38 protein-coding genes and 2 pseudogenes are annotated in these 50,053 nt (G+C 51.0%); all 40 read right to left on the minus strand.

The window, feature by feature from the left end:
- Positions 1-254: 254 nt before the first annotated feature.
- Positions 255-1,016, minus strand: coding sequence for a 3'(2'),5'-bisphosphate nucleotidase CysQ (gene cysQ / locus ACT3T6_RS15895; RefSeq protein ID WP_193054196.1), 762 nt, complete (start codon positions 1,014-1,016; stop codon positions 255-257).
- A gap of 240 nt (positions 1,017-1,256) precedes the next feature.
- Positions 1,257-2,111, minus strand: coding sequence for a UTP--glucose-1-phosphate uridylyltransferase (locus ACT3T6_RS15900; RefSeq protein WP_193054197.1), 855 nt, complete (start codon positions 2,109-2,111; stop codon positions 1,257-1,259).
- A 55-nt stretch (positions 2,112-2,166) separates the two neighbouring features.
- Positions 2,167-3,738, minus strand: coding sequence for a phosphoglucomutase (alpha-D-glucose-1,6-bisphosphate-dependent) (gene pgm, locus ACT3T6_RS15905; RefSeq protein WP_193054198.1), 1,572 nt, complete (start codon positions 3,736-3,738; stop codon positions 2,167-2,169).
- A gap of 607 nt (positions 3,739-4,345) precedes the next feature.
- Positions 4,346-5,512: a nucleotide sugar dehydrogenase gene (locus ACT3T6_RS15910; RefSeq protein WP_193054934.1), complete on the minus strand. Its 1,167-nt coding sequence runs from the start codon at positions 5,510-5,512 to the stop codon at positions 4,346-4,348.
- 93 nt (positions 5,513-5,605) lie between these two features.
- Positions 5,606-6,664 carry a glycosyltransferase gene (locus ACT3T6_RS15915; protein ID WP_193054933.1) on the minus strand — a complete coding sequence of 353 codons (1,059 nt, stop codon included), beginning with the start codon at positions 6,662-6,664 and terminating at the stop codon, positions 5,606-5,608.
- A gap of 321 nt (positions 6,665-6,985) precedes the next feature.
- On the minus strand, positions 6,986-9,175 hold the full coding sequence (locus ACT3T6_RS15920) for a glycosyltransferase family 2 protein (RefSeq protein WP_226913652.1): 2,190 nt from the start codon (positions 9,173-9,175) through the stop codon (positions 6,986-6,988).
- A 140-nt stretch (positions 9,176-9,315) separates the two neighbouring features.
- Positions 9,316-10,728 (minus strand): alginate O-acetyltransferase AlgX-related protein, encoded by a 1,413-nt coding sequence (locus ACT3T6_RS15925; RefSeq protein WP_193054931.1) that lies wholly within the window; start codon positions 10,726-10,728, stop codon positions 9,316-9,318.
- A 127-nt stretch (positions 10,729-10,855) separates the two neighbouring features.
- Complete coding sequence (locus ACT3T6_RS15930) at positions 10,856-13,222, minus strand: glycosyltransferase family 2 protein (RefSeq protein ID WP_193054930.1); 2,367 nt, start codon at positions 13,220-13,222, stop codon at positions 10,856-10,858.
- 2 nt (positions 13,223-13,224) lie between these two features.
- A complete protein-coding gene (locus ACT3T6_RS15935; RefSeq protein WP_444625958.1) occupies positions 13,225-15,696 on the minus strand; it encodes a hypothetical protein in 2,472 nt (823 codons plus the stop codon).
- Positions 15,697-15,739: 43 nt separating this feature from the next.
- A complete protein-coding gene (locus ACT3T6_RS15940; protein WP_226913650.1) occupies positions 15,740-17,374 on the minus strand; it encodes a glycosyltransferase family 2 protein in 1,635 nt (544 codons plus the stop codon).
- Between the two features lie 77 nt (positions 17,375-17,451).
- Complete coding sequence (gene glmM / locus ACT3T6_RS15945; RefSeq protein WP_193054928.1) at positions 17,452-18,795, minus strand: phosphoglucosamine mutase; 1,344 nt, start codon at positions 18,793-18,795, stop codon at positions 17,452-17,454.
- 243 nt (positions 18,796-19,038) lie between these two features.
- On the minus strand, positions 19,039-20,892 hold the full coding sequence (gene glmS, locus ACT3T6_RS15950; protein ID WP_193054927.1) for a glutamine--fructose-6-phosphate transaminase (isomerizing): 1,854 nt from the start codon (positions 20,890-20,892) through the stop codon (positions 19,039-19,041).
- A 364-nt stretch (positions 20,893-21,256) separates the two neighbouring features.
- On the minus strand, positions 21,257-21,982 hold the full coding sequence (locus ACT3T6_RS15955) for a class I SAM-dependent methyltransferase (RefSeq protein ID WP_193054926.1): 726 nt from the start codon (positions 21,980-21,982) through the stop codon (positions 21,257-21,259).
- A gap of 445 nt (positions 21,983-22,427) precedes the next feature.
- Positions 22,428-22,991 (minus strand): glycosyltransferase, encoded by a 564-nt coding sequence (locus ACT3T6_RS15960; RefSeq protein ID WP_193054925.1) that lies wholly within the window; start codon positions 22,989-22,991, stop codon positions 22,428-22,430.
- Positions 22,992-23,040: 49 nt separating this feature from the next.
- The gene (locus ACT3T6_RS15965) at positions 23,041-23,808 is read right to left on the minus strand and encodes a CatB-related O-acetyltransferase (protein ID WP_193054924.1); all 768 of its coding nucleotides are present in this window, start codon (positions 23,806-23,808) and stop codon (positions 23,041-23,043) included.
- Positions 23,801-24,811 (minus strand): DUF6395 domain-containing protein, encoded by a 1,011-nt coding sequence (locus ACT3T6_RS15970; RefSeq protein ID WP_193054923.1) that lies wholly within the window; start codon positions 24,809-24,811, stop codon positions 23,801-23,803. Before ACT3T6_RS15970 ends, ACT3T6_RS15965 begins: the two co-directional genes overlap by 8 nt.
- A complete protein-coding gene (locus tag ACT3T6_RS15975) occupies positions 24,804-26,186 on the minus strand; it encodes a glycosyltransferase family 2 protein (RefSeq protein ID WP_193054922.1) in 1,383 nt (460 codons plus the stop codon). Before ACT3T6_RS15975 ends, ACT3T6_RS15970 begins: the two co-directional genes overlap by 8 nt.
- Positions 26,187-26,199: 13 nt before the next feature.
- Positions 26,200-27,474 carry a nucleotide sugar dehydrogenase gene (locus tag ACT3T6_RS15980; RefSeq protein ID WP_193054921.1) on the minus strand — a complete coding sequence of 425 codons (1,275 nt, stop codon included), beginning with the start codon at positions 27,472-27,474 and terminating at the stop codon, positions 26,200-26,202.
- A gap of 53 nt (positions 27,475-27,527) precedes the next feature.
- Positions 27,528-27,833, minus strand: a pseudogene (locus tag ACT3T6_RS15985) (UDP binding domain-containing protein); the annotation flags it as partial.
- Positions 27,834-27,860: 27 nt separating this feature from the next.
- On the minus strand, positions 27,861-28,400 hold the full coding sequence (locus tag ACT3T6_RS15990; RefSeq protein WP_353744596.1) for a hypothetical protein: 540 nt from the start codon (positions 28,398-28,400) through the stop codon (positions 27,861-27,863).
- Positions 28,378-28,844, minus strand: a pseudogene (locus tag ACT3T6_RS15995) (hypothetical protein). Before ACT3T6_RS15995 ends, ACT3T6_RS15990 begins: the two are co-directional and overlap by 23 nt.
- 44 nt (positions 28,845-28,888) lie before the next feature.
- Positions 28,889-29,434: a dTDP-4-dehydrorhamnose 3,5-epimerase gene (gene rfbC, locus ACT3T6_RS16000; protein ID WP_193054920.1), complete on the minus strand. Its 546-nt coding sequence runs from the start codon at positions 29,432-29,434 to the stop codon at positions 28,889-28,891.
- Between the two features lie 54 nt (positions 29,435-29,488).
- Entirely contained in the window at positions 29,489-30,610 is a 1,122-nt protein-coding gene (locus ACT3T6_RS16005; protein WP_193054919.1) for a glycosyltransferase family 61 protein, read from the minus strand.
- Positions 30,611-30,671: 61 nt separating this feature from the next.
- Positions 30,672-31,580 carry a glucose-1-phosphate thymidylyltransferase RfbA gene (rfbA, locus tag ACT3T6_RS16010; RefSeq protein ID WP_193054918.1) on the minus strand — a complete coding sequence of 303 codons (909 nt, stop codon included), beginning with the start codon at positions 31,578-31,580 and terminating at the stop codon, positions 30,672-30,674.
- Positions 31,581-31,657: 77 nt separating this feature from the next.
- Positions 31,658-32,551, minus strand: a complete 894-nt coding sequence (gene rfbD / locus ACT3T6_RS16015) for a dTDP-4-dehydrorhamnose reductase (RefSeq protein ID WP_193054917.1) — start codon at positions 32,549-32,551, stop codon at positions 31,658-31,660.
- Between the two features lie 342 nt (positions 32,552-32,893).
- Entirely contained in the window at positions 32,894-33,961 is a 1,068-nt protein-coding gene (rfbB, locus tag ACT3T6_RS16020; protein ID WP_193053105.1) for a dTDP-glucose 4,6-dehydratase, read from the minus strand.
- Between the two features lie 39 nt (positions 33,962-34,000).
- Positions 34,001-34,915 (minus strand): ABC transporter ATP-binding protein, encoded by a 915-nt coding sequence (locus tag ACT3T6_RS16025; RefSeq protein ID WP_193053106.1) that lies wholly within the window; start codon positions 34,913-34,915, stop codon positions 34,001-34,003.
- A 184-nt stretch (positions 34,916-35,099) separates the two neighbouring features.
- On the minus strand, positions 35,100-36,488 hold the full coding sequence (locus ACT3T6_RS16030; RefSeq protein ID WP_193053107.1) for an MBL fold metallo-hydrolase RNA specificity domain-containing protein: 1,389 nt from the start codon (positions 36,486-36,488) through the stop codon (positions 35,100-35,102).
- A 345-nt stretch (positions 36,489-36,833) separates the two neighbouring features.
- A complete protein-coding gene (locus ACT3T6_RS16035; protein ID WP_193054915.1) occupies positions 36,834-37,562 on the minus strand; it encodes a phosphoribosyltransferase in 729 nt (242 codons plus the stop codon).
- A gap of 829 nt (positions 37,563-38,391) precedes the next feature.
- Positions 38,392-39,492: a chain-length determining protein gene (locus tag ACT3T6_RS16040; protein WP_193053727.1), complete on the minus strand. Its 1,101-nt coding sequence runs from the start codon at positions 39,490-39,492 to the stop codon at positions 38,392-38,394.
- A 3-nt stretch (positions 39,493-39,495) separates the two neighbouring features.
- On the minus strand, positions 39,496-40,305 hold the full coding sequence (locus ACT3T6_RS16045; protein WP_193053728.1) for an ABC transporter permease: 810 nt from the start codon (positions 40,303-40,305) through the stop codon (positions 39,496-39,498).
- 151 nt (positions 40,306-40,456) lie between these two features.
- The gene (locus ACT3T6_RS16050; protein WP_193053729.1) at positions 40,457-42,214 is read right to left on the minus strand and encodes a polysaccharide biosynthesis/export family protein; all 1,758 of its coding nucleotides are present in this window, start codon (positions 42,212-42,214) and stop codon (positions 40,457-40,459) included.
- On the minus strand, positions 42,214-42,624 hold the full coding sequence (locus ACT3T6_RS16055; RefSeq protein WP_193053730.1) for a DVU3141 family protein: 411 nt from the start codon (positions 42,622-42,624) through the stop codon (positions 42,214-42,216). The genes ACT3T6_RS16050 and ACT3T6_RS16055 overlap by 1 nt, the downstream gene beginning before the upstream one ends.
- 314 nt (positions 42,625-42,938) lie before the next feature.
- Entirely contained in the window at positions 42,939-43,496 is a 558-nt protein-coding gene (gene rfbC / locus ACT3T6_RS16060; protein ID WP_193053731.1) for a dTDP-4-dehydrorhamnose 3,5-epimerase, read from the minus strand.
- Positions 43,496-44,380 carry a glucose-1-phosphate thymidylyltransferase RfbA gene (rfbA, locus tag ACT3T6_RS16065; RefSeq protein WP_193053732.1) on the minus strand — a complete coding sequence of 295 codons (885 nt, stop codon included), beginning with the start codon at positions 44,378-44,380 and terminating at the stop codon, positions 43,496-43,498. Before rfbA (ACT3T6_RS16065) ends, rfbC (ACT3T6_RS16060) begins: the two co-directional genes overlap by 1 nt.
- Before the next feature lie 31 nt (positions 44,381-44,411).
- Positions 44,412-45,305 (minus strand): dTDP-4-dehydrorhamnose reductase, encoded by an 894-nt coding sequence (rfbD, locus tag ACT3T6_RS16070; protein ID WP_193053733.1) that lies wholly within the window; start codon positions 45,303-45,305, stop codon positions 44,412-44,414.
- Positions 45,306-46,021: 716 nt separating this feature from the next.
- Positions 46,022-47,089 (minus strand): dTDP-glucose 4,6-dehydratase, encoded by a 1,068-nt coding sequence (gene rfbB / locus ACT3T6_RS16075; protein ID WP_193053734.1) that lies wholly within the window; start codon positions 47,087-47,089, stop codon positions 46,022-46,024.
- A 180-nt stretch (positions 47,090-47,269) separates the two neighbouring features.
- Entirely contained in the window at positions 47,270-48,535 is a 1,266-nt protein-coding gene (locus ACT3T6_RS16080; RefSeq protein WP_193053735.1) for an O-antigen ligase family protein, read from the minus strand.
- Positions 48,536-48,727: 192 nt separating this feature from the next.
- Positions 48,728-49,735: a UDP-glucose 4-epimerase GalE gene (galE, locus tag ACT3T6_RS16085; protein ID WP_226913453.1), complete on the minus strand. Its 1,008-nt coding sequence runs from the start codon at positions 49,733-49,735 to the stop codon at positions 48,728-48,730.
- A 12-nt stretch (positions 49,736-49,747) separates the two neighbouring features.
- The coding region (locus tag ACT3T6_RS16090) for a sugar transferase (protein ID WP_444625959.1) at positions 49,748-50,053 on the minus strand (306 nt) is incomplete at its 5' end.

A 50,053-nucleotide genomic window follows, 5' to 3' on the forward strand; every position in this document is an offset into this window, starting at 1 on the left:
CGCAGGCGAGGAACGAGCCTGCGGCACCCGCGAAAGGCGGCGCCAGCCGCCCGGATGTGCCGCCCAAGCCCAGGACCACACCCAATACCGGCAGCGCGGTGCGCTGCTTTGCGGGTGCGCTTCGCTTACACCGCACTACGATTGAAGCTCTCCGCACCGATATGCGCAGAATCGTAGCGCGCGGTAACAAATGCCGCGCCCGATGGCTAAACCACGCCTCTATGCATCATTTACGCGGTGGTGGCATTTTTCCGTTAATGCCCCCAAACAACAAAATCCGGGTTGAGGGTTTCGTTGGGGTTGGCATAACAAAGCGGGGTGCCGTCCAGGGTTACTACTCGTCCACCCGCTTGTTCGACGACCGCTTGCGCGGCGGCGGTGTCCCATAGGCTGGTGGGGCCGAGGCGTGGATATACATCGGCACTGCCTTCGGCGATGATGCCAAATTTCAACGAGCTGCCCATGGGCCTTGTCTCGTGGGGGCCTAGCTGTTTTAACCAATCTTCCAAATAGGGGCTGGCATGGGAACGGCTCCCCATTACGCGCCACGGGGTACCTTCTTTTGGCCTACCGGAAACATGAATAGCGACTCGCTGCCCGTACTTATCAATCTTAAACGCCCCCACGCCGCTAGCTGCGATATACGCCACGTTGAATACCGGTGCCAGCACAACGCCCAATACAGGCTTGCCGTTCTCGATGAGGGCGATATTCACCGTGAACTCATCATTACGCTTTACAAACTCTTTCGTGCCATCCAACGGGTCCACCAGCCAGTAGCGCCCGCTGGCATCCGGCCCGGTGAACGTCTCGCCCCCTTCTTCGGAAAGAATGGGGATCCCCTCTGGAAGCGCTTTCAGCTTGTCTAAAATAATCTGGTTTGCCGCGTTATCGGCGGCGGTAACGGGGCTGTTATCCGCTTTAATCGCTACATCGAACGGTTGAGCGTAAACACGTAAAATAGCATCGCCCGCCTCACGAGCAATCGCACATACTTCTGTTAACAATTCATTCATACCGCCCCCTTGTCTGCTACATCGTTTTAACCCGCACCCTTGGCTTTGTACGAAAACTGCTTGCGCTCGACCATACGGCGTTAAAAATCAGCTCAAAATACTCATTTACCCATGTAAACTCCGTTTTTTCGCTGATTTTTGCCTGGTCTGGCCTTCGCTCAGCGACTTTTCGTACAAACCCTAAAACGTAAAAGCCGCCAAAAATGGCGGCTTACGATGCAAACATATATACGTGCTAACTTACAGGTTATAGCCCGCTTCACGGGCAAGCGTGTTATTCGCTTGCAGCCAGCCTTCAATATGGCCGCAATCGAAGGTGCGCCCTTTCATTCGGAACGCCTGGACCTGCTGACCTTCCTGCATTAAGCGATCAATGGCGTCAGTCAACTGAATTTCATTACCAGCGCCAGGCGGCTGGTCGCGTAAAAGCTCCATAACCCGATACGGCAGAATATACCGGCCAATGACCGACAACCGTGAAGGCGCGTCTTCGGGCTTGGGTTTCTCGACCACGCCGCGCATATCCGCGCTTTCACCGGCGCTGGGCTCATCACAGTCAACAATACCATAACGATAAACATCTTCCTGAGGCACGGCTTCCACCATAATTTGCGCGGCGCTGCTGGCGTCCCAAAGCGCCACCATACGCCCCAAATCACAGGTATTACTGCTTGGCTGGGGCTTTACCAACACATCCGGAAGGATAACCGCAAACGGCTCATCGTTACCCAGTAAATGCGCAGCACAAAAAACTGCATGCCCCAAGCCCTTAGCATTTGCCTGGCGCACGCTGGTAATTTTAAGCTCTGGCGGGGCAATGGCTGCAAGCGTTGCCAGCAATGCATCTTTCCCCTTACTGGCCAGTGCGTCCTCAAGCTCAACATGGGCATCAAAGTGGTCTTCAATCGCCGATTTACCTGAACGTGTCACCAGGATAATTTCATTAATACCAGCTGCCAATGCTTCCTCTATAACGTGCTGAATTAAGGGGCGATCCACAACAGGCACCATTTCCTTGGGGATGGCCTTACTAATGGGCAACAACCGCGTACCAAAACCGGCGACGGGAATAATCGCTTTGCGCACCTGGGTCATTACTGATTTCCTTGTTTCATTTCGTAACGGGCGCCACCTGCTGGCGGGTAACGCGCTATAAAATAGCCGAAAGCAACGCCCTGGCGCTTTCAATCAACTCATCCAAATGCTCAGGGCCTTTGAAGCTTTCAGCATATACCTTGTAGAGCGATTCTGTGCCGCTGGGGCGTGCAGCGAACCAGCCATTTTCGGTGGTCACCTTGATACCTCCAATGCTCGCCCCATTACCGGGCGCTGTCACCAGCACAGCGGTAATCGCCTCTCCTGCCAGTGTTTGTGCCGTCACGCTCTCACTGTTCAGCTTTTTGAAAGCCGCTTTTTCTTCAGGCGTGCAAGCAGTATCGACCCGTTTATAGCAAGGCTCGCCGAAGCGCTGTGTCAACTCGCGGTAGTAAACGCTTGGCGTCTTTCCGGTAACGGCCAAGATCTCCGCTGCCAGCAAGCACAGCGCAATACCGTCTTTATCGGTTGACCACGCTGCCCCATCGCGGGTTAACAGGCTGGCGCCAGCACTTTCTTCGCCACCAAAGGCCAACCACCCTTTATGCAGGCCTTCGACAAACCACTTAAATCCAACCGGTACTTCATAAAGCTCACGATTATGCGATGCCACCACCCGGTCGATCATGGAAGATGATACCAGCGTCTTACCAATCTTTAGCGACGCCGCCCACTCAGGCCGATGCGTCATCAGGTAATCAATACACACCGCTAAAAAGTGGTTCGGGTTCATCAAGCCATTGGCATCCACAATACCGTGGCGGTCGGCATCCGGGTCGTTGCCAAAGGCGATATCGAAGCGGTCTTTCACCGTTAACAGATTCGCCATCGCCGCCGAGCTTGAACAATCCATACGGGTTTTACCGTCGTGGTCGGGCGGCATAAACGCAAAGGACGCATCCACCTGAGTATTGACTACCTCCAGTGTCAGCGCATAGTGCTTTGCAACCGCCTGCCATACGGGCAGCGCAGTGCCGCCCATCGGGTCGGCTCCCAAGCGCAGGCCTGCCCGCTGAATGGCCTTCATGTCGATAACGCTGTTCAGGCTTGCCACATAATGAGCGGTAAAATCGTACTCTTGCGCATGGGCAAGTGCTTCTTCTAGAGAAACAAGCGGCACATCGTCCAGTTCGCGCAGCAAGTACGCGTTGGCACGTAACTCAATCCACGATGTCACGTCGGTATCGGCCGGACCACCGTGGGCGGGGTTGTACTTAATACCACCATCTTCAGGCGGATTATGCGACGGCGTAATAATCAAACCGTCGGCCAACGCTGCGTTGGACGCGTTGTGTTGCAAAATGGCGTGGCTAACCAACGGCGTCGCGGTATAGCCGTGGCCTTTTTCAACCAATACCGGTACGTCGTTAGCCACCAATACCTGCAGTGCACACTCCCAGGCTGGCCTGGAAAGCGCGTGGGTATCGAAGCCTAGAAACAGCGGGCCCTGGTAGCCTGCCTCACGCCGAAAATCCACCACGGCTTGAGTAATAGCAACAATATGAGCAGCGTTAAAGGTACGCTCACCTGCGCGGCCACGGTGGCCAGAAGTACCAAAGGCGACGCGTTCTTTGGCAACATTGGCATCGGGCATTTCGTCAAAAAATGCATTTATAATCGCTTCCATACAAACATCTTCCTAATCAGCTTAATCGTTGCTCTGCCGAGCCTGCCAAACGTGACGGCCTGTTGCTGGTCACTGATATATTGTGAGGCGCTAGCCTGCGGCACCCGCGAGAGGCGGTGCCAGAGCCGCCCGTGCATGGGCACCCAACGTCAACCCCGGCAGCGCTGTGCGCTGCTTTTGCGCCGGGCCGCCGCTGCGGGTGCGCTTCGCTTACCGCGCACTACATGAACCACTCCGCACCGATATAGCAAATCGTAGCGCGTGGTAACGCGGGCGAGGAACGAGCCTGCGGCACCCGCGAGAGGCGGTGCCAGCCGCCTAGGCATGGCAACCAACTCCAACCCCGGGCAGCGCGGTGCGCTGCTTTTGCGGGTGCGCTTCGCTTACCGCGCACTACACTACTCCGCATCGATATAGCAAATCGTAGCGCGTGGTAACGCGGGCGAGGAACGAGCCTGCGGCACCCGCGAAAGGCGGCGCCAGCCGCCCGGATGTGCCACCTTGGCCTACCCCGGCAGCGCGGTGCGCTGCTTTGCGCCGGGCCGCCGCTACGGGTGCGCTTCGCTTACCGCACACTACGGTTGAACCAACTCCGTATGATATACGCTTAATCACTACCAAACAGGTCGCGGGTATATACCTTGGCTTCCACATCCTGAAGCTCTGGCACCATGCGATTTGCTAAAATAATATCGCACTTCTCTTTAAACGCCGCTAAATCACGCATAACGGTTGAACCGAAGAACTTATCTTCTTCTAATACCGGTTCATAAACGACCACTTCTATACCTTTCGCCTTAATACGCTTCATTACGCCCTGCATGGCACTGGCGCGAAAGTTATCCGATCCTGTTTTCATAATCAGACGATACACGCCAACCACAGAAGGGTTACGACGCAGTACCGACTCTGCAATAAAATCCTTACGCGTACGGTTGGCATCTACAATGGCCTGAACCATGTTACTCGGTACATCGGCGTAGTTCGCTAGCAGTTGCTTGGTATCCTTGGGCAGGCAGTAACCGCCGTAGCCAAAGCTTGGATTGTTGTAGTGGGTGCCAATACGTGGGTCCAAGCCAACGCCCTGAATAATCTGTTTAGTATTCAGCCCCTGGGATTCTGCGTAGCTGTCCAGCTCATTAAAGTACGCTACCCGCATGGCGAGGTAGGTATTGGCAAACAACTTGATTGCTTCGGCTTCCGTGCTATTAGTCAGTAATACTTCAATATGTTCAGCCGCCGCCCCTTGCTTTAAAAGCGCAGCAAAGGTTTCGCCACGCTCGGAACACTCGCCCACAATAATGCGGGAAGGGTGCAAGTTGTCATAAAGCGCTTTGCCTTCGCGCAAAAACTCCGGCGAAAAAATAAGGTTTTGCGTATTAAAGCGTGCCGAGGCCCCCTTGGTGTAGCCCACGGGCACCGTGGACTTAATCACCATTACCGCCTGGGGATTAATACGCATCACCTGCTCAATCACCGCTTCAACACTTTGCGTATTAAAATAATTGGTTTGCGGGTCGTAATCGGTAGGGGTAGCGATAATGACAAATTGCGCATCCGCATAGGCCTGCTCGGCAACCAGCGTGGCTGAAAAACGCAGATCGTCCCGCTGCAAGAACGCTGTTATTTCAGCGTCTTCAATCGGAGAGTGGCGATTATTCAGCAACTCAACCTTTTCAGGCACAATATCCACCGCGACCACGTCGTGGTGCTGTGCTAACAGCATGGCATTGGAAAGCCCCACATAGCCCGTACCGGCAACGGCAATTTTCATTTTTAGTTACTTCCTAAAGCTGAATAAAAAAACGTACGAGTTAGTTTATCAAAACCATTGGTCCTTTCCCCTGCAAGCAAGGACTAAACTCCGTCAGCTCAAACGCCCTTGCCGTAACCGCCAAAATGCTGCCGCTATTTGCGGATCACCCATGGCAAATGCATCCCGCGCTGCTTGAGCCGCCATCCTGGCGGTTTCTTCGGGATTATCAAGCAGCTGTATTAAACCTGCCTGCCACGCCTTAGGCGCGTCGTCTACCAGCAAGCCATTCTCTCCATGGCGGACGATCTCAGTATAGGGATAGCGGTTTGAGTAAATACCCACGCCCCCCATCGCGGTAATATCCAAGAACTTGATGAACGACTTACCCTGGTTAAACGGTGTTTCCAAAAGAGGTGCTACGCCAATATGTAACCGACAGCTTGCCTGGTAGGACCGAAACGCCTGCCAGGGCAATGGGTCGGGTGTTTTAACGCGTGGCAAACCCGCCAGTTGGGCGGGCGTGTGTTTACCCAGCATTATTTCAAGTTGGGTATCTGACCTGCCCTGTTGAACCGCCGTTAATGCAGGCGCTATATACAGCAGATCCGTAAGATGGGCACGCGTACCGTGAAAACCAATCTTCCACGGCGCCTGCGCTGAGGGCGGTAGCCTAAAATGCTCAAGGTTCGGCAATGAAGCAATCAATGGCGGTGTTAATACCGAAACGTGGCCATGCTGGGCAACAAAAAGCTGCGCGAGCTGTTCGCTGCAAGCCACCACTTCATCGCTTAACATCAACAAACGTGGCTGAAGGTGGACAATGCGCCCCATACGCTGGCGATAGGCAGCAGGTAGCGTTGGGTCGTTGGCTGCAGCGGCAATATCGTCATCAATCAAATAGACGATATAGCCAAAAGAATTGCGATGACGTTCCAACCAACGTAACCAGCCAGGCGATAATGAGCGGCAAAGTAGCAGGTTCGCACCCGCGTAGCGCTTTAAAAACGTTCGCCCATGGACAAGTGCAGCGCCCAATGAGCGCGAAGCCGTTACCCGATTAATCGTTGCCCCTTGTTGGCGTAAAGCAGGCGCGGCTGATTCCAGAAAATAGATATCTTCCGTAGGTCTACCGCCATCGCTAAGCACCACCCAGCGTGCCTCACTGTTCACTGTTACGCCTCTTTTTCTCGCCCTAATGGTTGTTGGGAGGTTTAGCTCTGGCAGCGCGGTGCGCTGCTTTGCGCCGGGCCGCCGCTGCGGGTGCGCTTCGCTTACGCACTATATGAACCACTTCACATCGATACAGCAAATCGTAGCGCGTGGTAACGCAGGCGAGGAACGAGCCTGCGGCACCCGCGAAAGGCGGCGCCAGCCGCCTATGCATTGGCAACCAACCCTGGCCGCGCGGTGCGCTGCTTTGCGCCGGGCCGTCGATGTACGCTGAACCCAGGCTAATTGTTCATCGCCTACTATTTCTCACTTACGATCTTGTTAACGTAACGAGAAATCTTCGTGCACCAAGGTTAAATTTGGGTTATAGGCAGGGTCGCTGTCGAGCAGTTCGCCCCACGCGTTGCGCATATAGGCATACTCACTTAGCCATCTTGCGCGTTTCTCAGGCGTATCATCTGCACCGCGTGAGACCGACTCGTGATGATAGAGCGCCGCGTAGGGGGTCCAAAGATTGCGGTAACCCGCTTCTCGTACCTTAATGCATAAATCAACGTCGTTGTAAGCCACGGCCAAGTCTGTCTCGTTCAGGCCATTCACTTCATCAAAGACTGATTTACGCACCAACAAACAGGCAGCAGTAACGGCTGAAAGATTTTGAATTACCTTGAGCCGCCCCATATAACCGTCTTCGTCACGTTGGAAGAAACGGTGCGCATGGCCAGCCAAGCCCCCTAACCCCAAAATTACCCCACCGTGTTGAACCGTATCATTAGGATAATAAAGCTTGGCGCCGACACAACCAATTTCAGGGCGTGACACCTGTTCGACCATTTCGGTTAACCAGGTGCCTTCCATGGGTTCGATATCGTTGTTGATTAATCCAATGATGCTGCCTTTCGCGTTAGCAGCACCAAAGTTATTAATGGCCGAATAGTTAAACGAATGGTTCCAGTGCAGCACCTTAACCCGTGAATCCCGGGCTTCCACACCTTTCAGGTAGGCCAGCGTCTCAGCACAGCTACTCTGGTTATCAAGAATCAGGAGTTCAAAATGGGAGTAGTCGGTACGCTCTAATATTGCATTAACACAGGGGCGAAGAATATTCACACCATCGCGAGTGGGCACCAATAGAGTCACTAAAGGCTTGGGCTCAGGCATTGGCCAACGTACCCGCTGAGTACTCGGCAATAAGCCATGGGTTACGCGAACGCCCTCTTGCTGTTGATCAAGGTGCTCCTTTACTAGCGGTACATAATTGCCTTCAGCATCACCTTGCAACCCGTGATAGGCAACATGGGGGACGTGGGCAAGCGATGTGAATGTAAAGTCGTCCCGACGCGTAAAACTCAAAAATTGCGCGTAATCCAGCCAGTCAGGGTTATTTGCATTCTTTCCGCACTCCTCATTCGAGAGTCTTGGAAAATAATCTCTTCGAAAGCAGACAGCACGCCCCATGTAGGGCATCGAAAGTAAAAGATCGGGGTTAAAATCTGGCTTGAAGCGCGGCGAGTGGCGCACGCCTTGCTCATCCAGGCTATCCTCGTCGGCAACCAGAATGTGAGCATCCGGATGACGCTCCTGGATGTTAGCGGCGTGATAAAGGGCATGTTCCGCCAAGCGATCGCCAGGGCGTAAAAACCATACCCAGGTATGCTCAGAGTATGAAAGTGCCTCAAGGCGCTGTGCCGCCACACTCTGAGCACAGCTTTCCACAACATTGAGAAAGGTAAGCTCATGCTGCCACTCATCAAGCCACTCTTTCAAATCCTGGTGCTCTTCAGGCGAAAGCAATAGTACCACTTGGCGCGGACCAAGCGACTGCTCGGCTAGGCTCGCCAGGCTTTCATTCAAACGGGCTTTAAATAATGCCGTCTCTTTCTGTAATCCTCCACTTACCAGCAGTACGCTGCATGCGAAGTCGCCTTTCGCGTGTAGGTCATGACTATCTGGCGTACGGCGCTGTTCAATCGACCTAATCCATTTTTGATAATGATGCTTGATAGACATATTAAGGAAGGTACTGTCGTAATCTTCCAGCGCGATGACTTGCCATTTGCGGCTTTGAGTGCGCGCCTGCTGCTTCAAACTTTTCATGACATCGTGCAACGGCAGGTCACGATAGTGGCGGTGCATACTCGACAAGCGCTGCAATAGCCGACTATAAGCAAAATGGGGAGTTAGCCACACGAATTTCAACGACTGAATCGCAAACTGCCCCACGGATCCCATCGGCGCAAAGGTGACGCGTCTCACGCCCCACGGCACATACACCAGTCGCTTAATAGCTTTACCATTGCGAAGAGGGAACGTATACACAACCTGACGACGAGAAGATTCCAGCGTTAACGTGGCTACGGCCCTACCACCACTGCATTCGCTAGCAATTTCAATCATATTCCAGCCGGGCCAAGGCAGATTCCCCTCTAACTGAAAAAGCGGCTCCTTGCCTTGAGAGCGCCAGCTTTTGGCGTCGTCACCTGGCTCAAGTTGCTGCAAAGGAACCATCATTTTTGGACAACGATGGTGAAGCGCCCAAACAGGAGCGTGCCGAAAGGAAGTTGTATTCATGAAACTCGCGAGTTATTCGATCAAAATAAAGCAGGCATGTTAACAGCCTCCCCGCTAATCAACATCACAGGAAGCAAGATTTACAGACTCACCCATGGTGAGATTCCCAATGCCGTTACCATTGCGTCATCTGCGGTCACCAGCACTTGGCGCTTGGCGACTACCTCTTGCTCTTCCTCAGTAAGGCGCTCACGCTTTTCCGCTATCAAAGTGGTTAAGGATTGCTTTACCTTGGGCACCTGCACTACAAAACGCGCATTGGTCTGCACGACTAGATAATCTGGCTTAACGGCGGCCACCAACTCAGGGTCCAGGCTTCCCGCACTATGCACAAACACCACACGCTTAAACAGCCGACTCACGTAGTTAAACATCGAATAGCTGGATGAAGAACCAAATATCAAGCAAGTACCCGGCATCAACGCCTTTCCATTGGCAAGCACTACCAGGCGTCCAAAGTTGGGCAGGCCATTATCAAAACAGCGGTATTGATGATAATTAAACGTGCGCAGCGAGCTGATACGGCAGGTTCGTTCGGGTTTTAGCTTACTGCCCAAATCACCGGTCAAGGAAAGCTCATCATACTCATCATCGACAAAGGTGTTCTCCACCGCCCGATCATCAAGCCCAAGCGCCGCTGCCAGCACCTTGGACGCCGCCATGGCGCCCCGCTGCGTCCAATGCGTATCCGTCTGAATAAATGCGTCATCACCTAGTGCCATTAATGCCTGCACGGGATAAACCAGTACCTGGGCTTCCGGCAGCGCTAACAGTTGTTGAATGGGCCCGCCTGCGCCTTCCGCGCAAGGGTGATACCGAGGCCCCATCACGCTCTCCTTGGCAGGCGCTACCAGCACTGCAGAGGCTGCTCCATGCTTTTCAGCAAGCGCATAGAAGTCTTTAAAATAACGCTGCCAACCTTTGACTCCTTCATCGGTAAGCAGTAAACATCCCCGGTACTGGTCAACGCTGCCGTTGGTATCGTTATCCAGAAATAGCCAGTTCGCTTTACCTTTAAGTACTTTCAAGGGTGCGACTTCAGCACCGGCTGAATCCGGCAATTCGGGCATACTCACTATGGGCAACGGTATACGTTCACCGTTGACACATAATTCCAGCGTACAGGAAGTCAGTTGACGCGGAACAGTAAAGCGAAATCCACAGCGTAATTGAGGGTGTTTAGTAGGGTCTTCCCCAAGTACGGTTTCAATAACGTCGGGGCGCTCCAGGCTCAACGGATGGCAAAGTTCAAATACCGAGTTCCAGCGAGCAATGACTCTTACATCTTCCATGGATTTCGAAAGCGAAGAGGGAAGTAACACCCAGCCCTGCACTACCCAGCCGTTTTGATTCAGCCAAGGTGGGCGTTCAAGCGATGGATAATCCAGATGCCATCGCAGGCCTTGGTTAACCACCCGCTGCCCCCGATGACTGATGACTATTTTTTTCACCTGCTGCAGCCAGTGATTAGACGCTGTACGTAGGCTTTTCACATCGAAGTTTCCATCATAACCTTACGCCACGGCGATACTCGGTAAGAATTGTATAAAATGAGTCGAGCTGCATCTCGTGAAGTGCAGCTTGCCTGAACAACAAATTTCAGCAGTGCTTCTGGAAACGTTATATATCCCAAGGAGCATCAACGAAGTCCAGCCTCATTTTATTAGCGGGGTCCCAGCGATTTTTCTTGAACATGATATCGAACTCGCTCTCTTTCTTACCCGCCAGCTCATCAGTGGATTTTTGCAACTTGTGATAAATCAACGCATCGCTGACGTGGTAGATTCTGAGACCGAGGATATGGCGTACAACATCGCAATAAATACGGTCTGACCGGTAGTGGCGTCCGTACTGAGCATCCAGATCGCCAGCTTCGCGATACACGTGGCGGGGGATATACACGCAGAAAAACGGCGCAAAGGTAATTTCCAGCGTGCGACCATCGTGGAAGAGTGGCACGTAGTGAACGTTAGCGTGATGTTTTGAAATATTCACGTCGCATGGGTAGGTGGCATCGGCATACGGCACGTGATCATTCAGTGTTTTAGTGCCGCCCAACAGCACCTGCTGGGGCACTACCAAGCCACACTCAGGCAAGCTGTAAGCTGCATGCTGCATAGCCTCAAACGCGCCAGGGGTTACTAGCGAATCGTTATTGAGTAGTACGATGTCATGGTCGGCTTTCGCCGCATGAATGCCCAGATTAACCGCGTAGGTAAAACCAAAGTTCGCATCGTTGAAAACCGCTTTGATACGCCCGCCGTCACTCTCCTGGCGGATGAACTCGCATACCGCTGGCGAGGAGTTATTATCCACCACGATGATCTCAAGTGAGGCGCCTAAGTTCAGCGCGTAGAGGCTTTCCAAGCACTCTTTTAAATCATCTTTGGATTCATAACTTGGGATGACTACCGACACGCCCCGCTCAAGCGAAGAGGCTACTCTGAGGTCGGCCGGCTTGGCCGCATAAGTTGGACCGGTTTTATCGCGCACCGCATCCACAAAATGCTCGAAAGAGGTATTAGCGGTAAGCGTATTGGTCGCCTTGCCCATGTAATAGTGCGTGAGTATGACCGGCACCGAATAGAGCGAAGCATGAAGAAGATAGCGGCGTACCAGGTCCCAATCCACATAACGCGGCAGTGCTTCATCAAAGCCGCCCAAGCGCTGCCATGCCTTGCGCGTATGCACAAAGGTATTTAAATCAATGTAATTACGATTAAACGCCAGCGATCGATTCAGTGGGCCAAACACAACGCTCGATGGCTCTTCGCTATCTGCATGATAACGGTATAATCCCGAATACAACGCTTCCGCATTCGGCAGTGCCTGAAACGCACCCACCATGGCAGCCACGTAACGCGTATCCCAGCGGTTGTCAGAATCCAAGTACATGATGTACTCGCCCTGAGCCGCCTCCAAGCCTTTATTACGCGCAGCGGATACTCCGCCGTTCTGGTTCAGTAGCACTGCTTTTACGCCGGGGTTTTCACTCGCGCGGTGTTCGCACCACTTGGCCGTTCCATCCTGGCTACCATCATCCACCAGGATAAGCTCTATATTGGGGTATGACTGCCCCAGTACCGAGTCTACCGCCAGTTTGATCGTATCCATGCGATTGAAGCACGGCATGATGACTGAAACCAGCGCAGGGCTGGCTAGCTGCTCTGAACGCCTGACCAGGCTGCCTGCAACGTTCTCCATCGCGGCAAGGCTGCGCTTGTCCTCTTCACGAAAAGGCCTGGGTAAAAACGGGTCTACCAAACTATGGGCCAGGTAGCCTGAAAAATCCGTATAGTTTCGCTGGGATTGCCATATAGCACTTGCCTGAGCAACCTTCTGTCCAGAGGCCTGATCAATCAGCTCTATCTGGTGTTTCTGGCCATTCATCAGTTCTACAGGGGGGTACATCTCAAAAGAGTGGCGCCCCTGATGAATACCATTAGCCGCCAGATCAGCACGGTAATGGCTGGCGGGAGCGGTTAGCAGCTCTTGACCATTAACCCGAATAACGGCGGTACGGGTTTCATTGCTCAACCGGTTTGCTAACCAACCCCGTATTGCCGTGCCGCCTTGGGCAATATTCAAGTCGCCTGCAAGCTTAAGCGTAGCGGAAGGCTTAGCAACCTCAGCTGTAGCCGCCCTTGCATTAACTGGCGCCGGGGGCGTAGCAGGTTCAGCCGCTGCGGTTTTCGCCACAACATTCGATGCTTTAGCGCCAGAACATCCCTTGCGCCCTTCCGCTTTGCCATACGTCAAGTAGTGTACTAGCGGGTCTTCCCCGCTTGCTTGAACATCGGGGTAAGTCTGGCGATAAAATTCAGGGTCAAAGTTTGGCCCTGGGCAACGCCCTAGAACCCACCCATAGTTTACAAAATGGTCCAGCGGAGAAAGCTGGCTCAAGGCAGCATCCGGGTAGCGCTGCACATACCAGTTTTCATCAAATAAGCCCGAATTCAGTAGCAGTCCATGCTTAGTCGTACTCATTGTTACCCCTTCACGCTACGTTGTTCTTTCTCGCCAAACTTGAGATAGTGCACCAGCGGGTTGATACCGCTCTCCACTACATCCGGGTTATGAGTTAAGTAGTACGCTGAATCGAACTCTGGGCTGGGGTTGCGACCTTCAAAACCGCCCATCAGCAGATAGTGGCGGGCCGGGCTGGCCGACATTTTAGGGTCTGAAGCAATATCCGGGTACTGTGCTAAATACCATTTGGCATCAAACCACTGGCTGGCTTCAATCAACGACACCTGACGCTTAATCGCGCGTTTCGTTAATGCAGGCGCCTTGGCAACAGAAACACCAGTGCCTTCAGCTGCCGGGGATTTAGCTACTTGGCTCATACGCAACGCTTCAAGCTGCTCAACAAGATGTGCCAGCTCATGCGTTTGACGCTCTATCTCGCGGCGCTGCTGCGCTTGGGCTTCTCTGCTGGACTTAGCTTCTGCTTCAAGCTTCTGCTTAGAGATCTTTGCATCTGCTTCAAGTTCCTGTCTAGCCACTTTAGTGCTTTCAAGTTCGCGCTCCAACTGCTTACGCTGGGCTTCGTTTTTCTCCAGCAGATCAGTGAGTACGGCCAGCTCCTTGAAGCGCTCGTCCACACTGTGAAGCGCATCTTTCAACTGCGCTGATAGTGCGTCTTCACTCGCCTTTTTTTGCTGAGCCATCTGTTTCTCGGCCTCAGCACGGTTTTCAAGCTTCTGCTTAGAGCTCTTTGCCTCTGCTTCAAGCTTCTGCTTAGAGCTCTTTGCCTCTGCTTCAAGCTTCTGCTTAGAGATCTTTGCATCTGCTTCAAGTTTCTGTCTAGCCACTTTAGTGCTTTCAAGTTCGCGCTCCAACTGCTTACGCTGGGCTTCGTTTTTCTCCAGCAGGTCAGTGAGTACGGCCAGCTCCTTGAAGCGCTCGTCCACACTGTGAAGCGCATCTTTCAACTGCGCGGATAATGCGTCTTCACTCGCCTTTTTTTGCTGAGCCAACTGTTTCTCGGCCTCAGCACGGTTTTTTTCGCCCTCAATGATACGCTGTTCAGCCTCCTGAAGCTTGCGGGTCAATTGACCCAGTTCGTTAAAGCGTGCCTCAAGTGAAGACTCAGCTTGCTGCAATTTGGTATCAAGCTCAGCGCGCTCTTCGCGAGCACTTTGCAAACTCTGCTCATTGGCTTCAAGCAGATTGGTCAGCTTGGCCAACTCGCTAAAGCGCGTTTCTACTATCTGTTTGGTTTCATTAACTTCATTGTTAAGCGCCTGTTCGCTACTCTTCAGTGATTCGACCTGCGCCTGCGCCTCAGTAAGAGCATGCTCGGTTTTCTCAAGCTTACCGGTTAGCTGGGTGTGTTCTGTACGCGCTGTTTCAAGCGCGTTGTTCTTTTCTTCCAACTGCTTCTGGGCCTGGTTCAGCGTCTGCTCACTTACCTTGGCGGCTTGAGCATGTTCGCGTGCCTCAGCCGCGTGGCGTTCGCCCTGTTCGCGCTGGCGCATCAATTCATTTTTCAACTCAGCGTTGAACTCCTCAAGAGAGCTAACCCGCTCGGCCAACCGGCCACGCTCCTGGGCAAAACGCGCCTCCTGCTGTTCCAAGCGTTCCTTGAGTTTGATGCGCTCATCATGCGCTTGGCGCAGTTGCTCTGCCTGCTGGGCTACCTGCCGCTCCGCTTCCGCCAGGCTGCCTGCCTGCTCGCTTACCCGAGTTTCCAGCGTTTGAAATAGAGCCTGTTGCTGACGAACCGTCACCTTATCCTGGCAACTGCGGCCAAGACGTGCGAACACGTCCTGCACTACCTGAGTAGAGGCATTGGATTCCAGGGCGCCTAACAGGTTGTTAACCAGATGGGGCAACTCGTTACCCACGGCAATCACACCCAACCCACCGGCATGATGAAATACGAAATGCGGGTAACGATTTTTAATGGACTCAAAGGCACGGAATACAAAGCACCCCGGCTCGCGGCGGGCAATACCCGGCACTACCACTACACCTTGAGAGGAGAGCCGCGACAACCAGCGGTCTAACAGGTAATCGACACTATTGTCATCAGGACTTATATGCAGCAGCAACAGATCAATCGAGCCTTCATCAAACTGCTCGATCGCCCGAGTTGGGTTGGTTTGAAGCCATTGGCTGATGGCTGAAAAGTGATCGGACGCATAAGCGTGAATCTCATTCGCCGCTTTTTCGTCTACGTCCTCACCCACCATGTAGCAGCGTGTACCCAAGCGAAGGCGCGAAGCCGCTTGGCAAACCGCAAAGTGAGCTACATCATCCACCCCCAGCCCTACTACCTGCTGTGGCCTTAATGCCTCCACCAACCAGAACAGGAACGGCAAATGCTCCAGCCAGGAAGAGGGTTCGCGATAATCAGGCTGCCAGAACATTGACCCTTGGGCCAAGGTATTAATAGAGGGCTTAATAGCGAGTTCCGTGGCGGCGTGCGGTGCTACCTGGTGTTGTTGCTGGCTCACAATGAATTCCTGACAGGTAATAGATTAACAATAGAATACCAGCTTAACCGGGCAAGTTGGCAGCTGGTGCAGGGAAAGGACGTGCTTCGGGGTTAGCCGAAAGATACAGATCACCTGGCTGTTTGGCTCTAGCATGCCATTGGGCTGCGGCTTGTATATAGTCAAAGCGCACCCCTTTAAACTGGGTAACCAAATGTGTAGGCCCTGCCTGACTGAGCGAGTCCTGTTGATCGCGGCAAAATGATAGTGGCACCTGTTTGAAAACCTCACCGAATGCCTTGGCCCCATAAGCTGCTCGAATACGGTTCAAATACTCCGTATCAGCGGTACAGCGTACGTTATCCCAGAAACCAAGCGTTTCGATAACAGAGCGCCGCAGCATGAGCGATGAGGTATTGCGATAGACCCATCCATCTTTCTCTTCAATTCTCCACCGACCAAAGCGCAAATTATCCCTGCAGCGAACCATATCAGAACAACAAGCCATCCAATGCTTGTTGTTATTGAGTCCTTCCAACTGCACCTCAATTTTCTGCGGGTGAGACCAATCATCGCTATCGTGAATGGTAATATATTCACCATTTGCTTCCTTTAACCCAAGGTTACGCGCGGCATAAGCACCTTGATTGCGCCGCTGACGGAGTAGCTTGAAACGCGTATCGTCTTGGCAGAACTGTTCAGCAATGGCAACCGATACATCTGTTGATGCGTCATCCACCATGATGACCTCAATAGCCGTATGCGTTTGATTCGCTAGGCTGCGTAAAGCTGTTTCCAAATGCTTTTCAGCATTAAATACCGGTACGATTACCGAAACTAATAACGGTTTCTCCAAAGAACTTGCTTGGGCAAGCTCGGGCTGTGCAGGTACGGTTAGGTTATCAAGAGAGAGCGGCTGGGTAGGATCAAGCAGGGCAAGAGGTATAAGCGCGTTACGCTTATACATGGCGTTGATATGGGAAAGGCGCAGCTGTTCGTTAAACTGCCGATGCTTAGCCGAGGGTACGGAAGTGCCGGTTAACTCGTCTTCAAGCATGGCCTGCTGTGTTAATAGCAGGTTAGCCATCGCTAGATAGGTGTCCTGGTAGTCAGAATAACGTGTCTGTAACGCTTCAAGCCGTGCATATGCCTCTAACAGTAAGCCTTGACGAGTAAGCGCCTCGATCTCCAGAAGATAAGTAGCGGGAGTATCGGGTTTTCGCTCGGCCAAATCATAGCGCCCTTTCAGAAATTTGGCACAGCCCGCCCAATCCCCTTGCCAAGCATACCAACGCGCCAATGCCCAGGCAGCATAGCTGGCTTCCCACGCATCCGTATGCCTAGTCAACATTTCCAGCTGGGTGAGTGCTTTTTCTTTTTGTTCAAGCTGCCACAGTAGTTCTTCATAGCGTTGGGCGCTTAACTCTAGTGGCCAGCGGCCCTCTTTCTCACCATTCCGGATAAAGTGTAACAGCGGGCTGACTCCCGCTCTGGCGACATCCTGATAGCGTTTTAAATAAAATCCTGCATCAAAACGAGGCCCAGCCCAACGGCTCCAGCTTTCGCCAAATGTAAGGTAATGTGCTTCTGCCGAAAGCCCAGACACCTCGACATCTGGATACTGAGCCAAGTACCACTGCGCATCAAACCACGGACTCTGTTCAAGGCATGCAATATCTTGCGGTTTCAAAGATAGCAACGGCAGCGTCTCCGTAAGATTTTTATACTAAACAGTCGTGTTTACACATTTAACTCACAGCAGGTTTTCAAACTCAGCTAGGCGTCGTTTAACGACCGAGCAATTTGCTGAGCATACCGTTCAGCATTCTCAGAATCTACCGCTTCAACCATTACACGGATCAATGGCTCTGTACCCGATTTACGTAACAGTACACGGCCAGTTTGCCCAAGCTGTTGTTCCACTTCGGCCACCGTTTTCTTGACCAAGGGGGCAGCTAATGGGTCTTCGTCACCGCTTGGCGTAAAACGTACGTTAATCAGCGTTTGTGGCAGTTTTTGCATACCCTGCTTGGCCTCAAACAGGGTTACTTGCTGCTGCAGTAAACAGGTAATTACGCGCAGCGATGCAATGATAGCATCGCCGGTGGATGCGTGGTCCAGGCTCAGTAAATGGCCTGAACCTTCCCCGCCCAAGCGCCAGCCGGTTTCTTTTAGCTGCGCTATTACATAGCGGTCCCCCACCTTGGCCCGAGTGAAGGGAACCCCCATAGCGGCAAGCGCCTGTTCCAAGCCAAGGTTACTCATCTGGGTGCCCACTACACCGCCGCTGTAGCCTGCGGCCTTGGCATCTTTGGCCAGCAGGTAAAGTAACTCATCACCATCTACTACGGTGCCGGTATGGTCTACCATCATCAGGCGGTCGGCATCGCCATCCAGCGCGATGCCCATGTCCGCCTCGTTCTCCAATACCGCTGCCCGCAGGCTTTGCATGGAGGTAGCGCCACAGCTGGCATTGATATTTACGCCGTTGGGCTTATCGTGAATGCTGATTAGCTCTGCACCCAGCTCACGGTATACGGCGGGTGCTACCTTGTAGGCGGCGCCATTGGCGCTATCCACCACAATTTTCAAACCGTTCAAGCTTAGCGCGCCCGGCAAGGTGGCCTTGCAATACTCAGTATAACGGCCAGCGGCATCATCTATGCGGCGGGCTTTACCCAGTTTGTCGGATTCCACACACGTCATGCCGCCTTCAATAGCCACCTGTAACCAGCGTTCAATTTCCTGCTCTTGGGCATCGGTTAGCTTGTTGCCGCCCTGAGCGAATATCTTGATGCCGTTATCGTAAAACGGATTGTGCGAAGCGCTGATGACCACCCCGGCATCCGCCCGAAAGGTAGAGGTTAAATAGGCAACGCCCGGCGTGGGCAGCGGGCCAACCAGGGCCACGTTAACGCCCGCTGCTGAAAAGCCTGCTTCCAGTGCCGACTCCAGCATGTAACCACTGGCGCGCGTATCCTTACCAATCAGAACTTCTTTCACGCCTTCCGCGCCTAATACCTGACCGGCAGCCCAACCCAGCTTCATGGCAAAGTCAGGTGTCATAGGAAACTCACCCACGCGACCGCGTACGCCGTCCGTGCCGAAATATTGTCGCATTTTGGATTACCTAAATGATGAATCGTGAATCGGAAAAGAATAAAGCGTGGCCTGCATGCATTTACAATGAATGAATGCACACTTCGTAGCGCGCGGTAACGCAGGCGAGGAACGAGCCTGCGGCACCCGCGAAAGGCGGCTGACAAGACGCCCCAGCCGCCCATCATGACGCTCTACAAAACCGCATTACGTTGGCAGCACACTGCACTGCCGCCTACTGCACACAGATACTGGCGGCGAGCACTACTCAACCGTCACACTCTTGGCCAAATTACGCGGCTTATCAACATCCGTCCCTTTCACCAATGCCACATGGTACGAGAGCAACTGAAGCGCTACCACATGCAACACCGGCGAAAGCAGCCCATAATGTTCCGGCATCATCAGCACGTTAACGCCTTCGGATGGCCTCACAGCACTATCACCATCGGCAAATACATACAGCTGGCCACCACGAGCGCTAACCTCTTGCATGTTGGCCTTCAACTTCTCCAGCATTTCATCGTTAGGCGCGACCACTACCACCGGCATTTCCGCATCAACCAGCGCCAACGGGCCGTGCTTTAGCTCGCCCGCCGGGTAGGCTTCCGCATGAATGTAGGAGATTTCTTTCAGCTTCAACGCGCCTTCTAGCGCAATGGGGTAATGCCGCCCACGGCCTAAAAACAGCGCGTGCTGCTTATCAGCAAACTGCTTTGCCCAGGCTTCAATGCTAGGCTCCAACGCCAACACCTTATCGACCGCGATAGGTAGATGGCGCAGTTCATCCAGATAGTTTTTTTCGTCTTCCTCACTCAAACGCTGGTTCGCTTTGGCCAGCAGAAGCGTCAGCAAGAACAGCGCGCTTAACTGTGTGGTAAACGCCTTGGTAGACGCCACACCAATTTCAGGCCCAGCACGGGTAATAAAACGCAATGCGGTTTCCCGAACAATGGCGGATTCGGGCACGTTACAAATGGCCAGCGTATGGGTATGCCCCAATGATTTGGCATGGTGCAGGGCCGCCAGCGTATCCGCTGTTTCACCGGATTGGGAAATAACCACGATAAGTTGCCTGGGGTTAGCAACACTCTGCCGGTAGCGATATTCGCTGGCAATTTCCACGTTACAGGGGATGCCCGCCACCTGCTCAATCCAGTACTTGGCGGTCATCCCCGCATAGCTTGAAGTGCCGCACGCCAGGATCAGCACTGAATCCACCTGTTCAAACACGGCCTGGGCCTCAGCACCAAAAATACCCGGTTGCAACTGCCCTGCCCCGCTGATCATTTCCAGTGTGTTACCCAGCGCCTGGGGCTGCTCGAAGATTTCTTTCTGCATGTAGTGGTTACAATCGCCCAGCTCCACGGCATCAGCATTCAAGGTTGAAGTAACCACGTCACGCTGTGCGGGCTGGCCGATGCGGTCCACCAGGGTAATGGAATCACGCGTTAAACGCGCTACATCGCCATTTTCTAGGTACAGCATTTGCTTGGTAACGGCAAGCAGGGCCGATACATCCGAGGCGGCGTAGTGGCCATCTTCAGCAATGCCCAGCATCAGCGGCGAGCCTTCACGCGCCACCACCATGCAATCCGGCTCATCTTCGCTAATCACAGCCAGAGCAAACGCCCCTTTCAAATGCACCACGGCGTACTGCACGGCAGAAAACAGATTTTCCGCCGGTTCGCCAATCTGGCCTTTAAAGCAGGCTTGAATAAGATGGGCAATGGTTTCCGTATCAGTATCGGAGGTAAATTCATACCCTAGGCCCTGCAACTGCTCACGCAAGGCTTCGTAGTTTTCGATAATGCCGTTATGCACAACCGCCAAGCCTGCAGAAATATGCGGGTGAGCATTACGCTCGGCGGGTACACCGTGGGTGGCCCAACGGGTGTGGGCAATGCCTACGTTACCCTGCATGCCTGCATCGGCTACTTTAGACTCCAGTTCTGCCACGCGCCCTTTTGCACGAGCACGCTGCAAGCTATTAGCACTATCAACAGGCAATAAGGCCAAACCTGCCGAATCGTAACCGCGATACTCTAGAGTAGATAACCCTTCGAGTAAGAATTTCGTACATTCCTTTGCGCTGATCGCGCCAACAATTCCGCACATAATAATTCCGTTAGCTAAAATTATGTTCAGCAAATATACAACAACAAGCATAACAATGTGTTGTGCCACTTTGTTTTCGTATATCTCATGAAACTAATATAGAAGATTCTGAGGTGTCACATACTGATGATCACTCTATAGCTTGTTAAACACACGCGCTTTGGCTTAGCCAACCTATATCGAAGACTATCTTGTACATAGAGGTCAATATAAGACATAGAAAATTAAAATTTTCGATTATTAGAATTGATTTTATATACTTCAATCACTATATTTCAAATTCATAAAAAACGTCAGAAATTATATAACATACATCTAATCATAAACTTGAAAACAGCATCCAGCATATAAAATCAATAACAGATTACTGCAATATACCTAAGCCTTTTTCCAAAGCCAACAGCTCAAAAGTAAAACCATACTCCTCTGCCCAACTCTGACAGATTATCTTTTCTTCCCTGCGTGAGGCATCATCCATCCAAATTTGTACATCATCACCAAGCTGATTCTCTAGGGCCAGTAATGCAGGGTATCTAGCGTACTGGCATGTTGCTGCTGGCGGACCATCCACTACTATTAATGAAACACTTTGAATATCTGCTAATAGTTGTTTTTGATACCATAGCGAAGGCTTTTCATCTATTCTTGTATTGATATGTTTACCCTTCCAAGCGACTAGATCACCAGTACGAATATCAACCCATGAGCTTAAGTTTTCTGACAGCAAAAAACTTATAGTTTGATTAGCATAAAATTGAGAATGCTCCATTGATATAAGACACCCAACACCATTTTGCCTCAATGCATCTGCAATAACCACTGTAGACGCGCCACTGCCAAACTCCACTACATTATAAGGCCTAGCACTTAAAATACAGGAGTGAAGTTTTAACAAGAAATCTGGAGAAGCAGCCCAGCCTCTTAAAGGTGGTAGTGGGCCTTTCAAGCTTAACTGTTTCTGCAACCAAATAAGGCTCTCAACCTGTGTATAATTATTCTCCAAAAGAGCCTTCTGCTCTTTCTGCATTTCGATCTGGCGTCTTGATAACGCTTGTAGCAGCGCGATAACATCTTTGTAATTATCTTTCATAACTTCCCACAAGATTAAAAGCTAAAAGCACCAAGACACAAACTTAAACTTCATTTTTTTGACGACATCTTAGCCACCAATGGGGAAGAATAAACTAACCTTTTCTTCATCGCATAGCGATCATTCCATCCATCTTTTTTGTCTCTAAAACTATGACTATCAATATTTAAGAATGAAAATCCATCAAGCGATGGCTCCTTACGACAAGGAATAGGCAAGTATTCATGAAAGTCAATCACACCGGAGTCGTTACTATTATTTATAATTCTAATGTAATAATGATCAGTTGAATCAGTTATAGATGGTTTAGACTGATATATAAAACTGTGATTACCAAGCATGTATACGTTTTTGAATTTACTTAAGTACCCTATAGAAGAATCATAGCAATTAACCAAAGCCAACCCTAATGCAATATTAGGTATATATAGATCTCGAAGGTCAACTATTTTCCCATTATCATATATACCTTGGTAGCCGTATGGAAAACTAACAGAAAACCTGCAAAGTCTTCTTTTATATATTTAGACAATTCTAAAGCATAATTTTTCGATAGGGCGTCATCATCATCGAGTCTAACTGTAGCAAATTCAACGCGATCATAATTCACTACTATTGAGTCTATGTAATCATTAATTGCCTCGTTAATACTGGAGTATCCTGCGCCATTATTAACGTCACATATGCCAGACTCAACTACGATGATACTTGTATTGGCAGGTGATTTTTCGCGAACTAAAGATAACCTTTTTCTTAGCCTGGTCTGATATTTCTCAGGCAAAAGGTCAGAAATTAAAACAACAAAATGCAAATCAACATTAGGACACGTTAGATTTTCAATTGAACAAGCGGTAATATTTTCAAATACCTCAAATCTTTCCTCCAGCCTTTTATCATTTAAAATAGCTTCTATATAGTCTTCTGAATTTTTTGCTCCTGAGGCTACAATAGTCCCAGCTTTATTTTTACTAATAACCGAGAACCTAGTAAATATCATAATCTTTTTCACAAATCACCTCGACTTAGTAAAATAAAAGAGAAAGCGAGTCAATCTAAAATCAAAAGCTAGACACCATCTTTTCATATAAACTTTCTTTATCAGGAAGAGTTAAAGTCTCGCCTCTTGAAACCCTTTCCTCAAACTCATCTAAAAAAAACTCGACCTTACTAACATCTATATCAGCAAAATCAAAATACGAGTAATTCCACCAATTAATAGAATTCATTCTCGATATCAAATTTTCATCAAATCGAAATCGTATGATTTTAGCAGGCGAGCCTGCAACTATAGCGTAGTCAGGTACATCCTTTGTAACAATGGAACGCTGGGCTATAACCACACCATTACCGACTCTAACACCTCTTTTAATTAACGCATCTTTTCCTATCCAAACGTCATTCCCAATTTCCGGTGGTTCTTTCAATGTTTTGAATCCATGTACAAGAATTTTCTTATTATGTTTTTCCGCTAATTTTTTAGCGTGCTCCTTAAAAGTAAAGCTATGGGTTGATAGTCTGTCTAATGGGTGATCTTGGTCAGATAACTCAACACCTGGAGCAATACTGCAATAGCGTCCAACACGAAAATCAGGTGGTATCAATTTACTTCTACAATAAGAAAATGCACCAGCGCTATAAAAGCGCCCTTGTGCCATACAGGAATATGGCTCGATAGTTAAGTTTTTTTTAAAACTTAATTCCGTACCATATTTTATGACATTCTTAACTTTCCAAGGGTAACCTAAATAAAAGTTATTTCTTTCAAAAAAAGCCTCTGAGTCTTTATTCCATAAAAAAAATACTGTATCTCCCTCAACTCTAATCATGGACACAAGAACTCCAACATTGAAGTGAAGCTTTTTTTTCTAATTCATGCACACCAAAGCCCTTTAGCTTCTTTAAAAAATCATCTCTTATATGTAGTGGAATAAATTCCAAAGACTTATCATACCAACTATCTACCCAGAGGTAATCTTTCACTAAATTATCCAATGCAGGGTGACTTAACCCCTTATTATCTCTTGCCCAAAGCAAACTAGCCAAAACCGGAATCCATTGTTTATTTAAAATCTTTTCAACCTCTGGGTTACTTGGTATACAGTTACCTTGTATAGCCATTTTTCGATAACACTTCATACATTTCAGGCAGGGTTTTCCAGACTCCCCCCTCATGCACCCCATAGCATATTTAAAGCCTTTTGCAATGTAGGTTGTCGCTACTTCTGTCAAGCCGGCACATGGAATGCAATAATGGTAATTTAATTTAGAAAACGCCTCAAATACAGCAGAATAATCTGGTTCCACATATAGCGTTCCATGCCCATGTGTAGAGCGAAGATAAACGAACTCCAATATATTGCCGTCTGCGAATGTGTCGAACCCAAAGTGCTCAGACAATAATATCGATGGCACTGTCCAACCAGCTAGTCCATAAAACCCTCTTTTCTTGCCAAACAGTTCAGGAAGTTCATCTTGATTTGTTAATACACTTATACCATTAACTTCTTTCAAAGCTAAAAGTGCGTTTTCTTGCTTATGTAGCTTACTAGGGGAAGCCACCTGTGTGTATACTGCTGCAGGTTGCTCTAGTAACCTATACGCGGCGGCGGAGTCAACACCTCCCGAAAAGGCTAAAGCCGTGCGATGTTCTCTTTTAGTATTTTTCTCGATAACATCTACCTTTTCACCGTATGGCCTAAGAAGTAGAAATTCGGCTAATGATAAAACCGACTCGCTAGGCAATGAATATCCTTCAGGCATTTCCCAGAAGAAATCTTTACCTTGATATGATAAAAAAATGAAATTATTTTCTAATCTCCAGTCAGCCATTCAGATACCTCAAATTTCGTTCAGCCATATCAAACTTAACTCGCATAGAGTTATCAGCATAATATCGAGGACTTACAAGCGGAAAGTCAAGATAAGCATTATCAAAATTTAACACCTCATCATGCCACTTTATCCACGACATTCGGTAATCTTTTCTAGTATTAGACAAACCACCATTATTAGATCTAATGCCATGATCAGGGTGATTGGTTAAACTCGTTTCTAAATCCAAACAAATCATACCAATCTGCTTAAAGTTTTTGAACTCATCACCTAAGAGCTTTTCCGCTCTTGCAATCATTTCACTATCAGCACCAAATCGTACTGAATCCCAGTATCCTAATGTATTGTTTATAAAACTTCTTTCAAACATACATGATATTGAGGCTTTACGCGCCGCACCATCAAATGAAAAACCTGTAATTTTCCCTATGTGCCCGAAATAACCATCTGGCCTTACTCTTACCATATGAGTAAGGCTTGCTCTAGGGAAATTATGCTGTTTAATCAGCTCATAATGTTTCTCAAGCCGCTGAGGATGAGCCCAATCATCAGCATCATGTCCGGTAATATAATCACCTTTGGCATGAGTTAGACCTATATTTTTTGACACATAAGGGCCAACATTAACTTTATTTTTAAAAACTTTTACGCGTGCATCTTCGGCCTTTATCGACTCCAAAACTTCCCATGTTTTATCTGTACTGCAATCATCCACTATAATCAATTCAATATTTTTCCATGATTGATTTAGTATAGATTTTGCTGCATATAAAATCGTATCTTCAGAATTCCATACTGGCATAATAATTGTAATAAGCGGCCCTTCACTAATGCTGTTAAAACCATAACAACAAAACCGTGCCAATAAACTTTTCTCTGAAGACTCTGTCAGATTTAAAGGAGCTACGTTAAAATGGCTAAGATAAGCATTTAATGCTTCTAGCCATTTATCTTCCAGATTGTTTATTAAGCACTTATTTGCTTCAAGCAAATTGATCGTATAATGAAGCTCGTCAGGTAGGTTTTGTTTAGCAAGGTTAATAGCTAAATTATAACCCCCTTTTTCGGCAACTTTGTTAGCAGACCAAAGAACATTATCTGGCTTAGGTAGGGTAGGTTTGTTGCGCGTTAAAAGGTGTAGAAGGGGATTCATCCCTTGTCGGCGAACCCATCCTTTTACGTCATAATAAAATGAAGAGGAAAAATTAGGCCCAGGATCACGACTTAAAATTGTTCCATACTTTAAGAAATGATATATAGGCTCTAATTCAGTCATACCAACGTCTGGGTATTGGGCAGCATACCACTCAGAGTCGAATAACTCCGAGCTCTTAACTAACTCAATATATTTATCTTCTAGGTTATTAAACATTCCCTTGTTCATTTCAAAGCCTCACTTTATCCTTGCCTTCATTACTAAGCACATTCTTCATATCAAGATATGTCGTCACATCTTTACCCAGTTTATAAATATCACTCCCCATTTCTTTAAACTCATTGTGGGCTACGGCAACAATCACAGCATCATACTCACCTTCGTTGAGATTAGGCACCATGCTGACACCATATTCATGCTCGGCTTCTAACAGCTCCACCCACGGATCGTAGATATCAACATCCATGCTGTAGGACCGAAGCTCGGTAATTAGATCAATCACTTTCGTGTTACGAATATCAGGGCAGTTTTCCTTGAATGTCATGCCCATGACCAGTACCTTGGCGCCTTTGATCAGCTGGCCTTTTTCGATCATGGCCTTGATCAACTTGGATGCTACAAACCGCGCCATACCATCGTTAATTTCACGTGCTTTGCGAATAATATCGGGAATATGACCAACCGACATGGATTTATGCACCAGATAATAAGGGTCTACGCCAATGCAGTGGCCGCCTACCAGCCCCGGTTGAAGCTTGATGAAATTCCACTTTGTCGCAGCTGCCTCAATGACATCGTTGGTATCAATGCCCAGATGACTAAAAATCATCGAAAGCTCATTTATCAACGCGATATTTACATCACGCTGGGTGTTCTCAATAATTTTAGAAGCTTCCGCCACTTTTATGCTACTGGCCTTGAAAGTGCCCGCAGTGATAATGCTTTTATAGAGCTGGTCCACAAACTCAGCGATTTCTGGCGTGGAACCAGAAGTGACCTTCATGATTTTTGATACTGGGCGTTCTTTATCACCTGGATTAATACGCTCGGGGCTGTAACCCGCGTAGAAATCCTGATTGAACGCTAGCCCAGAAACCTGTGCTACTACGGGAATGCAGTCTTCTTCTGTAGCACCGGGGTACACGGTAGATTCGTAGATGACCACGTCGCCTTTAGTGATCACCCGGCCCAAGAGTTCAGAAGCTTTTACCAACGGTGTTAAATCAGGCTGACGATGATCATCAATAGGCGTAGGTACTGTTACAATATATACATTGGCTTCGCGGATATCGTCTTCTGAACTGGTAAACGTTAACTGAGGTGCTGATTTTAGGTCATCCGCCGTTACTTCACGGGTATTATCGATACCTTCATTCAGTTCCTTAATACGATGGGATTTGATATCGAATCCGATAGTCGCATATTGCTTCCCAAACTCAATTGCCAGTGGAAGCCCTACATAGCCCAAGCCAATAACTGCGATTTTCGTATTTTTCATTTCCATTACTCTGATGTATTAATGATTTCGATAATCTAACTCTTTTACTTTCGCTTGGCTTATCGTCCTACACTGACATAGGTGATCCCCGCCTCCTTCGCTGCTCGGGGGCTGAATAGTTTGCGACCATCAATTACGATGAAAGTTTTCATTGTATACACTGCTTTTCGCAAATCCATTGCCCTAAATTGCTCACAATCAGTACAAATCACTAATGTACCTACACTAAGAAGTGTGCTTTCCATTTGATCGCGCAATACTAAATCTTCACGGTCACCATAAAATCGCGTCGTTGCTTTCATTGCCTTGGGGTCAAATGTTCTTACCTCGGCACCGGCTTTCCACAACGCTTCTATTATGCGCTGCTGGGGGCTTCGCGCATATCATCGGTGTTAGGTTTGAAGGCTAGCCCCCCATACGGCAATCGTTTTGCCGTTCAGTTCCCCGTTTAAGGCGCTTTGCAGCTTGGTAAACAGGGTTTGTTTTTGGCGTTCGTTCACGCTTTCTACAGCGGTAAGCAATTCAGCGGGGTGGCCCACTTGTAACGCCGTTTGGGTAAGCGCTTGAACATCTTTAGGAAAACATGAGCCGCCATATCCGCAGCCGGGGTAAATAAAGTGGTAGCCAATACGTGGGTCTGAACCAATACCCTGGCGCACTTGCTCGATGTCTGCATCTAAACGCTCTGCCAAATTGGCCATTTCGTTCATGAAGCTGATCTTGGTGGCAAGCATAGCGTTGGCTGCGTACTTGGTCAGTTCGGCACTTCGTACATCCATGAACAGCATTTTTTCATGGTTTCGGTTGTAGGGGGCATAGCATTCGCGCATCAGCTTTTCTACACGCGGCCTATCGGCCCCTACTACAATGCGGGCACCTTTGGTGAAGTCTTCAATGGCTGCCTCTTCCTCAGGAACTCGGGGTTCGAGCAAACATCAAAGGCAACCTCTTATTCAGGTTATTGAGCGTGAGGGCAATAGTATCGCGTACTTTTTCAGCCGTGCCTACGGGTACGGTTGATTTATCAATCACGACTTTGTAGTCGTTCATGTATTGGGCGACCGTTTCGGCTACTTTGAGTACGTATTGCAGGTCGGCACTGCCATCTTCATCAGGGGGTGTGCCCACTGCAATAAATTGTAGGGTGCCAAAATGAACGGCTTGTTCTGCATCCGTGGTGAACACCAACCGACCATCTGCACAGTTATGCTTTACCATTGCATCCAAGCTTGGCTCATAAATGGGCAGGATGCCTTGGCTGAGCTGTTCTATTTTTGCGCATCCACGTCAACACACGTGACATGGTGGCCTGCATCCGCCAGGCACGTACCAGCTACAAGCCCAACGTACCCTGTGCCAAAAACGGTTATATTCATAGGTTCGCTTTTACCAAAAAGTATTCGTTCGCCTACCTTGGGTGTCACGCGAAAGCGGGGGCAGCCGTGAAATCAAGTCCTTGCTGGTCTTTAGTTGAAAGCTGTGGTTCGCTTTCTTGAATGGGCCATTCTATGCCCAGCATAGGGTCATTCCAGTGAATAGAAACTTCATCGCTTGGGGCGTAGTAATCCGTGCATTTGTACTGAAATTCAGCTTCCACACTAGTGACGTAGAAACCGTGGGCAAACCCTGGCGGCACCCATAGCAGCTGTTTGTTTTCAGCACTTAGCGTTACCCCTACCCACTGGCCAAACGTGGGTGAGCTTTTTCGCATATCCACCGCTACATCGAATACTTCGCCTTGGGTTACTCGTACCAGCTTGCCTTGGGGTTGGTTAAGCTGATAATGCAGGCCGCGCAGAATGCCTTGTGCTGATTTGCTGTGGTTATCCTGTACGAACTGGTAATTGCCGCAATGGGCTTCAAATTCGCTCTGGCGAAAGGTTTCCATGAAGAAGCCGCGTTCATCGCCAAATACCTTGGGGGTGAGAAGCACGACTTCGGGAATCGCTAGTTTTTCATAAAGCATATAGATACCCAATATTGAAATTGAAAAAAGTTAAAAAGGGACAGTGCTTGATTACTAGCTATTTTCCACATCCGCCAACCAGGCCTTGAGCTCATTCATATCGACTTTTATGTCATCCAATAAGGAGGAGCTAGTCTTTGTTCGCTCGCAGTTCAATAAATTAAAATTACTTCGACCTAGCGCGGACTCTTGATCATAGTAAAATTTTCCATCCATCGCTTCAGAGGCAATGTATCCAACGTTGCAATTTGCATTAGCCCAAATAGCATTACACATTGCAGCCCCCATAATACCTACTACAACGCTTGCTTTTGAAAAAAGATTGACCTGCTCTATGAAAGATAAGCTTTGTGGCTCAACGAACACATAGCCTTTTGAACTGAAATAGCTCTCAACTTCTTCAATATTTATTATATTTCGTTTATGTGTAATATTGCGTGTTACGAATATTTTCAGCCCTTCTGCTTCAACTTCTTCCCAGCACTCTTTTTCAATATTACTGACGATATGATCACGCATATTTTTTAACATATACGACTTTCTATATGGATGCTGGCTAATCCCTGTCACATAATCCAGTACTGGTACGACTGTATGATTATAGCCAACCCTTTGTACGGCGTTTGCGGGTGTATCAAGCAGGCTCAAGCTATCCACATACATATCTTTCAAGAAATCGTGCTGTGCGTGATGCACTATTGCTTGAATGTCTTTTTTTCTGACTTCTTTCAGGAAGTAATGCTTGGTAAGCAGCTCAACAATCCAGTGACCAAAGTTGGTCTGACCGCGTTTTTTCAAGAAACTGCCAGAACTTCCTTCGTCAATCTTCTCGCTATGGATGTATATTTTTTCGTTTCTAATATCGAACCGCTCGTTTGAAAGCTCCTTGGGGTAATCGGCCAAAGACTCTTCAACTACAAACCCACTCGCCGTGATGATAATGCCTTGGTCGATAGTAGTTGCATCACTGAGTTGCCAGTGCTGTACTTCAGGCGTTATCACTTCTGCGCCAGCCTCTCTTTTGAATGTTTCTAAAAAGGCTTTTTTCTTGCCTCTAATATTAATATTAGAAGGCCTTCTATAGCTTGTTATGCTTCTATCACTGCTTAATAGGCTTACATCACTATGCTCTTCTACCAAGCAGGCTAAGCTTTTAATCGGATAAATGCCTGCCATCTCATTTCCTTGCTTGTCGCCATGTTTGAGAAGCCCATTTGCCGGGTCTCATCCACTTTTTTTACTTCTTTAATGTCAAAAGACGCTGGAGATATTGGCCGTATTGGGTTTTGGCTAGCGGCTCGGCTAACTCTGCCAGGTGCTCATTAGTGATCCAACCATTCTGCCACGCTATTTCTTCCAGGCAGGCGATCTTGAGGCCTTGGCGGTGCTCGATGGTTTGCACGTATTGGCTGGCTTCGAGCAAACTATCGTGAGTGCCGGTATCCAGCCAGGCGAAGCCACGGCCCAAGCGTTCCACGCGCAGGTCGCCACGCTCCAGGTAGGCGTTATTGATACTGGTGATTTCCAGCTCGCCGCGCTCGGATGGCTTTACGTTTTTGGCGATCTGGACTACATCGTTATCGTAGAAATATAGCCCTGTAACGGCGTAAGCCGATTTAGGCTGTTTAGGTTTCTCTTCTATGGAAATGGCCTGGCCATCCTGGTTGAATTCTACTACGCCAAAACGCTCTGGATCTTTGACCAGGTAGCCAAATACCGTTGCGCCAGCGGCTCGCTCACTGGCGCGCTTTAGCTGTTCTGAAAAGTGCTGGCCGTGGAATATATTGTCGCCTAATACCAGGCATACAGGGCTTTGGCCAATAAACGCCTCCCCGATGATAAACGCTTGGGCCAGGCCATCTGGGGTTGGCTGCTCGGCATATTCAAAGTGAAGGCCGAAGTCCTTGCCGTCGCCCAGCAGGTTTTGATATTGGGGGAGGTCTTCTGGCGTGGAGATAATCAGGATTTCACGAATTCCCGCCAGCATGAGTACCGAGATGGGATAGTAGATCATCGGCTTGTCGTAAATCGGTAGCAGCTGTTTGGATACGCCCCGGGTAATGGGGTGCAGCCGCGTGCCGGAACCACCGGCAAGAATAATGCCTTTTCTCTGTGGAGAATGAGGCGTATTAGCTGAGGTATTCATGGCTATTATCCGTGAGTGTTTTAGCGTGAGGAGAGGTCATCAGGGCTATTCAGGCATTAACGCCTTACTGCTGGCCCTTACTTCTCACGCTGTTCTGAAAGCGTTAGCGCCAGTTGGTCTTGCCAAGCCGGTAATGTGACACCCAACGCGGCTTCAAGCTTAGTCAGGCGCATTCTTGAGTTGAGCGGGCGCTGGGCAGGTGTTGGGTAATCGGCAGTTGGAATGCCTTGAGTGGCTTCTGGCGTGATGGCTAGCGCCTCGCCTGCCTTGAGAGCTTGGCTGAAAATTTCACACGCGAAACCGTGCCAGCTGGTTTCTCCCCTTGGGGCTAGATGGTAGATGCCTTTGGATATATGGGGTATGAGGTGTGAGGGGTGAGGTGTAAACGCAAGTGCTGTGACTTGGGCGATTAGGCGGGCGGGGGTGGGCGCGCCTATTTGGTCGTTGACGATACTTAATGCTTCACGTTCGCGGCCCAGGCGTAGCATGGTTTTCATGAAGTTGTTGCCGCGTGCGGCATACACCCAGCTGGTGCGGAAGATGAGGTGGTTGGCGCCGCTTTCAGCGATGGCGTTGTCCCCTTCCAGCTTGGTTTGGCCGTAAACGCTTAATGGGCCAGTGGGGCTACCTTCTTGCCAGGGCTCGGTGCCGTTACCGGGGTATACGTAATCGCTTGAGTAGTGCACCAGCGTAATGCCGTGCTGGGCAGCGTATTGGGCCAGCTGCGCCGGTAGCCCTGCGTTCAGGCGCTTGGCTTGCTCGGGTTCGCTTTCGGCTTTGTCAACGGCGGTGTAGGCGGCGGCGTTGAGGATTAATGCGGGCTTGTGCTCGGAAAGAAACGTATCAACGGCTTGGGCATTGGTTAAATCGAGTTCCTGGCGCGTGGGAGCCAGGATGTTGCCGAAAATGGCAAATTGGCGTTGGAGTTCAAAGCCGACCTGGCCGTTGCCGCCGGTGACCAGAATATTCATGGAAAATCCTTTTCGGTTTTGGTGCCTTGATTGTTGCCGTGGTGGCCTTCGGCACCGCTGCGCGGTGTTTCCGCGCCGGGCCGCCGCTGCGGGTGCGCTGCGCTTACCACGCGCTACAAGAATTCCCTAACAGATGGCTGCACACATTGTAGCGCGTGGTAACGCGCCGTGAGGAACGAACGGCAAGGCACCCGCGAATGGCGGCGTCAAGCCGCCCCGGATGCGCCACCGCATTCAACCCCGGCACCGCTGCGCGGTGCTCCCGCGGGTGCGCTGCGCTTACCACGCGCTACAAAATACCGCTACCATGCCTTTATCAACGTATTACAAAACATACTGTTATCATGCCTTACCTAGGCGCTGGCCTTGGTAGCTGCCGTCTTGTACGCGTTTCCACCAGGTTTCGTTGGCGAGGTACCATTCAACGGTTTTGCGCAGGCCGCTTTCAAAGGTTTCTTCCGGCACCCAGCCTAGCTCGCGCTCGATCTTGCTGGCGTCAATGGCGTAGCGTACATCGTGCCCTGGCCGGTCGGTGACGAAGGTGATTAACTCACGATAGGAGGCGTCCTTCGGCACCAGCTCTTGCAGCATGTCGCAAAGCGTTTCCACTACGGTGAGGTTAGCTTTTTCGTTGTGCCCGCCAATATTGTAGGTTTCCCCTACCAGCCCTTCAGTGGCTACTTTGATAAGTGCGCGGGCGTGATCTTCTACATAAAGCCAGTCGCGGATCTGCTGGCCATTGCCATATACCGGTAGTGACTTACCCGCCAGGGCGTTGAGGATCATCAACGGAATCAGCTTTTCCGGGAAGTGGTACGGCCCGTAGTTATTGGAGCAGTTGGTGATCAATGTGGGCAGGCCGTAAGTGCGCTGCCAGGCGCGCACCAGGTGGTCGGAGCTAGCTTTGCTGGCAGAGTAAGGCGAGCTGGGCGCGTAAGGCGTATGTTCGGTAAACAGGTCTTCCGTGCCTTCTAAATCACCATACACTTCATCGGTGCTGATGTGATGAAAGCGAAAGGCGTCACGGCGTTCACCTTTTAGGCTATTCCAGTAGCTGCGAGCGGCTTCCAAAAGCACCGCGGTGCCTACTACGTTGGTTTGGATGAACTCGGCGGGACCGTCTATGGAGCGGTCCACGTGGCTTTCGGCTGCCAAGTGCATGACAACATCGGGCTGGTGCTGCGTAAATAGCTGCTGCATGGCGCTGGCATCGCAGATATCCGCTTGCACGAAGGTGTAGCGGTCGTGGCCTTCTATGCTGCCAAGCGATTCCAGATTGCCAGCATAGGTGAGCTTATCAACATTGATGACACGGTGTGTCGTATTTTGAATCAGTTCACGCACAACAGCAGAGCCGATAAAGCCTGCGCCGCCGGTGATTAAAAACGTTTTAATCTTCGTAGGTTTCATTTACCTGGCACTTTTGATCAGAGATAGTGAAGTTAGCACTTATGAAGAACGCTTTTTGGTTTGACCCTGCGTTTCTATAAGTGCTTCTAGATGCAGCCGGGCTTCTTTGGCTACGGCCCCTGCCGTATTAACGTCTTGGCTGGCGGCCTTGATTTGTTCGGCAGGTGCACTCTCTTCTTGCAGCTCTTTTAGTGTTTCTTGCGCGCCTTTTAAAATTTGATGGCACTCTGCCAAGTGGTTCCTTGCGCCAATCACATCGTTAGGTAATGTGCTTTCGCCCGCTTTTTTCTTGGCATCAGCGTCGGCGTGGTATACGGCAATCGCTTCGTTGATATCTTCGTACCAGTAGGCGCTGCCATTTTTAAGGTATAGGCCTGCCTGGCACAGGTCTTTCAGGATGCCTTCGGAGTGGGACACCATAATGAGTGAGGCTTGGCCCACTTTCGATTGAAAGAGCTTTTTGGCTTTGTCTTTAAAGGCGCGGTCGCCAACGGCGGTGGCTTCATCGGAAATATACACATCAAAATCGAACGCAAATGATAGCCCAAACGAGATGCGTGATTTCATGCCGGACGAGTAGGTGCGGATCGGTTCATCGAACGCGGGGCCAATCTCGGCAAAGTCTTCGACAAACTGAATGACGCGCTGTACTTCTTTTGGACTGCTGCCCTGCACTCGGGCTACAAACTTGGCGTTTTGGCGGCCTGTCATATTATTTTGCATTCCGCCTGAAAGCCCAACCGGCCAGGAAACGCGGCTACGGCGGATGACTTCACCGCGTTCAGGCGTATCCATACCTGCGATTAGGCGCAATAGCGTTGACTTGCCCGCGCCGTTGGCACCGATCAGCCCTACGCTAACCCCCGTGGGGATAGTGATATTGATATCTTTAAGTACCCAGTCGCTGCCGTGGTGGTTATGGTAGCGCTTGTACAGATTTTTAACTTCAATCATTGGGTGTTAGTAACCGATGGTAATTTAAAACAGAGTGCAATGATTGTGTTGGAGGGCACGGAGACATTCGATGAACATCTGAAGCGGTGCTGAAGGCGAGCACGACGGCGAGATCAGGGCGTCGTGCCGACGCCTTCCGCGGGTGCCTCATTCGCTCGTTCCTCGCGAGATTCGTTACCACGCGCTACGAAGAGCTGGTAACTCTCACTTCCCTGCCCTTTTGTTCGTACATTGCTTCTAGCTTGCTTTTCAACACTGCGCGGGCATTTTGGTCGCCGTGTACCAAACGGATGGTGCTGGGCCAGCGGCGCATGCGCTTTACGAAGTTTAGCAGGTCGTTTTGGTCGGCGTGGGCGGAGTAGCCGCTGATGGAGGTAACGCCTGCGTTAATGTCGATACGCTGGCCGTCTATTTCTACCCAGCCGCCCTGGCCGTATTGCTGTATAGCGCGACCTGGGGTGCCAGCGCCCTGGTAGCCAACAAACAGCACTTGGTGGCGGACATCGCCCAGCATGGCTTTTAGATAATTCATAATGCGCCCACCTGCGCACATACCGCTGGCGGCGATTACCACGGCGGGCCTGCCTGTTTTGGCTAAATACTCAACCGTTTGCTCGTGTTCGGTGTGGCTTTCTACGGTGTAGAGGCTGGCAAAGTTGAGCGGATGGCGGCCCCCTTTTAGCCGCTTTTGGGCTTCATCATCCCAGTAGGGTTTTAGCTCGCGGTATACCTTGGTAAAGCGGGCGGCCAGCGGTGAATCGACAATGATTTCAAGCGTGCTCCACTGGCTGTTTTTGGCTTCATGAATAATGCCTTCCAGCTCGTAAAGCAGTTCTTGCGTGCGACCTATGCTGAAGGCGGGCACCATGACCGTGCCGCCGTTGGCTAGCGCTTGCTCTATCGCTTTTCTTAAAACGGCGCGGCGCTGGCGGCGGTCCGGGTGGGTGCGGTTGCCGTAGGTGCTTTCCAGCACTAGCTGGTCGCAGCCATGGGGCGATGTAGGCGCGGGTAACAGCGGCGCGTGGGGGGCGCCTAAGTCGCCGGAGAAGACGATACGCTCTTTTTCGCCATTGGCCGCCTGGTGCGCTACTTCAACGTAGCAGGAGCCTAATATGTGTCCTGCCCGTTTGAGTTTGATGCGGGTGGTGCCGTTTTCATCTTCGACGATGCGGTGCCATGTTTTGTAAGGCACGCTAACAATTTGCTTTTCCAGCTGTTTCTGAAAACGTTGGATCAGTTGCGTATTGCGGGTAAAGCCAATTTTTAGCGCGTCTTCAATGACCAGAGGCAGTAGCTTGGCAGAAGGCTCTGAGCAGATGATGGGGCCTTTGAACCCGGCTGCCAGCAAGTAAGGTAGCCGACCTACGTGGTCGATATGTACGTGGGTGATGACAAACGCCTGTACGGTGCTGATATCAAATTCGATTTGGAGCTGTTCGAAGCTGTCTTCTTCCGCGTCTTCGCCTTGAAAGAGGCCGCAGTCGATGAGTAGTGAGTGTTCGCTATTCAGTATGAGCTGGTGGCAACTTCCGGTAACGCCTGTTGCACCGCCGTGATGAATAATATCGAGCATGTGGCGCCTTTTAGGTGTTGTTAGGGGGCTTCACCGAAGCCAAGGATGGGTGGCGCATCCGGGGCGACGTTCCGCCGCCATTCGCGGGTGCCTTTTGCTCGTTCCTCGCAAGGCGTTACCGCGCGCTACACAATCAGCAGGGTAGATATTTCGTAGCGTGTGGTAAGCGCAGCGCACCCGCGGAAGCACCGCAAAGCGGTGCCGGGGTTGGGCATAGGGGCGCATTCGGGGCGTCGTTCCGCCGCCTTTCGCGGGTGCCTTTTGCTCGTGCCTCGCAAACGTTACCGCGCGCTACTCGAAGGTATGCCTAACATCTACTAGCGCGCTTAGCGCCCACTAGCGACCCTAGCTTGAATAATTTTTTGATAATAACCGCTTAGTTGTTTCTTTTTCTGCCTTAACGCATCGATTTCGGATCTCGTCAGCGGTTCTAAAGCCGACGAGATAACTTGCTTCGTTGGCGGTGAGGGCTGAGGTTTGTATTCCGAAGATATTTTTGATTTCATCACCAAAGCGCTCCTCCAATAATTGGATATGCTTTTTTACTGCGCGGAAATTTGTTGATCGACCAGCATTTACCAGCAGTATAGACCCAATTGCGTTTCCGCCGTTTATTAACAGGTAATTAGCCAGCTCTGCCAATGTGCTCCCCATGCTGGTCACGTCATCGACAAGCACATATTTTCCACCCTGCTCCACAGTTCCTTCAAATGAGGGCCTTGAGATTAGCCTTTCCATAGGGTCTGCGCCGGTATGAAACACTCTTTGCAGCTGGACAATATCTGTCTCACTGGTACCCCCACACACTTCAGCACATAAAAGTGAAAGCATTAGTGGTATCGCATTATCACCAGCGGCTTCCTTGGCATAAGGAGAAACAAAAATAGCATCCTCAGGAAACTCACCATTGAGCGACGCTAGAAACTCAAGAGCCAACTCCTCTACAAGCTGTAACGCAGCATCAGGGTTACCAGCTTTCGCAGTTATGTAGTCCGGATGCTGCTTTATATCATTATCATCGTTAAAACAATGAAAGTGCTTAGCCCCTTCCGGGAAGGCGTATACCCTATCCATTGTCTTTACCCACAGTTCGTTGCCTTATGTACACAATGTACTACTTGGAGATTTGCGTTAGTCGGTCCAAGTCAGCGTGTATATTTTGGCCCGTGCCACGATGCGTGTATTTTCGGTAATGCCGGGGTGGGCATGGAGGCACATCCGGGGCGTCGTTCCGCCGCCTTTCGCGGGTGCCTTTTGCTCGTGCCTCGCAAGGCGTTACCGCGCGCTACACAACCAGCAGGGTAGATATTTTGTAGCACGTGGTAAGCGCAGCGCACCCGCGAGAGCAGCGCGAAGCGGTGCCGGGGTTGTGCATTGGGGCGCATCCGGGGCGTCGTTCCGCCGCCATTCGCGGGTGCCTTTTGCTCGTGCCTCGCAAAGCGTTACCGCGCGCTACATTTGAATAATCAAAGCGTTAGATAACTTGTAGCGCGTGGTAAGCGAAGCGCACCCGCAGCGGCGGCCCGGCGCGAGAGCAGCGCGAAGCGGTGCCGGGGTTGGGCATTGGGGCGCATCCGGGGCGTCGTTCCGCCGCCATTCGCGGGTGCCTTTTTGCTCGTTCCTCGCAAAGCGTTACCGCGCGCTACGTTTGAATAATCAAAGCGTTAGATAACGTGTAGCGCGTGGTAAGCGAAGCGCACCCGCGGGAGCACCGCGAAGCGGTGCCGGGGTTGGGCATTGGGGCACATCCGGGGCGTCGTTCCGCCGCCTTTCGCGGGTGCCTTTTGCTCGTTCCTCGCAAGGCGTTACCGCGCGCTACAGGGTTGGTTTTCACCCTTGCACCGTTCACCGTTCACCGTTCACCGTTCACCGTTCACCGTTCACCGTTCACCGTTCACCGTTATCAGTCTCGGTGATCTTTTACGATCATGATGATCATGCTGAGGATGAAGGCGAGGAAAATGGTGATGATGGCGAATACGGTGCTGTTGTATAGCCGCCTGGGTTCGGTTGGGTACTCGGGGTATAGCGGGCTTTGCAGTACGCTTACCTGTTTGAGCTGGCGGGCGGCTTCCAAGCGGGTGTTTTCCAGGGCGGCTAGCGCGCTTGAGTAGGTTTCCTGGGCAAACTGGGCCTGGAGTTCGAGTGTTTCGTACTCGGCGGAAACGCGGTTGAGTGCGCCACCTGCGGCTTGGGCGAGGCGTTCGCTCTGTTCGCTGATCTGGTCTCTTAGTGCCGTAATATTGCGCTCTACCTGGCGTAGTTCAGCAGATTGCGAGCTTTGGAAACTGGCCAGGGCATCGCGCTGGGCTTGTAGGCGTGCCAAGTCGCCTTCCAGCGTGGCGACTACCTGATTCAGACCTTCAACGGTGGCTGTGGGTGAAACGAGGCCATACTCGTTTTGAAAGTCCAGTAGCTCCGCGCGGGTTGCTCGAAAACGCTCTTCCAAGCGCACCAGTTGCTGCTCTAAAAACAATACCTGCTCGTCTGCCAGGCGATGCCCCATGGCGTTCATGTGGTCTTCACCCGTTTTTAGAAGCAGCTCGGTCATATCGTGCGCAAATTCAGGGGTAAATGCCTGTGAACTGATATTGAGCACGCCTGCGTATTCATCGAGTTCAACATCTACGCGGCGCAGGTAATACTTGTGTAGTTCTTCAATGGGCGCATCGGGGTTGCGCAGCTTGGCAAAAATATCCCCGTGCTCACTAAAGTGTTCGCGAAAGCCTAGCGTTTCATCCATCTGGCGTAACATATCGGTTGAAAGCAGGTATTCGCGCAGTAGTAGCAGGTCGTGCGTATTGCCACCGCCGCCGCCGCCCATTAACGAGGCAAAGCTTATTTCAGGCGTTGCTACCTGGGGGCTTTCAAGCACCACGGTTGCGTTGGAGACATAGCGGGCTTGCGCCCAAATAAACCAGTAGAAGGAGACCAAAACTATTGCGATGAGGGCGATAGCCCACTGGGGGTATTGCGTGCCAAAGCGACGAAGAGACGATTGCATGAATTAGCTTGCCTTTAAACGGTCAATAAAGCGCAGGTGCATAAGAAGCCCTAGCGCAATAAGCGAAAACGTAAATAGCCAGAAATAGAGCATGCTGGTGCCAGGCACCACATGGTAGTGCTCAAAAAAGCCCAATCGCAGTGTCTCTAACCCGTGAGGTATAGGATTTAGCATCAGGTATTCAAGCAGCCAGTGCGGCAAGCTATTCAGCGGTAGAATGACGCCGGAAATAATCAGCAGCGGCAAAGACATCATGGTAATGACGCGCCCTACCTCAGGCACCAGGGTTGCGGAAACAGAGGTGACTAGCCCCAAGCCCAAGCCTAAACACCAGAGCGAGAACCAGGCGGCCATCGCGCGAATAGCATTATCCGGATACATTTCCTGGTCGAGCATTAGCCCGCCTATAATAAAAATCAGGAAGATAAAGGTACGCAGCATCCCTTCAAGAAAGTTGCGCGTCAGTACCGGGTCTACAGGCTGCACTTGGCGGTAGGCAAACAGCGCCTTATTGGCATTAATGGCACCCATGCCTCGTATCATCCCTTCACGCACCAGAAAGAATCCCAATAAGCCGGTAATCATCCAGGGAATAAAGGGTGCGTTAACGACTAGGCTATCACCACGGATAAAGCTGCGAATGGCCACCATGATTCCTACCATGGCAACCGGTTCAAAGATCATCCAGAACCAGCCCATGCGGTCGGCCATGGTGCGTGAAATAGCTTCACGCATGAACATGGCGTACCACACGCTGCGGGTCACTTGCCAAGGCGTGCGGGCGCCCCGGCGCGTTGCTTGTGTTTCAGCCATGACGGGTTGCCGCCTTTAGGTTCGTGTTGTTTGTCATGAATTTTTGCATGTGCGGGTGCGGCTTCGGGCGGCGGGTGCCGCCTTTCGCGGGTGCCTCGCTGCGCTCGTTACCACGCGCTACGAGGCCCCTTAGCGACTCACCAACCACTCATTACAGGTCAAGCGCGACGCGCGTGGTCACGGCGATCTGGAAGAGTATCTGCGTTAGCGTAGAAGCCAGCTGCAAGTTGTGTACCGGCGCCTTGGGCATTACGAGGATTTCATCACCCGGGCGCAGCGGTGAATTACGCGCGTGTTCCACAGCACCGTTTTGGCGCACCAGTAGAATCTGGCTCTCATCGGCACGCTCGGTAAAGCCACCGGCGCCGTTGACGTAGTCGATCACGCTCAGACCGGGGCGGTACACCACGGCTTGGGGCACCACGATTTCACCGCTGATCAGAACCGAATCGCTGATTTCAGGAATGGTAATGACATCGCCGTCTTGCAGGCGGATATCCGAAATCTTGCCGCCTTGCGCGACTACCAGGCGGCCACTGGGCTCAAGTTCACCTGCGCGTTCAATAAAGCGTTCAATCAGCTCGGCTTCACGCAGGCGAATTTGGGCTTCTTCGTCGGTGCGTGAGGTGGCGCCCAGGTAGGTGGTTTCCAAGCGGCGTAGGCTGTCTTCCAGCGCTTGCTCCTGCTGCTCCTTGACGCTTTCACGGCGCAGGGAAACGCTTTCAACGGCGGTCAGCCCTTGTGGCACAGCAATGGCATCAAGCAGCTCACTTAGGCGCGCATTGCGCGGCAAGGCGTAGAGCGAAGGCCCGAAGTAGCTGCCTTCTATTTCAACCACGATGGTTTCACTGCGCTGGTCGGCGGTAAAGGTGACTTCATCGCCACTGCGAATGGTTTGGCCAGCAAACAGGGCGACGGGGAAATAGTGGGCGATAGGACCATCGGTACGATGCCCACGCAGCAGTACGTTGGAGACACCGCTTCTCAACCGCGCCAGGTTTAAAAGCTCGGCGCCGCTAAGCGTGTTACTGGTTAGCTCGTAGCGCATCTCGCGGTGCACGTCTCCAGTAACCGCAATCGCCGGGCCGCGCTCTTCTACAACGATAGTGTCACCGTCCTGGAATTGCGGGCGTGCAATCGTGCCGTTAAGCAAAAAGTCGTAGAGGTCCACCGTTGCAACCAGGCGATCGTTGCGCATTACACGCACTTGGCGATAGCTGCCCAAGTCTTGTTCGATCCCGCCTGCCTGGTCAAGAAAGTAGAGCAGCGAGTCATCGGGCGTACCGGCATAGCGCCCGGGGTTTTGCACATAACCTGTTACATAAACGGCGACGGGTTGGACACCTTGCAGATTGGTGTAAACCTCAACGTTGTCAGGATATACCGAGGTAATCGCTTGGCGAACGCTGTTATCGACCTGCTGGCTACTCTGGCCTTCTACATTTAAGGGGCCGGAGCCGGGGATGAAGATGTTGCCCTGGGCGTCAACCGGCAGCACCCGGTCTAACTCAAACGCGCCCCAGGCACGCACGGTGACTTGGTCGCCTGGCTTGATGCGATAATCAGCGTTCAGGCCATCGCCCATGGCGCCGCGAAAGCCACCGGTGAAGAGGTTATATCCAAAGGGGGGCAGTGCATCCGGGTCGCGGGGTGGTGTGGCGATGGGGCCATAGGTGCCACTGCGCCAATCGGCGCGGGGCATATCATCTACCTGGCCTTGCTGCTGTAACCCCTGCTGCCCTTGAGACGATGACGCCTGATTACTGCTGCGTTGGCCTGAAAGAGTGTCGTCCGGCAGGCTGAGAATCTGGGCGGAGGCCGGCGCACTGAACACAACCAAACAGGCGAGGGAAACGGTAGTCAGCGCTTTCGATAGGCAAGCGCGCTTGCATGATTCAAAGAGATTCATTAAAGGCGCCCTTCTGCCGTTTGCGTTATGACTCGCTGGTTTACCCACTCTTCTGACGATGCTTTGCATACCAGCGCGCGGCGAGCTTCGCCACTCATGCCAATCACTTGTAAGCGACGGCATTCACGCCCACTGGCTGCCAGGTAGGATTCGTCGGCCACAATTTCAACATTGTCGCCCCACGGGCTGTTAGCCACGCTGATAACGCCACCAGCCGGTGTTTGATCCAGAAAGCCGTTCACACTTTCATCAAGAATGGGCTTTGCGGAGTCATCACTAAGGACATAGCGCTGCTGCTGGGAGGCGCTGCCAGAGGGGTAGCTCGTAGCGCACCCACTTATTACGGCCATACTTAACACGGCTAGCAGCATGCGAGCCGGTCGAACTACTAAAAATGAGGTCTTTGGCATAATAATTTCCAGAAAAGGCACGCTACCGCCCCGGGATTATAACGGGCGTATTCCCTTGCCCAACGCTGTGCGGATAAAATTTGATAATCATTGCTATTTAAATGCTCAGGCATTGTAAGGGATTAGCGGGCCTGGCTCTACTCTTGAGACTCTTTGTGAGCCTATTCATTTTATATTTATCCCCAAAAGGGGGTAACGTAATCGCCGAATGAACTATTGAAGTTCAAATGAGTAATAAAAAATAATTAGATTTAAAAAAACCACTCTGATCGCCAGAACGGTTTTACGTGCAGCGCCACATAAATAGAGTCCATCTACCATGGCTTGCCATATACCTCTGCAGCTTTAAACGCCCTGCCTGCTTGGTCTTTTTCAGATAGCGCGAAGGGTACCGGTAGCTCTGGCCACTGAATGTTCAGGTCCGGGTCGTCATAGCAAATACAGCGCTCGGATTCAGGGTGGTAGAAGTCGGTGGTTTTGTAGAGGAAGTCCGCTGTTTCAGACAGCACTACAAACGCATGACCAAAGCCTTCTGGCACCCACAGCTGTCGGCTGTTTTCAGCGGAAAGCTCAACGCCTACCCACTGGCCGAAGTGAGCCGAGTGTTTACGCAAATCGACCGCCACATCCCACACAGAGCCCTGCACCACGCGTACCAACTTACCTTGTGGCTGCTCTAACTGGTAATGGATGCCACGCAGTACACCCTGGCGGGAGCGCGAGTGGTTATCCTGCACAAATTCACGTGTGCAGCCTGTGGCCTCTTCAAACGCCTTCTGGTTAAAGCTTTCCATAAAGAAGCCGCGTTCGTCGCCAAACACCTTGGGCGTTAACGCTACCACGCCGGGTAGCGAGGTCTCTTCAATCTGCATTACAGGCCCCCTTTGGCATCCAGCCGCGTCAACAGGTATTGACCATAGCCGGTTTTAGACAGTGCATTCGCGCTCTCTCGCAGTTGAGCATCACTCAACCAGCCTTGCTGCCAAGCGATCTCTTCCAGGCAAGCTACTTTCAGGCCTTGGCGGTGCTCGATGGTTTGTACGTACTGGCTGGCTTCCAGCAAGCTATCGTGCGTGCCGGTATCCAGCCATGCAAAACCGCGCCCCAGGCGCTCAACACGCAGGTCGCCACGCTCAAGATACGCGTTATTGATGCTGGTAATTTCCAGTTCGCCGCGCTCTGAAGGCTCGACTTGGCGGGCAATGTCCACCACATCGTTGTCGTAGAAGTAGAGGCCAGTAACGGCATAGGGCGACTTCGGCGTAGCAGGCTTTTCCTCAATGGAAACCGCCTTGCCATCATTGTTAAACTCGACCACGCCAAAGCGTTCGGGGTCTTTCACTAAATAGCCAAACACCGTGGCGCCGCTTTGCTGCTCAGAAGCTCGTTTCAACTGGTCCGAAAAGTGCTGTCCGTGAAAGATATTATCGCCCAGCACCAAACAGACTGGTGCATCACCAATAAAATCTTCACCAATCAAAAACGCTTGCGCCAAGCCATCCGGGCTTGGCTGCACCGCGTACTCAAAACGTACGCCAAACGCGCTGCCATCGCCCAGCAGGTTTTCGTACTGAGAAAGATCTTCAGGTGTAGAGATAATCAGAATTTCCCGAATCCCGGCCAACATAAGCACCGAAATGGGATAGTAAATCATTGGCTTGTCATAAATAGGCAGTAGCTGCTTTGAAACACCGCGTGTAATTGGATGCAAGCGCGTACCGCTGCCTCCTGCCAAAATAATACCTTTACGTTGCATCGCTTTTTGCTCCTTGCTTATGGCTGCGCGGTTAACGCGAGCGGGCTATTTCTTCCACTGTCAGTGCCAATTGGCTTTGCCAATCCGGCAGCTGTACTGATAGCGCTTTTTCAAGTTTATCAACGGATAGCCGCGAGTTCAGCGGGCGCGCAGCGGGCGTCGGGTAATCCGTGGTTGGAATAGCCGAAACGCCGTCCGGCGTAATGACCAACGGTAAACCGCACTGCTTTGCCGCCTTAAAAATCTCACAGGCAAAGCCATGCCAACTGGTCTCGCCACGTGGTGCCAAATGATACACCCCGCTGGCCAAGGTGGCACCTTCGCTTAGCAACCTCGTTAGCGCCTGCTGCGTTATCAGCGCGATCAAACGTGCTGGCGTCGGCGCGCCCACCTGGTCATTAATAATGTTTAACGCCGAACGCTCCGCCCCCAAGCGCAGCATAGTGGCTAAAAAGCTTTTGCCAAAAGCACTGTAGACCCAACTGGTACGAAAGATCAGGTGCTGGCAGCCGCTATTCGCTACCGCTTCATCACCGGCAAGCTTGGTCGCGCCATAGACGTTGCACGGCCCGGTGGTGTCACTCTCTTGCCAGGGCGCACTGCCTTGGCCGCTGTATACGTAATCAGAAGAGTAATGGATCAGCCATTTGGATTGCTGCTGGCAGTATTCAGCTAACTGAGCGGGCAGCGCCGCGTTCAGGCGCTCAGCCATTGCCTGGTCGGACTCAGCGTTATCCACCGCCGTATAAGCCGCCGCATTGATCACTACATCGGGCTGATGCTGAGTCAAGAAAGCACTTACCGCGCCCGCATTGGAAAGATCAAGCGCTGCTCGATTAGGGGCTAACACGTCGCCCACTGTGGCAAGTTGGCGGCGTAGCTCGAACCCCACCTGGCCGTTACCGCCGGTAATCAATACCTTCATACCGCATTCCTTTGTTAAATCTTGAATTTGATCACCGCATCAACCACTAACACAATGTTTACCAAGCCCCCAGGTTTGATAACCATTGCAGGAGCAGGCTTCAGCCAGCGATGGGGTTGGCCCAACCCCGGGAGGCCTTCGGCCTCCTTCGCCGATGTGTCGGACCACCAGTGGAACTGGGCTCCCACAATGATTATCCAGCACCGAGGCCTGATAAACTGAGACCACAATACTTGCCCAGCCCCAAAGGTTTAATAAACATTGTAGGAGCAGGCTTCAGCCAGCGATGGGGTTGGCCCAACCCCGGGAGGCCTCCGGCCTCCTTCGCCCAGTGGAACTGGGCTCCCACAATGATTATCCAGCCCTGGAGCTTGAATTGGACTCCACAATGTTTACCCAGCCCCGAGGCTTGATGAACTAACCCCAACAATGTTTACCCAGCCACAAGGATTTGATAAACATTCTAGGAGCAGGCCTCAGCCAGCGAATGGGGTTGCCCCAACCCCGGGAGGCCTCCGGCCTCCTTCGCCGATGTGTCGGACCACCAATAAATTGGGCTCCCACAATGATTATCCAGCCCTGGAGCTTGAATTGAACTCCACAATGTTTACCCAGCCCCGAGGCTTGATAAATCAAGCTCCCACAAGGTTAATCTGCCTCCCGGGCCAATGAGGTTGTGAAAGCAGTTCAGTCAGCGACCACAAAAGTAACACCCTTCACAAGCTACCCAACCGCTCGCCTTGATAGCTACCGTCTTGCACGCGCTGCCACCATGCACGGTTATCAAGGTACCACTGAACGGTTTTACGCAGCCCGGTTTCAAAGGTTTCTTCCGGGCGCCAGCCAAGTTCGCGCTCGATTTTACTGGCATCAATCGCGTAACGCAGGTCGTGGCCTGGTCGGTCTTGTACAAAGGTGATCAAATCACGGTAACGATGCTCAGCGGGCACCAGCTCCTGCAATAAATCGCACAAGGTTTCGACCACCTCAAGGTTCGCCTTCTCGTTATGGCCGCCAATGTTGTAGGTTTCGCCTACCACGCCCTCGGTCGCGACCTTTACCAACGCACGGGCGTGGTCTTCTACGTACAGCCAATCACGCACCTGCTGGCCATTGCCATAGACCGGCAACGGCTTGCCCGCCAGAGCGTTTAAAATCATCAGCGGGATCAGCTTTTCAGGGAAGTGGTACGGCCCGTAGTTATTGGAGCAGTTGGTTAACAGTACCGGCAGGCCGTAGGTGCGGTGCCAGGCGCGCACCAGGTGGTCCGAACTTGCCTTGCTGGCGGAATAGGGTGAGCTGGGTGCATACGGCGTTTCTTCGGTGAAGAGGTCTTCCGGGCCTTCCAGGTCGCCATACACCTCATCGGTCGAGATATGATGGAAGCGGAACGCCGAGGCTTTTTCCGGCGCACTCGTTTGCAAGCCTTTCCAGTAATGGCGAGCCGCTTCCAACAGCGTGTAAGTGCCCACAATGTTGGTTTGAATAAACGCCGCTGGGCCATCTATAGAGCGATCCACGTGCGACTCTGCCGCCAAGTGCATCACCACATCCGGCTGGTAGCGCTCAACAATAGCCGCCATGCGCGATGCATCACCAATATCGGCCTGCTCAAAAGCGTAGCGCTCGCTGGCTTCAACATCAGCAAGCGACTCTAAATTACCGGCATAGGTTAACGCATCAATATTGACGACCGTGTGTTCGGTCTTTTTGATAAGTGCTCGCACAACCGCCGAGCCAATAAAGCCCGCACCGCCTGTTATTAAAAAAGTTTTCGTAGACATAGTTTCTTCACAAAAGGCCAATTTAATGATTCACCGTTATGCATGAGTCTGCGCTTTAAGCCAAATATTTTGGCATGTAGGCTCTTTAGCAACGACACATAGATAGAAAAAGCCAAGCGCCTGGGAGGCTAGGCGCAGGCTTGTACCCAGCACACTTTGTAATAGTGGCAAGAACCCCGATTACGACACTGGTGCCTGACGGGCCATTTGCGTTTGATTAGCGTAGATCCCCCAGAGCACAGCCAGCAAGAACGCGTACATCATTACACCGCTGTTGTGCGTTAAAAATGCTTGCGATAATCCAAAGTCCATAAAGGTAACCGGTAGCAGCACGCCCGCCGTTGCAACCGCACGCGTCGCTAAATCTTTAGCATTTATTTGTTTGGCGAATAAGCGCATGGGTACTAGATAAAGCGCTAACAGCACGACCAAGCCAAGTACGCCTCGCTTTGCAAACGCGTCTATAAATTCATTATGCGCGTGCCCATACTGGGTGACCTGCTGGTCAATAACCCCTTGTTCGCCCAGTGCTTGCATTGCCTGTACGTAGCCTTGCGTGCCCCACCCTGTGAGTGGTTTTTCCATTATTAAATGACTGGCGCCCCGCCACATTTCAAAGCGAGCACCTAACGAATTAGTGCGGTTCTCACCGCTTATATAATTATTGAGATCGTAAAAGGTGTAGTGCACCCTATCCTGAACACCTGTTTGAGGAATCAAGTAAACAACCAGGCCCGCTGCTATAACAGCGCCAACGATGGCAAGCTTCATTCTGGTAGCAAAGAAACTTCCGTAAGCGCGATAGAGTATAAGTAAAACAATGGGAAAGCCTACCCAGCCGCCACGGCTACCAGAAAAAAGCGACCCAAGTACGCCGCCTAAAAATCCAGCAAAAAGCAGCGTTATCCATAGCATACGGTGCTGGCGCTGGACATGTGCCCACCCCAGCCCCGCCAGGCAGAGCACGCCTAACAGCATACTTAAATTGCCGAACTGAATAACGTGCGTGAATCCTTGCGCTCTATCAATACCTTCGGCCAGTTTTTGCCAGCTTGCCCAGCCTCCTGCGCTTATTCCTCCTAACGCAATACCGGCCCACATAACACTTAAATGGGGCGGGTAGCGTAGCACCCACCATAGTGCAGGCACAGCCAATATAAAGCGTACAGGCTTATCGATTCCGCTACTGCCTTGCCCATCCCATAACGCTTCGGCCATACCTACTAGTGCATAAGCGCATAACACCGCCACAATCAGCCAGTCTTCTCGAGCAAGCGTTGGGAGGCGCCAACGCAACAATAAGTAAAGACCCGCTAGCATTAAAACAGCGGCACCTAGTGAGTAACCGCTGGGAATAATGAGTGCAATACTGACCAGTAGGAAAACAGCGGCATCCGTTAGCATCACAGAAAACGAGCGAGGCGCACAGGGATCGTGCATATTCATTGCAGGCTTCAAGACAAGTACCCTTCGATAAGCGCTGCTATAAACGGCAGCAGAAAGAGCGTGAATGCTACCACAGTTAAAACCTGTCCAAGAAAAGCATGCGTGCTTCCCAAGCACCCTGTGCCACTTTTAGGCTATCAGTCTTACAATATGCCCACGGACTTTCGCGGGAGAGAATCTGCTCATTTAGGTTCAGGTATGGTTAACCATCGCGTATTGCTGCCAGCGCCATGTATCTAACAACATCTCATCGAGTGATTTTTCGGCGTGCCAGGATAACTCCTTCTCGGCTTTAGCAGCATTGGCCCAAAAAGCAGCAAGATCGCCTTGGCGTCGTGGCGCAAATTGATAAGGAATATTGACCCCCGTTACCTCTATAAAGCTCTGCACCATATTGAGTACCGAGGTTCCACACCCAGTGCCCAAATTGTAGTAATTCACTCCTGGCGCCTCCAATACGCGCAACGCGGCGTAGTGCCCCTTAGCGAGGTCGACAACGTGCAGATAGTCACGCATGCAGGTGCCGTCCGGGGTTGGGTAGTTATTACCAAAAATCATGACGTGTGGAAGCACTCCCGCTGCTACCTGGCTGATATAGGGCATCAAATTATTAGGCGCCCCTTGGGGAGACTCACCAATAAGCCCTGTAGGGTGTGCTCCAATAGGATTAAAATAGCGCAGCAGAACGACAGACCAATCCGGGTCGCTTGTGTGCAAATCTTCAAGCACTTTTTCAACCATTCCCTTGGAAACGCCGTATGGGCTTGCCGAGACACCTCTTGGCATATTCTCCAGGTAAGGCACCTCTGACTCGGGTCCATATACGGTTGCTGATGAGCTAAAAATCAGCTTCTTGACGTTGGCTTGTTGCATGGCCTGGCACAAACATATCGTGCCATACACGTTGACTTCATAATAAGCCAAAGGCGTGCGGACACTTTCTCCCACTGCCTTTAAGCCTGCACAATGAATCACCGCATCAATCGAATTTTCAGCAAAGACAGAAGCCAAAAAAGCAGTATCGCGGATATCGCCCTCGTAAAATGAAACCGAGCGCTGTGTAATCGTCTCTATACGCTCGATAACACTGTACTTACTGTTACAAAGGTTATCGACAATAATCACTTCAATACCAGCCTGAAGAAGTTCTACTGCGATATGAGAGCCGATATAACCTGCACCGCCCGTTAACAACATCATCACAACATCTCGTTAATACGCATTTTTATGCTTGAATCCCTTAAAAATCGTCATACAGATAATTTTCAAATCCAGCCAGGTGGACCAGTTATCGATATACCATAAGTCGTACTCAACGCGTCTTTGCATTTTTTCCAATGTATCGGTTTCGCCTCTTAACCCGTTGACCTGCGCCCAACCCGTAATACCGGGTTTTACCTTATGGCGCCGCATATAGGATTCGACAAGCTCTTTGTAATACTCATTATGGGCGAGTGCATGTGGTCGTGGCCCAACTATCGACATTCTTCCTTGTAACACGTTATAAAATTGCGGTAA

Origin of the sequence: Halomonas sp. 72 (assembly GCF_052379785.1) — a bacterium.
Classification (GTDB): domain Bacteria; phylum Pseudomonadota; class Gammaproteobacteria; order Pseudomonadales; family Halomonadaceae; genus Vreelandella; species Vreelandella citrativorans.

Coding starts and splice junctions, on each gene's coding strand:
- cysQ (WP_193054196.1), bottom strand. CDS start 1,016: ATGAATGAATTGTTAACAGAAGTATGTGCGATTGCTCGTGAGGCGGGC.
- ACT3T6_RS15955 (WP_193054926.1), bottom strand. CDS start 21,982: ATGAAAGATAATTACAAAGATGTTATCGCGCTGCTACAAGCGTTATCA.
- ACT3T6_RS16040 (WP_193053727.1), bottom strand. CDS start 39,492: ATGCAATCGTCTCTTCGTCGCTTTGGCACGCAATACCCCCAGTGGGCT.
- ACT3T6_RS16025 (WP_193053106.1), bottom strand. CDS start 34,915: ATGATTGAAGTTAAAAATCTGTACAAGCGCTACCATAACCACCACGGC.
- ACT3T6_RS16005 (WP_193054919.1), bottom strand. CDS start 30,610: ATGGCAGGCATTTATCCGATTAAAAGCTTAGCCTGCTTGGTAGAAGAG.
- ACT3T6_RS15975 (WP_193054922.1), bottom strand. CDS start 26,186: ATGTTTAATAACCTAGAAGATAAATATATTGAGTTAGTTAAGAGCTCG.
- rfbC (WP_193053731.1), bottom strand. CDS start 43,496: ATGCAGATTGAAGAGACCTCGCTACCCGGCGTGGTAGCGTTAACGCCC.
- rfbC (WP_193054920.1), bottom strand. CDS start 29,434: ATGCTTTATGAAAAACTAGCGATTCCCGAAGTCGTGCTTCTCACCCCC.
- ACT3T6_RS15930 (WP_193054930.1), bottom strand. CDS start 13,222: ATGAGTACGACTAAGCATGGACTGCTACTGAATTCGGGCTTATTTGAT.
- rfbA (WP_193053732.1), bottom strand. CDS start 44,380: ATGCAACGTAAAGGTATTATTTTGGCAGGAGGCAGCGGTACGCGCTTG.
- rfbD (WP_193053733.1), bottom strand. CDS start 45,305: ATGAAGGTATTGATTACCGGCGGTAACGGCCAGGTGGGGTTCGAGCTA.
- ACT3T6_RS16035 (WP_193054915.1), bottom strand. CDS start 37,562: ATGGATAGGGTATACGCCTTCCCGGAAGGGGCTAAGCACTTTCATTGT.
- rfbB (WP_193053105.1), bottom strand. CDS start 33,961: ATGAAACCTACGAAGATTAAAACGTTTTTAATCACCGGCGGCGCAGGC.
- rfbB (WP_193053734.1), bottom strand. CDS start 47,089: ATGTCTACGAAAACTTTTTTAATAACAGGCGGTGCGGGCTTTATTGGC.
- ACT3T6_RS15920 (WP_226913652.1), bottom strand. CDS start 9,175: ATGATGGTTCCTTTGCAGCAACTTGAGCCAGGTGACGACGCCAAAAGC.
- ACT3T6_RS16045 (WP_193053728.1), bottom strand. CDS start 40,305: ATGGCTGAAACACAAGCAACGCGCCGGGGCGCCCGCACGCCTTGGCAA.
- ACT3T6_RS15970 (WP_193054923.1), bottom strand. CDS start 24,811: ATGGCTGACTGGAGATTAGAAAATAATTTCATTTTTTTATCATATCAA.
- ACT3T6_RS16055 (WP_193053730.1), bottom strand. CDS start 42,624: ATGCCAAAGACCTCATTTTTAGTAGTTCGACCGGCTCGCATGCTGCTA.
- ACT3T6_RS15980 (WP_193054921.1), bottom strand. CDS start 27,474: ATGGAAATGAAAAATACGAAAATCGCAGTTATTGGCTTGGGCTATGTA.
- glmM (WP_193054928.1), bottom strand. CDS start 18,795: ATGCGACAATATTTCGGCACGGACGGCGTACGCGGTCGCGTGGGTGAG.
- ACT3T6_RS16050 (WP_193053729.1), bottom strand. CDS start 42,214: ATGAATCTCTTTGAATCATGCAAGCGCGCTTGCCTATCGAAAGCGCTG.
- rfbA (WP_193054918.1), bottom strand. CDS start 31,580: ATGAATACCTCAGCTAATACGCCTCATTCTCCACAGAGAAAAGGCATT.
- ACT3T6_RS15900 (WP_193054197.1), bottom strand. CDS start 2,111: ATGACCCAGGTGCGCAAAGCGATTATTCCCGTCGCCGGTTTTGGTACG.
- ACT3T6_RS16080 (WP_193053735.1), bottom strand. CDS start 48,535: ATGAATATGCACGATCCCTGTGCGCCTCGCTCGTTTTCTGTGATGCTA.
- glmS (WP_193054927.1), bottom strand. CDS start 20,892: ATGTGCGGAATTGTTGGCGCGATCAGCGCAAAGGAATGTACGAAATTC.
- pgm (WP_193054198.1), bottom strand. CDS start 3,738: ATGGAAGCGATTATAAATGCATTTTTTGACGAAATGCCCGATGCCAAT.
- ACT3T6_RS15965 (WP_193054924.1), bottom strand. CDS start 23,808: ATGATTAGAGTTGAGGGAGATACAGTATTTTTTTTATGGAATAAAGAC.
- ACT3T6_RS16030 (WP_193053107.1), bottom strand. CDS start 36,488: ATGCTCGATATTATTCATCACGGCGGTGCAACAGGCGTTACCGGAAGT.
- ACT3T6_RS15910 (WP_193054934.1), bottom strand. CDS start 5,512: ATGAAAATTGCCGTTGCCGGTACGGGCTATGTGGGGCTTTCCAATGCC.
- galE (WP_226913453.1), bottom strand. CDS start 49,735: ATGATGTTGTTAACGGGCGGTGCAGGTTATATCGGCTCTCATATCGCA.
- rfbD (WP_193054917.1), bottom strand. CDS start 32,551: ATGAATATTCTGGTCACCGGCGGCAACGGCCAGGTCGGCTTTGAACTC.